This is a genomic window from Jiangella rhizosphaerae, from assembly GCF_003579925.1.
GTDB classification, from domain to species: Bacteria; Actinomycetota; Actinomycetes; order Jiangellales; family Jiangellaceae; genus Jiangella; species Jiangella rhizosphaerae.
In genome coordinates this window covers 1-57103 of the sequence record NZ_QUAL01000191.1, presented here as the reverse complement: position 1 = coordinate 57103, position 57103 = coordinate 1, and the positions used below count along the sequence as shown (strand labels likewise).

Genomic DNA, 57103 nt, shown 5'->3' with positions numbered 1-57103 from the left:
AAGCGGGCGATGATGCGCTCGGCGAACCGGAAGGTCCTGCTCATCGACCACACCAAGCTGGGCGGCACCGCGCTGCACCAGCTCGCCGCGCTGACCGACTTCGACGACGTCGTGGTGGACGGCGGCGCACCGGCCGACGTGGTCCGGGCACTGCGCGAGAGCCGCGTCAACGTGCACGTCGCGCCGCTGCACACCGACTGACGTACGGCCGCGAGGAGGCGATCATGTACATCGGCGTCGACATCGGCACGTCGCTCACCAAGGCCGTCGGCTACTCCGTCGACGGCGCTCAGCTCGCTGTCCACAGCGTGCCGACCGAGCTGACACACGGCGACGACGGCCGCGTCGAGCAGGACGTCGACGCCGTCGTGGACTCCGTGGCGACGGTGGTCCGGGCGGTGGCCGACCGCCTGCCGGGGCCGCCGGACCTCGTTGCGCTGACGGGGCAGGGCGACGGCTGCTGGCTCACCGGCGCCGACGGCGTCCCGGTGCGGCCCGCGGCGTCATGGCTGGACGGTCGCGCTGCCGGCCTCGTGCGCCGGTGGGACCGCGACGGCACGGCCGACGAGATCCTGGCCCGCAACGGCGGGATGATCTTCCCCGGCGCCTCGGCGGCGATCCTGGCCGCCCTCGACCGCGACGAGCCGGACGTCCTGGACCGCGCCGGCACGGCGACGCACTGCGTCGGGACGGTGTTCGGCCGGTTGACCGGCGAGCGCGCCATCGACATCTCGGACGCCTCCTATCCCCTCCTCGACCCCCACCGGCGTGCGTGGTCCGACGAGATCCTCGAGCTCACGGGGCTGACGCATCGGCGCGACCTGCTGCCGCCCGTGGTGACTCCCGGCGGGCCCGCGGCTGCGCTGCGGGCGTCCGCCGGCTCGGCGCTCGGCGTGCCCGCCGGCACCACGGTGAGCGCCGGGCCGTACGACCTGATCGCCTCCGCCCGCGGCAGCGGTGTCGTCGCGCCCGGTGACGGCCTGCTGATCATCGGCACCACGCTCGCCTGCCAGGTCGTCACCGACGACCCGGGGCCCATCGGGCACCGCGCCGGTCTCCTGCTGGGGACCTGGCAGGCGGACCGGTGGATCCGGGCGATGCCCGCCATGGTCGGGACCGCCTCGCTCGGCTGGCTGCTGCCGCTGGTCGGCGCCGACGTGAGCGAGCTGCCGTCATTGCTGGCGGCGTCGCCGCCGGGCGCGCGCGGGGTGCGGGTCCTGCCGTACTGGTCGGCGTCCGGCGAGCGGGCGCCGTTCGTGGACGGGTCGGCCCGGGGCCGGTTCGACGGGCTGCACCTTGGCACCACCCGCGCCGATCTGGTCCGGGCGCTCTGCGAAGGGCTGGCCTTCGCCGCCCGGCACTGCTTCGACGCCGCGGGTCTGGCCGGACGGCTCGCCGTCTGCGGCGGGGGCGCGCAGAGCGCGGAGTGGACCCAGCTGTTCGCCGATGTGCTGGGCCGGCCGCTGGACGTCGTCGACGTGCCGCAGGCCGGGGCGTACGGCGCGGTGCTGTCCGCGTTGGAGGCGCGCGGCGAGGAGCCCGGATGGCCGGTGCCGTCGCACGCGGTGGAGCCCGATACCTCGCGCGCGGCGCTGTACGACGAGGCGTTCGCCGGCTACCTGGAACGGGTGGAGCGAGCTCGCGCGGAGTGGGCCGCGACGACGACGGAAGGACGGGCATGAGCCGGATCCTCTTGGCCGGGGACCACTTCGTCCGCAACGACCTGCTCGCCGACCGGCTCCGGGACGCCGTGGGTCATCCGGTGGAGCTGCGGACGCTCACGCTGCCCTGGCCCCACGTGCCGTTCGGCCCGGTCGCCGAGGTCGACGAGGCCTCCGACGCCGAGGACGAGATGCTCCCCCTGCTCGATGGCGTCGAGGTGCTCGTCACGCAGATGGCGCCGGTCACGCGCCGGGTGCTGGCGGCCGCCCGCTCGTTGCGGCTCGTCGTCTGCACCCGCGGCGGGCCGGTGAACGTCAATGTGCCGGAGTGCACGGCCCGCGGCGTGCTCGTGTGCAACACCCCGGGCCGCAACGCCGTCGCCGCGGCCGAACACGCCGTCACGCTCATCCTCAGCACCGTCCGGGCGATTCCGCGCATCCACAGCACGGTCGCCGCCGGCCAATGGCGCAGCGATCTCTACGCGTACGACGAATGCGGGCTGGAGCTCGGCGGGTCGACCATCGGGCTCGTCGGCTACGGCGCGATCGGCCGGCGCGTGGCCGCGATCCTCCGGGCCTTCGGGGCACACGTGCTGGTCACCGACCCGTACGTCACGGCGGCGGACCTGCCGGACGGTCTCGCGCTGGTCGAGCTGGGCGAACTGCTGGCGCGCAGCGACGTCGTCAGCCTGCATACCCGGCTCACCCCCGCCACCGCCGGCCTCATCGACGCGGCCGCGCTGGCAGCGATGCGGCCGGGCAGCTACCTGGTCAACTCCGCCCGTGGCGGCCTGGTCGACTACGACGCGCTCGCCGCGGCACTGGACCGCGACCATCTGGCGGGCGCGGGGCTGGACGTCTTCCCGGCAGAGCCGCCACCACCCGACTGGCCGCTGCTGCGCTCGGACCGGGTCGTCATGACGCCGCACCTCGCCGGTGCCACGAGACAGACGGCACACCGAGCGGCCGAGCTCGCCGCCGCGGCCGTCGCCGCCTGGGTCGCCGGTGACACACCCAGCGACCTCGTCAACCCTGAGGTCGCCGGAGGGCCCCCGGGATGACCGGTGGGGCGGCTCAGCGCTCCACTCGCCGCAGGTCGCGTACGGCCGGGATCGCCAGCAGCAGCGCGCAGGTGACGATCGCCGCGGCCGCGGAGACGAACAGCAGCGGCACCGTGCCCGCGATGACCGCGAGCGGCCCCGCGACCGCCTGGCCGATCGGCTTCATCACCAGCGAGCCGGCCGCGTCGTACGCGTGCACCCGGCCGAGGACGTCCTGCGGGATGTGCGTCTGCACGCTGGTGTGGAACATGACGATCCAGAACGCCGCGCCGACGCCGCTCATCGCGAAGCACCCGGCGACGACGGGCGCCGGAAGGCCGAGCGCGACGCTCAACGGCATGACGGTCCACAAGCTCATCGCGAAGGCGCCGGGCCCGGAGCGGATACCGCGGGCGCAGTCTGAACGCGACGAGCCCGCCCAGCACGCTGCCCGCTCCGAGCGCCGACATGACGAGGCCGAACGTCGCCGATCCGTGGTCGGTGACGATCGTGCTGTAGCCGAGGGTCATGGCGGGACCGGAACCGGCCAGCTGCCAGAGCATGTAGACGACGATGACGCTCCACAGCCAGGTCCTGGCCCGGAACTCCCGCCACCCTTCGACGAGGTCGGCGCGGAACGACGACACGCCACCCCGCTCGGCCGGGCCCATCGGGACCGAGCGGATGCGGAGCAGGCAGGCGCCGCTGATCGCGTACGTCAACGCGTCGAGTGCGACCACCGCCGCGGGTGACGAGACCACCAGCAGCAGACCGGCCAGCGACGGACCGATCACGGCGGTGACGGACTCGGAGATGCGCAGCGTGGCGTTCGCCTTCTGCACGTCGCGAGCCACGCGCGGGGTGATGCTGGCGACGCCCGGCTGGAACATCGCGCTGCCGGCCCCGACCAGGGCCAGCAGTACCAGGATCTGCCACAGATCCGGCGTACCCAGCAGGAACAGCAGCGCGAGCACCGTCTGGACGCACAGCCGGGCCGCGTCGGAGATGATCATCAGCCGCCGGGCGCCCAGGCGGTCGGACAGCACGCCGCCGAAGATGATCAGCGCCGCGAACGGCGCGATCAACGCGGCGAGCGCGTAGCCGACGCCGCTCGCCCCGTACCCCGCTTCGATCACGGCGGCCGTGATCGCGACGGGGAGCATCGTGTCGCCCAGCAGCGAGGACGTACGAGCGGCGAAGAACAGGCGGAAGTCCGCCGTCCACAGCGGCGGCTCGGACGCGTCGTCGACGTGCGGGTCACGCGTCGGGTCCGAACCAGCCACTGCTCACCGTCCCAGCTGCCGTCGATCGCGAACAGGGCGATACTCCCGCGTGGCAGTCTCCACCATTCCCTGGAGCGCGGTGATCACCCGCCCGTGTGACGGCGTCCCGGCGGACGTGAAGCAGAGATGAAGCGGCCTCGTGATTCGCTGGACCCGTCCACGGTTCGTCGCGACAGGAGGACCCGATCGTGTCCCGCTCAGTGCTGTACATGTCCATGTCCCTCGACGGCTTCATCACAGGTCCCGACGACGGCCCGGAGAACGGCCTCGGCACTGGCGGCGAGGTGCTGCACGCCTGGCTGTTCGACGGCGACAACGAGGCCCGCGGTGGGGCCGGCCTCCCGGTCATCCGTACCAGCGCGGCCAGCCTGCCCGTGGTCCACGAGATGCTGGCCACCGGCGCCGTGCTGACGGGCCGGCGCACGTTCGAGGCGGCCGGCGGGTGGGGTGGCGACCACCACGACGGCGTCCACATCGAGGTGTTCACCCGCACCGAACCGGGCGCCGACGCGATTCAGGGACCCCACGTCCACTACGCCACCGACGGCATCGAGGCGGCCATGGCACGCGCCAAGGCGGCCGCCGGCGACCGCGACGTGATGGTGCACGGGGCGACGACGGCGCAGCTGGCGCTGCGGGCCGGGGTGCTGGACGAGCTCGAGATCCACCAGGTCCCCGTGCTGCTCGGTGGCGGCCGGTCGCTGTTCGGCGCGTTGGGCTCGGCCCGACCCCTCGACCTCGTCCGTGTCATCGACGCGCCGGGGGTCACTCACCTGCGATACCGCGTGGTCCGCTGAGCGCGCGCGGCGCCGTCGCCGAACCGCGCTCTGCCGGCATGTCGAGAACGCCGCTGCGGCTCCGTCCCCGAAGCACGAGACCGAACGAGCACCGGAGGATCGCAGTCATGACACACGTCAAGCAGTTCGACCATGTCGGCATCACCGTCGACGACCTCGACGCGGCGACGACGTTCTTCGTCGCCCTGGGACTGGAGGTCGAGGGCCGCGGGTTCCTCGAGGGCGAGTTCATCGACACGGTCACCGGCATCCCGGACTCGCGGTCGGAGATCGTCATGCTCCGGCCGCCCGGCGGAGGGACCGGGCTCGAGCTCGCGCGCTTCGTCCGGCCCGACCACGTGCCCGGATCGCCCACCGCGATGGCGAACGAGCTGGGTATACGTAACGTCGGCTTCGAGGTCGACGACCTCCAGGCGGCCGTCGACCGGGTGGCGGCGGACGGATACGGGCTGGTCGGCGCCATCGGTCAGTACGAGAACAGCTGGCGCATGGCCCACGTGCGCGGGCCGGAGGGCATCGTCGTCGCGCTGGCCGAGCGGATCGGCTGACACGAAGACCTCACACAGCCTGCGAGCCGATGACGGAGAGCAGTCGCAGCTTGTCGTGGCTCTCGCTGCCCGGGATGGCCGTGTAGACGAGCAGATAGTGCGACTGGTCAGGGTCGATGAGCGTCTGGCAGGTCAGCTCCAGGGCGCCCACCTCGGGGTGGACGAAGTGCTTGACCTCGTGCGGGCGGACGCCGACCTCGTGGTCGTCCCAGAGCGTGCGGAACTCCTCGCTCTCGGCGAGGAGGCGCTCGGCCAGCTGTGCTGCCCGGGATCCGGGGCCGCGGCGCGTGACGACCTCGCGGGCGCCGGAGACGAACATCCGGGCGAGGAACGCGTGGTCCTCCGGCGCGTACAGCTGCCGGGTGGCCGGCATCGTGAACCAGCGGTAGGCGAGGCAGCGGGCGGCGCCCGTGTAGCGCGTCGTGTCGCCGGTGAGGGCGACGCCGAGCGGTGTCTGACGCAGCGTCTCGCCCACCTCGGTGACGATCTCCGCCGGCGTGTCGCCGAGCCGATCGAGAATGCGCTGCAGGCCGGGGCTGATGTGCTCGCTCGTCTCGCCCCGGGCGGGCGGGTGATGACCGGCGAGCCGGAACAGGTGGTCCCGCTCGTCGAGCGAGAGGTGCAGCCCCTGCGCGATCGAGGCGGTCATCTGCTCCGACGGCTGCGGCCCGCGCTCCTGCTCGAGCCGGGCGTAATAGTCGGTCGACATATGGCAGAGGACCGCGACCTCCTCGCGCCGCAGCCCGTTGGTCCTGCGACGCGGCCCGCGCGGCAGGCCGACGTCCTCGGGTTGGAGCGACTCGCGGCGGTGCCGGAGGAACTGCGCCAGCCCGGTCCGATCGATCATGTGTCGTTTCTACCGCCCGGGCTCACCCGTTGCCACGGATCGTCGCTCCCCCCATCTCGGCGGCGCCGGGGCCGGCCCAGCTGAGAGGGCCTGCCGCGTCAGTCGTCGAGGATCCGTTCGGCGAGCTGGCGGGCCGCCGCGGCGGGGTGCGTCTCGGGCCGGACGGCGCCGACGGCCAGCGTGCCGTCGATGAGCAGGAGCAGCTGATCGGCGGCGTGGGACGGCCGCGGGTGGTCGAGGGCGCGCAGCTCGCCCTCGAGGAGGTCGTGCACGTGCTCGCGATAGCGGCGGATGACGTCGTGCCCCGGGTGGCCGGGGTCGGCCAGGGCGAGCTCGGCGCCGAGGTACCGGCAGCCGCGGAAGTCGGGCTCGGCGATGACGTCGCCGAGCCGGTCGAAGACGGCCAGCAGGCGGCGGCGCGGGTCGTCGCCCGCTGCCTGCATGGCCCGCTGGTACGCGGCCTCGTCCTCGGCGGCGCTCAGGCGCAGGACCTCGGTGATCAACCCGTCCTTGCCGCCGAAATGCTCGTAGAGCGACCGCCGGGCCACGTTCGCGGCCTTCAGCAGGGCGTCGACGCCCACGCCGACGCCCTGCTGGTAGGTCAGCTCCTTGGCGGCGTCGAGCAGGCGTTCCCGCGGTCCCGGCCCGGTGCGTGTGGTCACGCCGCTCAGTCTACTTGACGAGTAGATCGATCAGTCTATACCGTGAATGATAGACCGACTGGTCTATCTATTGACGAGGAGTCCCGCCATGCCGACTCGCACGACAGCCGACACCATCGACCGCTTCAACCGCGTCTTCACCGACCACGACGCCGAGGGACTCACCGACCTGGTCGGGGACGACTGCGTCATGGAAGCCATCCAGCCGGCCCCCGACGGCGCCCGCTACGAGGGACGTGACGCCTGCCTGACGTTCTGGCGGGCGCTCGCGGCAGACCGCACCAGCCGGTTCGAGCCCGAGGAGGTCGCCGTCTCCGGCGACCGCGCGACCATCCGCTGGCGGTACCACTTCGGCGACGGTCCGGCCGACTCGGTGCGCGGCGTGACTCTCCTGCGGGTGAGCGACGGCCTGATCGTCGAGGCCCTCGCGTACGGCAAGACCGGCGGCGTCCCGCTGGCCGCCGAGACCGTCGGCGCCGAGCGGACCACCCGCGAGGTCCTCGACCGGTACAACGAGGCCTTCCGCCGGCACGATCCGGCGCTGCTGAACGACCTGATCGCCGACGACTGCGTCATCGAGGACTCGGGCCCGGCTCCGGACGGAGCACGCCGTGAGGGCGGCCCGGCATGCCTGGCGCGATGGTCCGAGCTCGCGGGGAACCGTGCGCTGCGGTTCACACCGGAGACGGCGGAGGTCCACGAGGATCTCGCGGTCCAGCCGTGGCTCCTGCAGTGGGGCGACGGCGAGCAGGACCGCGTCCGCGGCGTGAACCTCATCCGGGTCCGCGGTGGCCGCATCGTCGAGGCGCGCGGCTACGTGAAGGCCTGAGGGCAGCGCTCCCGGCCGGCGTCACGACCCCAGCTGGTCGCGGCGGCGGGTGAGGTAGGCGATCTCGGCGCTGTTGCCCGCCAGCCCGATGGCCGCGTCGTACGCCGCGCGCGCCTCGTCACTGCGGCCCAGGCGGCGCAGCAGGTCGGCGCGGGTCGCGTGGTAGGCGTGGTAGCCGGACAGCGTGTCCTCCAGACCGTCGACGGCGGCCAGCGCCACCGCGGGGCCGTCGAGCTCGGCGGCCGCGACGGCCCGGTTCAGGACGATGATCGGCGACGGGTCGAGGCGGACGAGCTGGTCGTAGAGGGCGACCACCTGCGACCAGTCGGTGTCGCGGATGTCGCGGGCGGAGGTGTGCACGGCGTTGATCGCCGCGAGGATCTGGTAGCGGCCCGGAACCGCCCCGGCGGCGGCAGCGGCCAGCCGTTCCCGCACCAGCCGGTGACCCTCGGCGATCAGCGCCGGGTCCCAGGCGCCGCGGTCCTGCTCGTCGAGGGCCACCAGCTCACCGCCGGCCGAGACTCGCGCGGTGCGGCGGGCCTCGGTGAGCAGCATCAGCGCCAGCAGGCCGGCCACCTCGCCGTCGTCGGGCAGGAGGGCACGAAGCAGGCGAGCGAGCCGGATCGCCTCGGCGGTGAGGTCGGGACGGACGGGATCGGTGCCGGGGCCGGTCGCGAGGTAGCCCTCGTTGAAGACGAGGAAGAGGACGGCGAGCACGCCGGAGACGCGTGCCGGCAGATCCTCCGCGGACGGCACCCGGTACGGGATGCGCGCGGCCTTGATCTTGGACTTCGCGCGGCTGATCCGCTGCCCCATGGTGGTCTCCTGCACCAGGAAGGCGCGGGCGATCTCCGGCACGCTCAGACCGCCGACCATGCGCAGCGTCAGCGCCACCCGGGTCTCCATCGCCAGCGCCGGGTGACAGCAGGTGAAGATCAGGCGGAGCCGATCGTCGTCGATGGCGCCGAGAGGCTCGGAGGGGCCGTCGCCGTACACCATCTGAGCCTCCCTGTGCTTGTCGTCGCGCTTGTGCTCGCGCCGGAGCCGGTCGATGGCCTTGCGATTGGCGCTGGTGGTCAGCCACGCGCCGGGATTCGGCGGCACGCCGTCGGCCGGCCACCGCTCGACGGCGGCCGCGAACGCCTCGGCCGCCGCCTCCTCGGCGACGTCGAGGTCACCGAAGCGCTTGGTCAGCGAGGCGACGATCCGCGCCCACTCCTCGCGGTGGACCAGGCCGATCGCCTCGTGGACGTCGATCGCGCTCACAGGAACGGCCGCACCTCGACCCTCCGGTTGCAGGCCTTCGACCCCGCGGCGGCGAGCCGGAGCGCGACGTCGAGGTCGGGGGCCTCCATGACCCAGAAGCCGGCCATGTACTCCTTCGTCTCCACGAACGGCCCGTCCGTGATCAGCGCCTCGCCTCCCCGGTTGTCGACGACGGTGGCCGTGCCGGGAGCGGCGAGGCCGCCGGCGAAGACCCAGTGGCCGTCCGCCTTGAGCCCGTCGTTGAACGCGTGGATGGCGGTCATCTCGTCCGGGGTGGCCGAGTTGCTCGTGTCGTCGATCACGGAAACCAGGTACCTCATGCCGGCATCATCTCCTGTGGCCCGCGGATGGACTCAGACATGCAGGGTAGGCCGGTAGACGAGCTCCTGCGTGCGGCCGTCGAGCGTCCGGCTCTCGATCAGCTCGAGGTCGAAGTCGGCCGCACCCCGGAGGACCGGGTCGGCCCCGGTCCGCCCGGTGATCACCGGGAAGAGCGTCACCTGGACGCGGTCGACCAGGCCGGCGGCCAGCAGCGCCCGGTTCAGCGACAGGCTGCCGTGCGAGCGCAGCGGCACCTCGGACTCCTCCTTGAGCCGGGCGACGACGTCGACGGCGTCGCCGTTCACGAGGGTGGCGTCCGGCCAGTCGAGCGGTTCTCGCAGCGTCGTCGACACCACGGTGGCCGGCAGGTTCCGCATCCGGGTGACCCAGGGGTCCCGGACCTCGGACTCCTCGGTGCTCGCGGCCAGCATCCGCGCGAACGCCCGATACGTGGTGGCGCCGAAGACCATGCGCTGCTCCTCGCCGTACACGGCGAAGCGGTGCGCGAGCAGCTCGGGGCCCTGCTTGCCCCAGTAGCCGCCCCAGTCGCCCCCGGGGCCGACGGAGCCGTAGCCGTCGAGGCTGGTGAAGACGTCGAAGGTGTAGGTAGCGGTCATGATGCCCTCCCTGGCTCAGTTCGTGGCGTACTGCGGGCGCCCCGCCGGCCGGTAGACCTGGAGCGTGATGCCCTTCGGGAAGGCTCGCGACTCGACGAGGTCCAGCGCCAGGTCCGGGCCGGCGTCGGGGAACAGCCGGGTGCCCTCGCCGACGACCACGGGGCAGACGAGCAGGTTCAGCTCGTCGACGAGGTCGCGCTCGAGCAGCCACCGGGTCAGGGCGCCGCTGCCGTGCACCTGGAGCTCTCCTCCCGGCCTGTCCTTCAGCTCCCGGACGGCGGCCGCGAGGTCACCGCACAGGACGGTCGTGTCGGCCCACGCCGGTTCGGTGAGCGTGGTCGATGCCACGTACTTCGGCGTGGCGTCGAGGGCCCGTCCGATGGTGCTGTTCGCCATGTCCTCGATCGCGCCCCAGGTGCCGGCGAAGAACTCGTAGGTCCGCCGGCCGAACAGGAACGCGTCGGCGCGCTGGTACACCTCGTCGACGTACGCCATGGCCTCGTCGTCGAACAGCGGCAGGGCCCAGCCGCCGCGCCGGAATCCGGGGTCGAGGTCCGGATGCCGCCCGCCGTTGCCCTGCATCACACCATCGACGGTGACCTGGACGGTGGTCGTCAGCTTCATGATCGCGGGGTTCCTTTCGGTCGGGGCGCCCCTCGCGGGCGGCCTCTCACCCCCGCTACGAACGCCCCTGCCCCGATTCGACACCACCGCCGGGATTTCTTTCGAGCCATTCGGCGAAGGCCGGCCCGGCGATGACGGCGTCCGGGCCGGGCAGGACCTGGCCGGACTCGTAGAGGACGCTGTCGGCGTCGTCCGGGTCACTGACGCCCACGACCTTCACCGGGTCGCCGTCCCGGGCCGCCAGCATGGCCCCGAGGTCGACGAGGTTCTCCACGCGCGGCCCGGCGACCTCCACCATGGGCCGCGATTCGCCGGCGGTGGCCAGGCCGGCGAGTACCTCGGCGACGCTCCGCGCGGCGACCGGCTGCCTGACCATCGACGGCAGGTGGACGACGTCGCCCTGCCGGCCCCACGTCATCATCGGCCCGACGAACTCGTGGAACAGATCCGCGCGCAGGATGCCGACGGGGATCGGGCCCGCCAGCCAGGCCTGCTCCTGCTCCTGCTTGGCCGCGCCGTAGCTGGTGGTCAGCTTGTCCACCCCGATGATCGACACCAGCACGGCCCGTCGCACGCCGGCCTGCTCCCCCGCCCGCTGCAGGTTCGTCACCGCGGCCCGGAAGAAGGCGGCCGCCTCGTCCCTGTCCGGCGACGGCCCGGTGGCCGCGTCGACGATGCACTCCACCCCCGTCAGTGCCGCCGCGAGGCCCTCCCCCGTCACGACGTCCACGCCGGTGCTGCGCGACATCGGGACCGCCTCGTGCCCCGACTTCTCCAGAAGGTCGACGACGTGCCGTCCGACCCGGCCGGTCCCGCCGGCCACCGCGATCCTCATGTCATTCTCCCGTCACATCGACTCGTGCTGACTCGTCAGAGCTATGACGGAACGTGCGGGAGAAAGGTAACGGTGGACGAACGAGATCGGCTCGCCGAACGGTTCGAGGCGCATCGGGGGCACCTGCGGGCGGTGGCGTACCGGATGCTCGGCTCGCTGAGCGAGGCCGACGACGCCGTACAGGAATCGTGGCTGCGCCTCAGTCGCGCCGACACCGCCGAGGTCCGCAACCTCGGCGGCTGGCTGACCACCGTGGTCGGCCGGATCTGCCTGGACATGCTGCGCTCGCGGGCCGCGCTCCGGGAGGAACCGCTTGGCGTCCGGGTGCCCGACCCCATCGTCGGCCCCGCCGACGGGACCGACCCGGAACAGCAGGTGCTGCTCGGCGACTCCGTCGGCCTCGCCCTGATGGTCGTCCTGGACACGCTGCCGCCCGCCGAGCGCCTCGCGTTCGTGCTGCACGACATGTTCGCCGTGCCGTTCGACGCCATCGGCCCGATCGTGGGCCGGTCGGTGGCCGCGGCGAAGATGCTGGCCAGCCGCGCCCGACGCCGCGTCCGGGCCACCGCCGCCGTTCCCACCGCCGTTCCCGGCGCCGACCGGGCCCGCCAGCGCGAGGTCGCCGACGCCTTCCTCGCCGCCGCCCGCGGCGGCGACTTCGACGCGCTGCTGGCCGTGCTCGACCCCGACGTGGTGCTCGTGGCCGACCACGGCACCCACCCGGCCTCGGCCGTCGTCCGCGGCGCGCGGAACGTGGCCGAGGGCGCGATGAGGTTCGCCGAGCTCGCGGTGTACGCGCTGCCGGTGCTCGTCAACGGCGCACCGGGCTTCGTCACCGTCCCGGACGGGCGGCCGGTGTCGGTCCTGGCGTTCACCGTCCGGGGCCGCCGGATCGTCGAGATCGACGTCCTCGCCGATCCGTCCCGCCTCAGCCGGCTCGCTCCGGCGATCCTGCCGCCCGTCCACTGACACCCGCCGGTCGATGGGGACGCCGCCCCCACCGCACGTGGGGTGGGGTGTGCGAAGGGCCCGGCCGCCGCGTGGTGGGCGATGAGGGCTGTGGCGCCGGCGAGGAGGAGCAGGGCGCCGGCGAGCAGCAGCGGGGTGGAGGTGCTGCCGGTGTCAGACCGGCGGGATACGCTCGGCGTCCGATGAGCACCTACGAGTTCCGCATCGACGGTCACCTGAACGCCCACCCGGGCGACATGCCGGGCGAGCTGCGCCTCGAGCACCATCACGACGGCACCACCACGCTGACCGGCCCGGTCGCCGACCAAGCCGCCCTGCACGGCATGCTGGAGCGGCTGCGCGACGCCGGAACCACACTGCTGTCGCTCCGCGCGCTCCCCGAGCCCGCCGTCACCCCGCTCCAGCGGATCGACTGGCCGGTCCGCACCGACCGCCTCACGCTGCGCCCCGGCCGCCCGGCCGACGCCGACGGCGTCTGGCAGTACCGCCGCCTCGAGCCGGTGGCCCGGTGGCTCACCGAGCTGCCGGCCGACGCCGACGCCTTCCGTGCGCGGTTCGCGGCTCCCGCACGGCTGGCCACGACCCTGGTCGTCGAGCGCGACGGGCAGCTGATCGGCGACCTCATGGTGCGGGTCGAGAACGCCTGGGCCCAGGCCGAGGTGGCCGACGCCGCCCGCGCGGTCCAGGCCGAGCTGGGCTGGGTCTTCGACCCCGCCCATCAAGGGCAGGGCTTCGCCACCGAGGCCGTCCGCGAACTGCTCCGGCTCTGTTTCGCGGAGCTGGGCCTGCGCCGCGTCACCGCGCTCTGCTTCGCCGACAACGAGCCCTCCTGGCGCCTCATGGAACGGGTCGGCATGCGCCGCGAGTCGCACAACGTCGCCGACTCGCTGCATCGTTCCGGCCGCTGGCTCGACGGCCTCGGCTACGCCCTCCTCGCCGAGGAGTGGAACCGCCCGATCTGACGGCGCGTCGCACCGCGTCATTCGGCTCGCAGGACGGCGGCCGGGGCGAGACGCGTCGACGCACGCGCCGGGAGGGAAGCGGCGGCGATGCCGACGACGACGGCGGCGGCGGCGATCAGTGCGGTCCAGGTCGCGGACAGCGTGAAGCCGGGTGCGATGCCGAGACCGTCGGCGAAGGCGGCCCACGTCGCCCGGCCCAGCGCGACACCCAGCGGCAGGCCGAACGCCAGGCCGACACCGACGATCGTCAGGGCCTGCCAGCGCAGCGTGGCGCGGACCTGGCGGCCGGTCGCACCGAGCACCCGCAGCACGGCCAGTTCGCGGCGCCGGCCGCGGGCGGCGGCTCTGACGACGACGCCGAGGCCGACGGCCGACGCGGCGGCGATGACGACCGCCAGCAGGACCGGCGCGGAGCGCATCGCCGCCACGTCGGCGATCTGCGGCGGTCGCACCGGGTCGGTGTAGACGAACGGCCGGTACCCCAGCGCGTCCCAGGACGTGAGGTCGTCGTCGACAGCGGCCAGGAACTCGTCCGGATCGACGCCCGCGGCCAGGTCGATCGCGATGAACGACCCGAGCTGGTCGGCCAGTGTGGTCGCGTCGACCTCTCCGCGGTCGGCGGCGGATTCCAGGGCGCGTTCGAGGAACGGCGCGGGAAGCACGAGCCCGGTGCCGAGGCCGGCCCGGTCGGTGAGGATCGGACCGATCGGCGGCAGGACGACGAGACCGCTGATCGTGCCCGTGTGGCTGCCGTAGCTCGTCGAGACGGTCACGGTGTCCCCCACCTCGAGGCGGAGGCGCCGTGCCGTGAGCGCACCGACGGCGAGCTGGCCATCCCCCACCGGCGGGTCTCCCTCGACGACGGGGAGCGGCAGTCCGGCGAAGCCCGCGCGGTGGGCGACGAACGGCACCGCCTCACCGTCGAGATTCGCCGACCCGAGCGCCGCGACGCCCCAGCCGTCGACCTCGGGACGGTCGAGCGACGCCGCGATCGCGTCGATCGCGGCATCACCGTACCCGCCGCCGGTGATCGCCGCCGCGTCGTAGGACCAGCCGTAACGGGCAGGCGTCTCGATCACGCGGGCGAGATTCGTGCTGAAGACCACCGAGCCGAGGACGGTGAGTACTGCGGTCACCATCGCCCCCAGCACCACCACGGCGGCACCACCGCGCAGCGCGGCGCGCACCCCGAGTGTGAACGGAACGTTGCCGCTGCGCGCGGCCGCCGTCGCCAGTCTCGCCGGGCGCGCGTCGACCTGCTCGGTGACCTTCGCCGCGCTGAACGCGGCCACGGCGACACCGGCGAGCAGCACCGCGACCGACACCCCGGCCACGGGCAGCACGACCGGCCCCGGCAGCACCAGCGCCGGACTCGGGTCGACCGCGCGGGCGCTGGCCACCGGCCCGATTCCGGAGGCGAGCCATCCCAGCAGCACCGCGCCGGCCATCCCGGCGGCGACGCTTCCGGCGAGCGGCACGGCGATCGCGGCCGCCCGCTGCCACTGCGGCGCGCCCACCTGCCACCACACCCGGGCCAGCGGCCGCACCGGCCGGGCGATCCTGACGACCGCCAGGACGGCGAGCACGAGGCTCGCACCCGTCGCCGCGACGCCGAACAGCCGCAACGCGGTGACGCTCGGGTCCAGCGACCGGTCGATGCGTTCCTCCTCGTCGGCGGTCACCTTGGGGACCATGTAGTAGCGGACGTCCTCGGCCACCATCTCCTCGGGCAGCCGCGCCGACTCCTCCTCGAACCGCGCGGCGATCGACGTCAGGACCTGCCCAACGGCGGCGTCGCCGCCGGCCACACGGAGGGAGAAGTACTCGTAGGTCACCGAGCAGCCCGGCGGATACAACCGCACGACGAGCTCGTCGACCGGCGTCGGCTCGTCCGGCAGCGTCGCCGCGGGGCACAGGTACGGGGCAGCGAGGTCCTGGCTGACCAACGCCGTCCGGCGCGGATAGAGCTCGTCGGCGAGCACACCGTCGGCGAACACCCCGATGCCGACGACCTCGGCGGTCTCCCGCCCGGCCGGCTCGACCAGGACGTCCGGTGAGGCGTGCCCCGTGGCCTCGGTGTCGCGGGCGTCCCAGAACGACAGCGGTACCTCGTCACCCACCTCGACGCCGAAGTCCCTGGCGGCGTCGACGCTCAGGAACAGCTCGTTCCCGCCGGCGATCATCCGCCCCTCGTGCACGACCGGCCGGTCCTGCTCGACGTACCGGCCGTCCGGCGACACCTTGAGATGCAGCTCGAGTCCGGCGTCGACGTTCGTCACCGGGCGCGGCGCGCCGTCGTCCATCGTCGCGAACAGGAGGACGTCGCTGTGGATCTCGAGCACCCCCGGTGTGGCCTCGACGATCGCGCGGGCGCGGTCGGTCCGCAGGCTCGGGTTGACGACGACCTCGGCCACCTCGGCGTCGCGCAGGTAGTCGGCGTAGGCGTGATCGGTCCGCCACGCCGCGACCAGCGCGGCGATGCCGGCCCCGCCACCCACGGCCAGCACGAGGACCACGCCGGCCAGGGCCGGCACGCGGCCCTTCACCGCCTGCCTGGCCAGCCGGAACAGTACCGACATGGCAGCACCGTAGGCCCGCCGGCCGGCCGCGACCACCCTGCCACCATGCCGGGCGGCCGGGGTGCTGGCACACCCCGCCCGTCGGTCACCGCATCCGTGGATCGTGCGTCGGGTCGGCGTACATGGACGGGCAGCCGTCGTCGACGGCCTCGGTGCGCAGTTCGTAATGCCACGGTTCGTTGCGGTAGATCTGGCACAGCCCGTACTCGGCGCCGTGGTCGGACAGCCACGCCGTCGCGTCGGACCCCCCGAGGTCGACCGCGTCGCCCGAGACGTGCAGCGACGTCTCCGGGGTGGACACCCAGCGGGCGGCCTCCTCCTCCGAGCCGTACTCGGCGATCGCCTCGCGCAGCAGCCGATCCTGGTACTGCGGGGAACGCCAGCCGCTGTTGACGACGAACTCGACCCCGTCCTCCGCGGCATCGCTCGCGGCCCGGCGCAGGGCGTCGAGCAGATCGGGGTCGAGGTTGCCCACGGCCGGGATCTCGTCGTCGAAGACGGTCGCGCCATCGGGCACGGCGCCGTCCGCCTCGCCCAGCGGCCGCGCGTCGCCCGGCCGGTCCGGGCGGCGCTCGTCAGCGTCCGACTCGACGCCGGTGACGGCGGGCGCGGGGTCGCCGTGCAGGACGTCGATGGGCGACGCGGCCGAGGACGACGACGACACCCGCGCCTGATGGACGAGGACGCCGGCGATGGCCGCGCTGATGACGACGAGGCCGGCGACGATGGTCGAGCGGCTGCGGCGGGCTGTTCGTGCTGGTTCCCGGTAGGACATGCCGTCAGTCAAGACAGCCCGATGTTGCCGGCCCGTATGCGCTTTTCGATATGCCGGCGATACGCGCCGGCTCGTAGCATCGAGAGCGTGCGTGTGTTGATCGTCGAGGACGAGCCCTTGCTGGCAGACGCCATCCGCGACGGCCTGCGCCTGGAGGCGATCGCCGCCGACATCGCCGGCGACGGCGACACCGCGCTGGAACTGCTGAGCGTCAACCCCTACGACATCGCCGTCCTCGACCGCGACATCCCGGGCCCGTCCGGCGACGAGATCGCCACCCGCATCGTCGCCTCCGGCAGCGGCATGCCGATCCTCATGCTCACCGCCGCCGACCGGCTCGACGACAAGGCCTCCGGGTTCGAGCTGGGCGCCGACGACTACCTCACGAAGCCGTTCGAACTCAGGGAGCTCGTGCTCAGGCTCAGAGCACTCGACCGCAGGCGCGGCCACACCAGGCCGCCCGTGCTCGAGATCGCCGGGCTGCGGCTCGATCCGTTCCGCCGCGAGGTCTACCGCGACGGCCGCTACGTCGCGCTCACCCGCAAGCAGTTCGCCGTCCTCGAGGTCCTCGTCGCCGCCGAAGGGGGTGTGGTCAGCGCCGAGGAACTACTGGAACGAGCGTGGGACGAGAACGCCGACCCCTTCACCAACGCCGTGCGCATCACCGTCTCCGCACTGCGCAAACGCCTCGGCGAACCCTGGATCATCGCGACCGTGGCCGGCGTGGGCTACCGCATCGACACCGCGTCCGGCAGCGGACCCGGCGCACTCGCGGGAGCGGACCGTGGATAGGGCGCCCGGTGTGAGCGTCCGCCTCAAACTGACCCTCAGCTATGCCGGGTTCGTCATGCTCGCGGGTGCCCTGCTGCTGGCCGTCGTGTGGGTGTTCCTCCTGCGCTACGTGCCCGACGGCCCGCTCATGACGCGCGGCCCGTTCGTCCCCAACCGGTCCGACCTCGAGCGCGCGTTCCTGCCGAAGGCGGCCGCGATGCTGGTGGTCCTGCTGGCGTTCGGTCTCGCGGGAGGGTGGGTCCTCGCCGGCCGCATGCTCGCCCCGCTGAGCCGGATCACCGGCGCCACCCGCCTGGCCGCGACCGGCTCGCTCTCCCACCGCATCCGGTTGCCGGGCCGCAAGGACGAGTTCCGCGATCTCGCCGACGCCTTCGACGGCATGCTCGCACGGCTCGAGGCGCACGTCGCCGAACAGCGACGGTTCGCCGCCAACGCCTCCCACGAGCTGCGCACCCCGCTGGCGATCACGCAGACCCTTCTGGAGGTGGCGCGCAACGACCAGCACCACGACACCGGCCGGCTGGTCGACCGCCTCCAGGTCGTCAACACCCGGGCGATCGACCTCACCGAGGCGTTGCTTCTGCTCAGCCGCGCCGATCAGCGGTCGTTCGCCCCAGAGGACCTCGACCTGTCCCTCATCGCCGAGGAGGCCACCGAGACGCTGCTGCCGCTGGCGGAGGAACGCGGCCTCACCGTCGAGACGTCCGGCGACGTCACCCGCACCGTCGGCTCACCCGCGCTCCTGCTGCAGCTGGTGACGAACCTCGTGCACAACGCGATCGTCCACAACCTGCCCGGCCAGGGCGGCGTGTGGGTCACGACCCGCGCTCACCCCACCGCCGCGGAGCTCACCGTCGAGAACACCGGCCCCAGGCTCAGCTCGCACGTGGTGTCCACGCTCGTCGAGCCGTTTCAACGCGGCACCGAGCGCATCCGCACCGGCCACGCGGGGGTCGGCCTCGGCCTGGCCATCGTCAAGAGCATCGCGAAGGCCCATGACGGAACCCTCACCCTCGTCCCCCGCCCCGCCGGCGGGCTCCGCGTCACGGTGCGACTGCCCGCCGCTCCGGGAACCTGAAGGCCGCCCGCGCCCGAAAGCCGACCGCCTTGGCACGCCTCACCGTCGCCCGGGATCGGTCATATCGGACACGTCGGCGACGACCAGCCCTGCCAAGGGCGCGGACCGAGCCGGCGCGGGTCCGGCGGCCGCGGAGCCCGTGGCGCTGCCGAGCTGCCCGACGGCGACCTGCCAGCCGTAGGCCTCGCCGGCGCCGGACGGAGCGGCCGCGCACGCGGTGAGCTCGTCGGCGGCGGCCAGCCACGGCGAGAGCCCGAGGCCGAACACGAGGACGGCCAGGGCCAGCTGCGTCGTCGTGCCGGCCAGCGCGAGCGGCAGCGAGCTCGCCGCGAGCAGAGCGAGTCGCCGCGGGTAGACGGCGGCCAGGCCGGCCCTGCGGCCGCGAACGGTGACGACGGCGCCGCCGACGAGGCTGCCCAGCGACCACGCGGTCACCAGCCAGGGCGCAGCGGCGGGCGCGTCGGCGGCCGAGGCGAATGCGGGCAGCAGCACCCACATCGCCCCGATGCCGCCCATGTACGACAGGTGCACCAGGCTGACGGTGCGCACGGCCGGCCGGCGCAGCGGCGTCTCGCCGGCCCGCCGGCCGGGTGACGGCCGGGTGCGCACCCGCGGAACCGCCGCCATCATCGCGACGACGGCGACGACGCCCAGCACCGCGCACGCGACGAGCGCCGCCGGAGGACCGCCCATCGCCACCCACCACGCCACCCACACCGGGCCCGCCACGTAGATCAGCTCCTGGGCCAGGGCGTTCGCGGCGTAGGCGCGGCTCAGTCCCCCGGCGGGCACCATGGCCGGCAGCAACGCCCGCCCGCTGCTCACCGCGGGCGGCGACGTGAGCCCCGCGACGAACGCCAGGGCGAGGAACCACCTGGCGTCCGTGGTGAAGGCCAGCGCGAGCTGCGCCGCCGTGCAGGCCATCGTCGTGACACCGAGGACGGCCCGATGACCCCACGCACCGAGCAGCCGGCCCCACAGTGGCGCGGTCACCGCCATGCCGAGCGCGCCCGCGGCGGCCGCCGTGCCGGCCGCGGCGTAGTCGCCGGTGTTGTGCTCGCCCAGGCCGCCGGCCGCGTCATTCGCGCACGACAGCAGGCCCTCGACGAGCTGACCGACCGCCTCAGCCCGGCGCAACGGCGGCAGCTCGCCGAGATCGCCGCCGCCGTCCTCGCCCCCGCCGCGACGGGCGAGACCACGCTGGCGCGGGTGTGCCGTCTCTGCGACCGCTCCTGCTGCGCCGAGTGCCCGGCCCACGCCGGCTACGTCGCGGCCGCTCCGGAGCGGCGGCGGCCGGAGACCGCGTGAAGCGCCGCGTCGCCGGGTACGGCTCCTCGTTGAGTGACCGATCGGCAGCGGAGGCCGACATGCGACCAGAGGACAGCACGAGTGGCGCGCGGAACGGCGACGAGGTGGAGCGCCGGCTGGAGGACATGGAGCGCGAGAGCCGCGAGCGCCTGGAGGACTGGCCCCACGAGGACGCCGCCGCCGGCACGGCGTCCCCCGGCGAGCAGGCCGGTGGGGTCGAGCCACAGACCGTGGCCGACGTGATGACGCGGGAGGTCGTCGCGGTCCCCGTCGCGGCGTCGGTGGCCGACGCGGCGCGGGCGATGCGCGACCACGACATCGGCGACGTGCTGGCGCTGGATGAGGGCCTGGTGTGGGGCATCGTGACCGACCGCGACCTCGTCGTGCGGGTGCTCGCCGAGGGCATGGACCCGGACGCGACCACGGTCGCCGACGTGTGCAGCGGCGACCTGGTGACCGTCCGGCCCGGCGACGACGCCGGCCGCGCTGTCGAGCTCATGCGCTCGGCCGCCGTGCGCCGGCTCCCCGTGGTCGACGACCAGGGCCGGCCGCAGGGCGTGGTCTCGCTCGGCGACCTGGCGCTGGCCAGCGATCCGCGGTCGGCGCTGGCCGACATCAGCGCCGCCCCGCCGAACACCTGACGCTCGGTCGTGCGCCCGGCGCGGTGCGCCCCCTAGGATCCTCGCGGCGCGAGGTCGGCGACCAGCGCGTCGAACCGGGCGCGCAGCCGCGCGTAGTGCTCGGCGGCCGAGGGCTGGGGGACGTACTCGGCGACGGAGACGTGGGCGGCGTCGACCGGCTCGAACGAGGACCAGAGCCCGCTGCCCACGAAGGCGATCGCCGCCGCGCCCAGGGTGGCCGCCTGCTGGTCGACCGTCGTCCTCACCAGCGGTACGCCCAGGATGTCGGCGTAGATCTGGTTCCACCCGTCGTGGCGGCTGCCGCCGCCGGTGAGCAGGACGTCGGCGGAGGTACCGCTCAGCTCGCGCATCCGGTCCAGGCTGCGGCGCAGCGCGAAGGCGATGCCCTCGAGCGCGGCACGGGCGAGGTCGGCGCGGCCGGTCGCGAGGTCCAGCCCCACGACGGCGCCGCGCGCACCGGCGCCGCCCTCCAGCGGCGTCCCGCCGGCGAGCATGGGCAGGAAGACCGGGCCGTCGGTGCGCGAGGCCGCGGCAGCGCCCAGGCCGATGAACTCGGCGCTGGTCAGGTCGGGCGCGACCAGCTCGCGCAGCCACTCCAGGCTGGTGCCGCTGCTGAACGTCGACAGCGCGCTGAGGAACTGTCCCTCCACGGCGTGCCGGAAGACGTACGGGCGCGCGCTCCACTCGACCAGCGGCTGCGAGGCGCTCACCGTGATCCAGCTCGACGAGCCCAGCGCGGCGTAGATGGCGCCGTCGGTCCAGGTCAGCGAGCCCAGCGCCATGCAGGCGTTGTCGACCGCGCCGAGGACGACGGTTGTGCCGGCGCGCAGGCCGAGCTCGCCGGCCGCGGCCGGGGAGAGACCGCCGAGGACGTCGGTCGACGGACGGGGCTCGGGCAGCAGGCCGGGGTCGAGGCCGGCCGCGGCGAGGAGGTCGACGTCGTAGCGGCCGGCCCGGATGTCCAGCGCGCCGCTGCCGGAGGCGTAGGAGACGTCCGTGCCGATCTCGCCGGTCAGGCGCAGGTTGAGCCAGTCCTTGGAGCCGAGCAGGTACCGGGTCCGGGCCCAGGCGGCGGGGTCGTCCTGCCGCAGCCACGCCGCTTTGACCAGCGGATAGAGGGCGGGGGTGAAGCCGTTCCCGGTGTGCTCGTACCACGACCGCTCGTCGACGGTCCGGAACAGCTCCTCCGCCTGCGCGGTGGCCCGGATGTCGGACCAGATCGGCGTGGCGTCGCGCAGGGTCTCGTGCGCGGCGCCGACCTGCACCACGCCGAGGCTCTGACCGGACAGTCCGACGGCGGCCACCCGCCCAGCGGTGTCGGGAACGGCCTCGGCCAGCCGGCGCACCGCCGTCACGACGGCCTGCCACCAGTCGCTGGTCCGCTGCTCGTTGCGGCCGGGCGCCGGATGCGACGTCGGGTACGGGACGACGGCGTCGGCGAGGCAGACGGCGTCGGCGGACCACAGCGTCGCCTTGCAGCCTCCGGTGCCGAGGTCGAGCGCCAGGACGGCGTCGCCGGTCACCGGATCTCCGCGGCGAGCTCGCTCAGGCGGTCGTACTCGGGCCCGGACGTGGCGATCGGGCGCGCGAACACCTCGCCGATCACCTGGGTCCAGCCGTGGACGAAGTAGGTCCAGCCGTCCTCGACGTGCAGGCCGCGGTCGCCGCGCTGGCGCCCGGCCTGGTCGAGGAAGACGAGGTCGCCGCGGTAGTTGAGCTCCCACACCAGCCCGCCGCGCGGGAACACCGCCGCGTCGGTCAGCGGCGACCCCGGCGCGTCCTTGCCCAGGCCGGTGGCGTTGACGACCAGCGACCCGTCCGGCAGACCCGCCACCACGCGGTCGTTGTCACCGGGCTCGGACACGAGGACGTACTCGAACCGGCCCGTGAGCCCGGCCTGTTCGTGCACCTCGCGGATGTGGTCGAGCCGGGCCTGGGCGCGGTCGGTGACGACCACCCGCTCGGGGACGTCGCCGGCGCCGGGACGCGTGAGGTACCAGGTGATCGCGACGGCGGACCCGCCGGCGCCGAGGCAGGCCACCTGCGCGCCCGACGCCCAGTGGCCGGCCGGCACGAAGGCGTCCAGCGCGAGCCCGCTGGAGATGGGGTCCTTCGCGTGGCAGGCCAGCCGCTCACCCGGCTTGGAGAGGCAGCCGGCCTCCCCCATCATCCGAGCGAACGCGTCGACCTCGTCGAACAGGTCGGCGCAGGCGCGATAGACGTCGATCTTGTGCGTGGTGACGAGCGCGCCCCGGCTCAGCGGGTCGCCGCCGATGAACTCCACGACGCGCCGGTAGTCGTCGGCCGGCGCGCCGACCGGCAGGTCGACGCCCTGGAGACGGGCCTCGATGCCCAGTTCCGCTGCCCAGCGCGGGAACACCCGCTGGATGGACGACCGGCCCGTGGTGACTCCGATGAAGTACAGCGTCGGCTCCGCGGCGGGCACGAGGTCGTGCGCCGTCATCGTCGTCACCACACCGCTCATCGTGGACTCCCTCACAGCCGCCGGCGAAGTTGGTAGTCACACTACACGACGGCGGCACAGCACGCGCCCAGCGGGTGTAGTGAAACTACTCCGTGGCGGGGGCGGAGTCGGCCGCGGTGGCCGCAGCCCCCTTGCGCATGGCGGCGAGCTCGTTCTTCATGTGGTGGATCGCCTCGCGGTGCTCCGCCGGCCGGCGCAGCGCGACGCCGGTGGCCAGGACGTCGATGACCACCAGCCCGGCCAGCCGGCTGGTCGTGGGCGTGTAGATGTCGGTGTCCTCGAACGTCTGCACCACCAGCGCGACGTCGGCGAGGTCGGACAACGCGCCGGGCTGTCCGGTCAGCGCGATCACCGGACTGCCGGCGGCCTTCGCCGCCCGCGCGACGGTGAGCACCTGCGACGTGGAGCCGGTGTTGGAGATCGCCACCGTCACGCTGCGCGGGCCGCCCATCGTCGCGGCGATGAACTGCTGGTGGAAGTCGGCGGGTGCCTGGCACGGGACGCCGAACAGCGGGAACTTCTGCTGGGCGTCCTGGGCGATGATGCCGCTGGCGCCGAACCCGACGAAGAGCACGTCGGACGCGCCGTGCAGCAGGTCGATGGCCCGCTCGACGGCGTCGTGGTCGAGCGTGCGCCGGGCGCGGTCGAGACTGGAGATGGTGTGGTCGAAGATCTTCTCCGACAGCGCCGCCCCGCTGTCGCCGGCCTCGATGCCCGAGTGGGTCAGCGGCAGGCCGAGGGCGAGGGTCTGGGCCAGCTGGATCTTGAAGTCCTGGAACCCGGAGCACCCGACCGACGCGCTGAAGCGCATGACCGTCGGCTCGCTGACCCCGGCCGCCTCGGCCAGCCCCGCCATCGTGAGGTTGACGACGCGCACGGGGTCGCTCAGCACGAGTTCGGCGACGTTCCGCTCGGAGCGCCGCATGGTGGGCAGCGCCTGCGCCACCCGCTCCAGCGTCGTCCCGACGTACTGTGGCGCCTCTTCGCGCCGTTCGGCGGTGGTCACCGTGTCTCCTTGGTCGGGCGGCCCGGTCGATGCTCGTCCGGTGGACTGTGCGTTGTCATGCTATCCGCCTTGCGTAGGTTCGCTACCTCGATCATGGAGCGACGCGCCGGGACGCGCCTCGGCGGGCAGCACCACCTCGTGCCGCCCCGGCCCCAGCGGCCCGCCGCGGCCGGCGACGTCGAGCACGACGCCGACGGGGACCTCGACCTCGGCGGCGACGCCGGCCTCGGTCCGGTGCCAGCGCACCGCCAGCCGGCCGTACGGCGTGGTCACGGCGCCGCGAGCCCAGTCCAGCCCGGGGACGGCGGGCGCCAGCCGGGCCCGCCGCCAGCCGGGCCGGACCGGCCTCAGCCCCAGGACGTCGTGGTACAGCCAGTCGTCGATCGTGCCGAGGAAGTAGTGCCCGTGGGAGCGGGCGTCGGGGCTCCAGTGCTCCCACAGCGACGTGGCGCCGTGCGCCAGCCAGTGCCCCCAGCTGGGGAACTCCGTCTGCCGCGCCACCACGAGGGCGAGATCGGCGTGGCCGTAGCGGGTCAGCGTCGGCAGCAGGTACTTCGTCGAGAGCGCTCCGGTGCCCAGCCGGTTCCCGCGCTCGCGCACGTCGCGGGCCAGCCGGTCGGCGACCCGCTGCTCCTCCCCCGGTTCCAGCAGGCCGAACGCCAGCGCCAGGACGTTGTGCGACTGCCGGTACCCGTGGTCGCCGGCGCCGCGCACCATCGCGGCGCCGGCGTCGTGGAACTCGGCACGGAAGGCCGCCCGCACGGCGCCGGCCGCGTCGGCCCACCGCCGGCCGTCGTCGCCCACCACCTCCGCGGCCCGCGCGAGGGTGTCGAGCATGAGCGCCAGGAACGCGGTCGCCGGCACCCGGCTGTCCTCGGGCGCGTTGCCGCCGGCGGGGTCGGTCTCGGGGCTCACCCAGTCGCCCAGCGTCGTCGCGGCGATGCCGCCCGGTGAGCGGGCGAGCTCGTGGCCGACGTAGGCGGTCATGCCGTCCCAGTGCCGTTCCAGCGGCCGGCGGTCGCCCGTGTACCACCAGATCCACCACGGGATCAGCACGTACGCCGAGTGCCAGGGCGGCGCCGGCGTCCAGTCCATGCGCCACCCGCCGTGCGGCGCGATGACCGCGGGCGCGGGCGACCCGTGCCGGCTGTCGGCGATGTCGTCGACCCACTTGTCCAGCAGCGCGTGGGTGTCGAGGTTCATGAGCATCAGCTCGGCGCCGAGCATGCCGTCGCCGGTCCACCCGTTCTTCTCGTACTTCGGCGTGTCCGTCGGGAGGCCGTGCAGGTTGTTGAGCACCGTGCGGACGGTCAGCTCGTGCACCCGGTTCAGCAGGTCGCTGGAGCAGCGGAACGTCCCAGTCCGCGACGCGGCCGTGTGGACGACGACGGCGGTGAGCTCCGGGCGGCGCCGAGCGCACACCTCGACGTAGCGGAAGCCCTTGTAGCCGAACCGGGGCTGCCAGCGCACGGGCCGCTCGGCACCGGCCAGCACGAGCCGGTCGGTCTGGAACCGGCCCGCGTAGTACCCGTGGTGGTCCGCGACGTCGGCACGGCCGTCCGGGCCCAGCCGCTCCGCGTAGCGCAGCTCCACCACCTCGCCCGCGGCGTCCGCGGCCCGCACCTCGGCCCAGCCGGCGATGACGCGGCCGAAGTCGTACACCCAGGCGCCGTCGCCCACCTCGGCGACGTCGACGGGCTCGAGCCGGCCGGCCGCGGTGATCGGCTGCTGCCGCTGCCACTCCGGACGCCCGCGAGGACCCGGCACCACGGTGGCCGGCACCCAGGCCGCGGCGCCGGCCAGCTCGGCCGGCCGGCGGGCGTCGTAAGTCTCCCCCGCGTACAGGTCGTCCTCCCGCGTCGGCCCGTCCGCCGCCCGCCACCGCTCATCGCTGACCAGCCGCGTCACGCCACCGCGGGCGTCGGTGACCACGAGCAGCACGCGCGCGCACGGCTCGCCGCGCCACGGCGCCCGGTGCCAGTCCCAGGTGTTCGCCGCGGCCATCGCATAGAAGCCGCGGCCGAGCTCCAGCTCGAGGATGTGCCGGCCGGGCGTCAGCAGCGCGGTGACGTCGGTGACGACGTACTGCACGCGGGCGTCGTAGTCGGTGAAGCCCGGCGACAGGACGGCGTCGTCGACGGGCCGGCCGTCGAGCGTGGCGTGCGCGTAGCCGCCCGCGGCGACCACGAGGTACGCGGCCGCGGCGACGCTGCCGACGTCGACCGTGGTGCGCAGGACGGGCGCGGCACCGCTGGGATGCGGGTGGCCGATCCAGGCGGCGCCGTGCCAGTCGCCGTCGAGGACACCGGTGACGAACGACGAGCTCGCTTCGGCGCCCCCGTGGCTGGTGCGGACGTCCACCCGCCACCCGTACCGCGTCAGCGGGTGCAGCGGCGGCCCGTCGTACGGCACGTCCACGCACTCGGCCGACTCCACCCAGCCCGAGTCGCTCACCTCGCGGCCGGCGTCGTCGGTGACGCGGATCCGCCAGGCGTGCTGCACCACGCCGTTCTCGTCGGCCGCCACGCGCCAGCCGAAGCGCGGCGGCACGTCGACGCCGCACGGCTCCACGCGGTGCTCGGCCGTCAGGCCCTCGAGCACGATCACGGCGCCACCAGCTCCCGGTACTCCGGCTCGGCGGCGTAGCACTGGTCCAGCCGTTCGGCCAGTCCGGGCCGGGCGTGCAGGAACTCCTCGAGCGGCACCGGGCGGTCCTGCGGGCGGGTGCCCTTCTGGTTGATCTCGCCCAGCAGGCTCCACCGCCGGTCCCCGGTCTCCTCCGGTTCCCGGGCCGGCACGTCGTAGGGCGTGTAGTCGAAGACCTCGCGCCGGCCGTCCCGTTCGGCCACGCCGAGGCGGTAGTCGGCGGTCATGAACCAGGTGACCCGCTCGCCGGCGGCCGACGCCCCGATGCCGGTGCCGTCCTGCCGCAGCAGGTAGCGCAGGTTCTCGTTGTCCGGATGCCGGGCCATCCACTCCTCGCCGAGCTCGGCCATCGTCGGTGTCCGCAGCCGCGGCCACCGCTCGTGCTGCCAGGCGATCCACTCGCCCCAGAGCCGCAGGATGGCGGGGTCGACGTCCAGGCCGCGGCTCACCTCGCTGATCTCGTAGTTCACCGTCACCCAGCCCAGCCCGTTCCGTTCGACGGCGCGGTCGTCCAGGTGCGCCCGCGCCGTCGAGCGCAGCTGCCGCACGGCGTCGTCCAGCGGCAGCCGGTGCAGCGTCTCGATCGGCCCAGCCCCGAGCCGGGAGTTCAGCTGCCGGCCGGAGGCGTCGACGCCCATGCCGCTGTGACGGGCGGCGAGCAGGTCCACCGTCCAGCCGTCCATCGTCACCGCGTCGATGCGGTCGTCGCCGCGGCCGGGCACGAGGAAGTGCCGGCGCGACGGGTAGTAGGGGTAGGCGATCGAGCCGTCGCCGTCCTGCAGGTCGATGTCGAACTGGCTCCAGATGTTGCCCTGCACGACCCGGATGCCGCGGTCCTCGCGGACCCGCCGGATGTTCTCCGCGGCCAGGAAACCCGCCAGCAGCGACCGTGCCGGCCGGTCGAACGCGCCGGCCAGGACGTCCAGCGCGTCGTCGATCTCACGCGCGACGTCGTCGCGCGAGCCGTGGAGGTTGGCGAAGAAGCCGCCGGGCACGAAGGTCACGTCGTCGCCGTACTCGTCCGCCAGCTCGCCGACCAGCCGCCGGATCGCGCGGTACCGGTCCGACGGATCGGTCAGCGCGCCCCAGGAGAACCCCCACGTGACGCGTGCGCCCGGCGCCGCCTCGCGCACGGTGCCGGAGAACCGCTCGACCAGCTCGGGGGTGTGCCGGTCGAACTCGTCCTCCCACAGCCACCGGTCGCGGGTGGCCTCGATCTGGTGCCGGCGCACGACGGTGTTGATGGTGAGCCGGGGGCCGATGGGCGCGGGGCATGTCTGCGTCACGGCGGCAACGTACCCGCGATGGCCGCGATATCGGTAGTCTCACTAGCCAGATTGGGACATTTCGCCCAGCTTTACCCGCAGTGACTTGCTCGCCCTCGACCAACTGTGTAGTGTCACTACACCCGTGCGGGTCGGCCGACACGCCGACCCGGCCACGATCAACGTCGATCTTAGGAGAAGCCATGAAGACGTGGCTCAAAGGCACCGCGGTTGCGGCCGTCGCATCCCTCGGTGCACTGCTCGCCGGATGCGGCGGGTCGAACGCCGGCGAATCGTCCGGGGCGGTCGAGCTCAGCTTCCTCATGTGGGGCGACGGCGGCGACACCGACGCGGCGTACGAAGACGTCATCGCCGCCTTCGAGGCGGAGAACCCCGACATCACCATCAACGCGGAGTTCTTCAACACCAACGACTACGACAACCTGCTGAAGACCCGCCTCTCCGGCGGGGCCGGGCCCGACATCTACGGCTTCGACCTCGGCAACATCGAGAACTTCATCGCCGACGGCTTCGCCGCCGACCTCAGCGACGGCGGCGACTACCTCGACAAGCTGACGGAGCAGGCGGCCGAGGAGAGCGTCCGCTACAGCCCCGACGGCGGCGCGTACAACGTGCCGATCTCGCTGTCGGGCAACGGCATCGTGTACAACAAGGCGCTCTTCGAGCAGGCCGGCATCGCGCAGGTGCCCACCACGTACACCGAGTTCCTCGACGCGTGCCAGCAGCTGCTCGACGCCGGCATCACGCCGCTGGCGATGTCGGCCCAGGACAACTGGTGGCCGCAGTTCATCGTGTACTACGCGCTGGCCGAGCACGGCGCCGACGAGGACCTCGCCGAGCAGATGACCGCGGGCGAGGCGGACTTCTCCGGCAACGAGGCGTGGAAGCGGTCGCTCGACATCGTCAAGGAACTGGTGCCCTACTACATGCCGAACCCGGTCGGCACCAGCCAGACCGCCGCGCAGTCGGCGTTCCTGACCGGCGAGGCGGCGATGTTCCCGGCGCCGTGGATCCTGCCCGACGCGCGCGCCGCGAACCTCGACGTGGGCTACCTGAACTTCCCCACCACCGACGAGCCGGCGGACGCCATCTGGGGCTCCTACCAGGTGCGCTTCGGCGTCAACCCGGGCAACGACAACGTCGAGGCCGCGCAGGAGTTCCTGAACTTCTTCTTCCAGGACGACGTGTACCTGGAGTTCCTGTCGAAGGTGAAGCTCTTCCCGACGACCACGACGGTCCAGGTCGGCGCGGACGTCGACCCGCTCTACCCGGAGATGCAGGCCGCCTGGGAGGGCAAGACGTTCATGGCGCTGTTCTCGCCGCCTGACAAGGCGGTCCAGGACGCGCTGCTCGTCGGCCTGCAGAACATCATCAGCGGCCAGAAGACGACCGACGAGGTGCTGGCCGACCTCGACGTGGCGCTCGAGCAGTACCGCGCCCAGCTGTAGCAGCACAGGAGACCCGTGAACGCCACCCTGGTGATCGCCGACGACCGTGCCGTGGCCGAGTTCGACGCGTACAGCGGCGGTCTCGTCGGGCTGCGCGACCGCACCGCCGGCGCGCTCGTCCACAGTCCCGAGACGCCGTCGCTGTACGTGCTCGAGATCCCCCGCCACGGCGACCGGACGGTCGTCGTCGCCACCGCCGCCCAGCAGGTGACCAGCACACGGGTCGGAGCCGGCGGCCGCTCCCTCACCGCGGTATGGGAGCGGCCGGTGACCAGCACCGGCGAGAAGCTCGACGGCCGCATCGAGGTCACCGCCGCGCTGGACGACGGACGCCTGCGGCTGGCCCTGGAGCTGAGCCTGGACGCCGAGGTCGAGGCCGTGCGGTTCCCGTCGATCGAGGGCATCGCGCCCGCGGACGGCGACGAGCTGGAGCTGCTGACCGTCGACTACAGCCAGGGCGCCAGGGTCCGGCTGTTGCCGCGGTTCGACAGCAACGCGCCCTACTGGGGCACGCTGTACCCCGACTACGCGAGCGGGAACCTGCGGCCCGAGGTGGTCTGCAACCCCACCTCGCCGTTCGCGGTGCTGGCCGGCCGGTCGGGCGGGCTGACGGTGCTGCCGTCGTCGCCGACGCTGGAGTTCATCGGCTGGCGGGTCTCGCTGCGACCGGGCTTCCGCGACAGCCTCAGCCGCACCGCCGAGCCGGTGGACGGACGCAGGTCGGTGACCTTCGACGCGATCCAGATGCCACGGCAGAGCGGCGGGCGCCTCACCGCGCTGCCCATGACGGTCGCACCGTTCGCCGGCGACTGGCCGGCCGCGCTGGCCCCGTACCGCGACGGCCAGGGTGCGGCGCGGTCGTCCGGCGCCGCCTGGCTGCGCGAGCCGCGGTCGTGGCTGCAGGTCCAGCTGATGTCCACCGAGGGCGAGCCGCGGTACGACTTCGACGCGCTGACGCGGATCGTCGAGGAGTGCGCGGCACACGGCATCGGCGCGATCCAGGTCGTGGGCTGGAACGAGGGCGGCCAGGACGGCCTGGTGCCGGTGCACCGGCCCGCGGAGAAGCTGGGTGGCGAGGCCGGCCTGCGCCGGGCGCTCCAGCGCGCCCGCGAGCTCGACGTCAAGACCGTGCTGTACGTCAAGTACCAGTGGGTCGAGCGGCCCGGTCAGTCCTGGGACGAGCTGGCCGAGTACGTGTGCCTCGACGCCAACGGCCAGCCGTACGCCCAGCCCGGGCCCGTCTACCACACCTCGCGCAAGCGGTACGGCATGAGCACGCCGTGGTACGTGCCGCTGTGCTTCTCCTCCCCCGTGTTGCGGGCCAGGTTCGCCGCCGAGGTGGCCCAGCTGGCGAGCTGGGGCGCGGCCGGCGTCCTGGCCGACGAGTCGCTCTACCACGGCCGGGCGCTGCTGTGCTTCGCCGAGGGCCACGACCACCCGCCGGGCGCCTCCACCTACCTGTGGGACGGCGACTTCGTCGAGGACCTCCGGACGGCGGCCGCGGCGTCGGCCCGCGACTTCGTCATCGCCGGCGAGGGCGCCTACGACCAGCAGTTCGAGCACTACGACGCCTCCTACTTCCGCAGCTCGTCGGAACGGCACCTCCCGCTCGGCCGGTACCTGCGCCCTCGGGCGCGCATCGTCACCGCACTGACCGGCTTCGACGACCGCAACATGGCCAACCAGTGCCTGCTGTACGGCTACGCCATGAGCCTGGAGCCGTACAACTTCAAGGGTCGCCCCGCGGACATGCCGGCCACGGTGGCCTATGCCACCGCCGTCGACGACCTGCGCCGCCGGCTCGCGCCGTGGCTCTGGAACGGCACGTTCGCCGGCACGGAGGGGGTGGCGGTGACGGCGCCCGACCGCCGGTCCCGGCACGCCCAGGTGGCGGTGTGGGAGAGCCCGGACCGGCCGGGCCGCTGCGTCGTCATCGCCAACTACGACGACGAGCAGCGCTCGTACGAGGTGCACCTCCCGCCCGCCATGACGCGGCCGGGGGTGCTGCGGGTCGGCGAGGAGGCCGCGGAGCCGTTGCGCGACGGCCGGGTGGTCGTCGGGCCGCGGAGCGCCGTCGTCGTCGCCGACGAGGCGATCCTGTCCACCGGGAGGACTCGATGACCGTCACGAAACCCGAGAACCGCAGGCTGGTCCCGCCGGCCGCCGCGGCGCCGGCCGCCCGCCGGCGCTGGTGGGCCGACCGGAGCCCGGCCGGCAAATTCTGGCTGGCGGTCGCGCCGGCCCTGATCGTGTACGGCGTCTTCACGGTGTACCCGATGGGCCAGGTGATCGTGTCGAGCTTCACCGACGCCCGCGGCTTCAACCGGCCGGTGAACTTCGTCGGGCTGGAGAACTTCGCCCGCATCTTCTCCGGCGACACCGTGCTGCTGCAGGCGATCGGCAACACCGCGATCTACGGGTTCTTCAAGGTGATCGTCCAGACGGTGCTGGCGTTCCTCATCGCCGTCCTGCTGCACCGGCGGCTGCTGCTGGGCAACGTGTACCGGTCGATCTTCTTCGCTCCCATGGTGATCAGCCCGGTGGCGATCGTGTTCACGTGGAGCTTCATGTACGACCCCACCACCGGCACCATCAACACCACGCTGCGCAGCCTGGGACTGGACCACCTCGCGCAGGACTGGCTGGGCAGCTACGACCTGGCGCTGTACAGCGTGATCCTGGTCGACCTGTGGAGCGGGCTCGGCTTCAACATCATCATCTTCCTCGCCGGCCTCAGCACCATCCCGGGCGAGATCATGGAGGCCGCCAAGGTCGACGGCGCGCGCGCATGGACCACGCTGCGCTACGTCACCATCCCGCTCATGGTGCCCTCGATCGGCCTCGTGCTCGTGCTGGCCATCAACGGCGCGCTGCGGGCGTTCGACACCGTCTACCTGATGACCCGTGGCGGCCCGGGCAACGAGACCCAGCTCTACATGACGCAGGTCTTCCACGAGGGCCTGGTGCGCAACAACTTCGGCTACGCGTCCGCCATGGCCGTGCTGGTCATCGTGGTGCTGATCGCCATCGCGGCCGCCCAGAACCGGCTGACCAAGTCCACGACCGCCGAAGGAGGTGCGCGATGACCCGGGGCCGTGCCCTCCGCCTCGCCCGCCGGGCGCCGGTGAACCTGCTGCTCGTGCTGATCAGCGCCGTGATGGCCTACCCGCTGATCATCATGGTCATCACGGCGTTCAAGTCCAACCTCGAGGTCCTGCAGAACCCCACCGGGCTGCCCCACGAGCCCACCGTCGAGAACTTCTCCACGACGTGGGTCGAGGCCGGCTTCTCGAACCTGTTCGCCAACTCGATCCTGCTGACCGTCGTGAGCATGACGGCCGCCACCGTCATCTCGGCGCTGGCCGCGTACGCGGTGGTGCGCCGGCTCACCCGCATCGGCTCGGCCGTCTACCTGCTCATCGCGGCCGGCATCTTCCTGCCCATGCAGCTGGCGCTGGTGCCGCAGTTCCGCGTGGTGCGCGAGCTCGGGCTGGTCGACAACTACGCGGGCGTCATCCTCATCTACATCGCCGGGGCGATCCCGTTCGGCGTCTTCCTCATGGCCGCGTTCATGCGGCAGGTGCCGGCGGAGATCGTCGACGCCGCCGTCATCGACGGCGCCGGCTACTTCCAGCTGTTCCGCGCCATCTTCTTCCCGCTGGCGCGGCCCGCGATCGCGACGTTCTGGGTGCTGCAGGGCGTCGGCATCTGGAACGACTACCTCGTGCCCCAGCTGCTGCTCACCGACCCGGACAAGCGGACGCTGACCACCGGCGTCCTGTACTTCAAGGCCCAGTACCTCGCCGACTGGGGCAACATCATGGCGGCCGTGCTCATCATGAGCCTGCCGGTCCTCGTCCTGTTCGTGCTGGCCCAGCGCTACTTCGTCAGCGGGCTGTACGCCGGCGCCGTCAAGTGACGGCCACATCACCCTCGGAGAGCCGACTCATGACCAGCCAGCCTCTCGTCGCGATCACCGGCGCCAGCTCCGGCATCGGCGCCGCCGCCGCGCAGGCGTTCTCGGCAGCGGGCCACCCGCTGCTGCTCATGGCCCGCCGGGCCGGCCGCATGGCCGACCTCGACCTGCCGGACACCCGGGTCGCCGAGGTCGACGTCACCGACGCGGCAGCCGTCCGCGATGCCGTCGCCGCCGCGGAGGCCGCCTACGGGCCGGTGGACCTGCTGGTCAACAACGCCGGCGTGATGCCGCTGTCGCCCGTCGTGGACCAGCCCGAGGCGGACATCAAGATGCTGTTCGACGTCAACTGCGTCGCGCTGCTCACCACCGCCCAGGCCGTCCTGCCCGGGATGCGCGAGCGCGGCCGCGGCACCGTCATGAACATCGGCTCGATCGCCGGGAAGAACCTGTACCCGGACCACACCGTCTACTGCGGCACCAAGTACGCCGTCCACGCCATGACCGAGGGCATGCGCCGCGAGAACGCCGCGCACGGGGTCCGCGTCGTGCTGGTCGCGCCCGGGCAGGTCGAGACCGAACTGCTGTCGACCACCCGGTCCGCCGACATCGTCGCGGGCTACCTGGACTACCGCGACTCCATCGGCGGCGGGCTGCAGGCCTCCGACGTGGCCGAGGCGATGCTCTACGCCTACCAGCTGCCGCAGCACGTCTGCGTCCGGGAACTGGTGCTGGCGCCCACGTCGCAGGACGCGTGAGCACGTGGCCACCGTCCTGGTGACAGCCCGGTCGTTCTCCAGCGGGCGGCGCGACGTCGAGGCGGAGCTCGCCGCCCACGGCCACACCGTCGTCCGCGGGCCGGCCGGTCACGACCTCGCGAGCCTCGCGAACGATCTGGCGGGCGTCGCCGGCTGGATCGCGGGCACGTCTCCGGTCACCGCCGACCACCTCGCGCTGGCACCGCGGCTGCGGGTGGTCGCCCGGTACGGCGTGGGGGTCGACGCCGTCGACCTCGGCAGCGCGGCCGAGCGCGGCATCGTCGTGACGAACACCCCCGGCGCCAACTCCACCGCCGTGGCCGAGCACGCTCTGGCCCTGCTGCTGGCCTCGCTGCGCGGCGTCGCCGGCGGCGACCGCCGGGTCCGTGCCGGCGACTGGGCCGCCTGGCGCGGCCGCGAGCTGGGCGGGCTGACCGTCGGGATCCTCGGCTTCGGGCGCATCGGGCGCGAGCTGGCCCGCCGGCTCGACGGCTTCGGCTGCCGCATCGTGGCCGCCGACCCCTACGTCGACGCCGTGGCGATGCGCGAGCTCGGCGTCGAGCCGGTGGCCGCCGACGAGCTGCCCGAGCGGTGCGACGCGGTGAGCCTGCACGCCCCCGGCGGTCAGACCGTCGTCGACCGGTCGTGGCTACAGCGGCTGCGGCGGCCGCTGCACCTGGTCAACACCGCCCGCGCGGACCTCGTCGACGAGGACGCGCTCGCCGCCGCCATCCGCGACCGGCCGGACCTGTTCTACGCCGCCGACGCGCTGACCCACGAACACGGCGCGGGTTCCGGGTGTGCGCTGCTCGCGCCGGAGCTGGCCGAGCGGGTGCTCGTGACGCCGCACATCGCGGCGCAGACCGTGGAGGCGATCGACCGGATGGGCGGCATGGCGGTCGAGAACGTCGTCGCCGTGCTGGCCGGCCGCACACCGCCCAACCCGGTGCCCGCGACCCGGCCCTGACGTGGCGTTCGTCCGTACCGTCCTGGGCGACGTCCGCCCGGACCAGCTGGGCTGCGTGAACTACCACGAGCACCTGTTCCAGGTGACGCCGCTGCTCCCCGGCGACGAGCTCGACGACGAGGAGCTCAGCGGGCGGGAGGCCGGCCACCTGCGCCGGTCCGGCTTCGACGGGTTCGTCGACGCCACGCCTTGCGGCCTGGGCCGGCGCCCGGCCGCGGTGGCCCGGATCGCCGCCGTCACCGGCCTGCACGTCGTGGCCACGACCGGCGTGCACCGCGCCGCTCACTACCGCGACGACGACCTCGTGCTGGCCGCGTCGGCCGAGGCGATGGCGGCCCGCTTCCTCCGTGACCTGACCGGCGGCATGCCTGCCGACGACCGCTGGGACGGCGAGGGCGCCGCCTCGGCGGGCCCGGACGGCCGCCCCGTCCGCGCCGGGATCGTGAAGGTCGGCATCGGCTACTGGTCGATCGACGCCTTCGCGGCCCGGGCCATCGAGGCGGCCGGCCGGGCACACGCTGCGACCGGAGCGCCCGTCATGGTCCACCTCGAGCACGGCAGCGCCGGCCACGAGGTCCTGGACCGGCTGGCCGGCGCCGGCGTGCCCGCCGAACGCGTCGTGCTGGCGCACGCCGACCGCAACCCGGACCCCGTCCTGCACGCCGAGCTCGCGGCCCGCGGCGCCTACCTGGGCTACGACGGCGCCGCACGGCACCGCGAGTGGCCCGATGCCGTCCTCGTCCAGTGCCTGGCCGACGTCGTGGCGGCCGGCGGCGGCGATCGCGTCGTGCTGGGCGGCGACGTCGCGCGGCGTCGCCGGTACGCCGCCTACGGCGGCATGCCCGGGCTGGCCTACCTCGGGACCCGGTTCGTGCCGCGGGTGCGCGCGGCGATCGGCGACGCGGCCACGGACATGCTGCTGCGGGCCAACCCGGCCAGGCTGCTCGCCTGGCCGGGCTGACCCGCTCGCCTCGGTGTGGCCCGCCGTCTACTCGGCGGCGACCACGCGGACGGCGTCGAGGAACGCGGTGTTGTCGCCGTCGGTGGTGGTCGCCACGAACGACACCGTGTGCTCACCGGCCTCGACCGTGAAGGCGTCGGTCCGGTGCAGAACGTACTCCCCCGACGTCGGCGCGGCCGAGCCGACCTTGACGCCGTCGACCAGCACGTCGAAGGTCTGCAGCCCGCCGAAGTCGGTGCGGTTGGCCGCGTAGAACGTCAGCGCGAACCGTCCGGCCGGGAACCTGATGGTCTGGTCGATCCGGCTGCCCAGCCCCGAGTCGGTCTTCAGGTACGCCGTCCGGACGCCCTCCGGCGCCGGCGACGCGGGGTTGAACACGCTGTCGTTGTGCTGCACGCCGGCCCGGGCGCTGAACGTCCAGCCGTTGACCATCGGCCCGTTGGCGGTGCCGCCGGTCGCCGGGCTCTCGAAGCCGGCGTTGTAGATGGTCACCAGCGGCGGCTCCTCGGGGATGGTGGTGCTGTAGAAGCACCGGTTGTCCCCGCCCGGGTTCGGGTCGCCGCCGAAGCTGGCCGCCGTGCACTCGACGCCGTCGGTGAAGACGCCGTACGCGAACAGCCCGTCGGAGCCGAACGCCACGCTGGCCTCGCCCTCGAACTCGCACCGGCCCTGGCCGGCGTACATGCAGAACGTGTAGCCGTCGGGCGCGTTCTGCACGTCCATGACCTTGTAGAGCCGCGACGTGACGCCGGACGGCTCCAGGCCGTCGGCGAAGGCCACCGCGCGCAGGTAGGTCGTCCGCAGCGGCTGCAGGAACACCGGACCCGTGTACAGCGCCGAGTCCGCGGTCGGCACCGAGCCGTCGAGCGTGTAGCGGATCTGCGCGCCCGGCGTGCCGGACGTGATGAACACCGCCTCGCGGGAGTCGTACTTCCCGGGCTCCAGGCTGAACACCGGCGCGTCGGTGACGCCGGGCTTCGACGCGGGCGTGACGGTGACCTGCGCGACGCCGTAGTCGGCGGGGTCGCGGCGGCTGGTCGCCCGGATCGCGACGGTGCGCTCGGTGTCGACGTCGGGCGCGGTGTAGCGGCCTCGGGCGTCGATGCGTCCGTTGCCCTCGCCCACGACGCTCCAGCTGACCGGGCCGCGGCCGTCCACGAGGCGCGCCGACAGCTGCAGCGTCTCGCCGCCGGCCACGGTCGACTGCACCGGCGTGACGGCGACCTGCGTCGCCGGGTCGGCCGTGGTGTAGACGACGTAGCTGTGCTCGGCGCCGAGCGCGGTGTCGGTGAACGCGTTGCCGGCCGGTCGCAGCGTGCCGCTGGTCGCCGGGAGCAGCGCGTTCGGCTCCGGCTGCGCGACCGCGTCGGTGAACTCGATGCGGTGGAAGGCGTCGGTGACGGTCTGGCCGGTGAACTCGACGGTGACGTCCTTGGCCTCGCCCGGCGCGGTCTCGACGAGGACGGTGAGCTCGCCGTCCTCGTCCCGGAACGCCGCGGCGCGCACGTCGTCACCGTCGGTCGAGGTCGCGACCACCTCGCTGTGCTTCGGGATGTACCGCGACAGCAGGCCGGCCTCGTAGAACGCGGCGGTCGGCTCGATGCCGAGGATCACCGAGTCCCACAGGTTGAACGCACCGTTGGTGTCACCGGCCGGGTCGTCGGTCATCACGCCGTTGAGCTGCCAGACGAGATTGGACTTCACGCCCTCGTTGGCGCTCTTGATGACGTAGTTGGCGTAGCCGGTCTCCCACACGCTGGTGCCGGGGTTCGTCCAGCCCATCTCGGTGAGGTGCAGGTCGGCGTCGCCGATCAGCGACCGCCGGTCCGCGATCGACTGGCTCAGGTGGTCGTAGGACTCCCCGTAGAGGTGGAAGCTGTAGCCGTCGAAGACGTCCGCCGCGTGCTCGGCCATGTAGCCGGTCCAGTCGACGGCGTTCACCTCCTCCGGACCCCAGATCTCGATGTCGTCGCGCAGCCCGTCCTGGCTGAGCCGCTCGTGGACGGCCCGGGCCATCTGCGCGTAGTAGGCCCGCTCGTCGCCGGGGGCGTCGAAATCCCAGCTGCCGTTGGGCTCGTTGTAGAACGTCAGGTAGCGGACGTTGTCGTAGCCGCGGTGGGTGATCAGCTCGTTGAGCAACGCCGACGCCGACGCGCCGTACGCGGGCAGGTCCGCCGGCGCGCTGATGTACGGGTCGGGCAGCCCCGGGATGGTGAACCAGTCGTGGATGCGCTCGCCGACCTTCCAGCCGAAGTTCAGCAGCACCTCGGTGCCGGCGTTCTCCAGTGCGTCCAGGTAGCGGTAGAACGTCCGCATCTCCGGGCTGTCGAAGTCGTACTGTCCCTTCTCCAGCTCCATCCAGTCCAGCTGGAACCAGACCCGCGCGACCGCCGGCCGAATGGTCGCGATCCGCTCGACGTCGACCTCCCAGTCGGCGTCGTCGTAGCCCAGAGCCGTGGTGTCGTCCATCAGGCTCCACGGAATGATGTTGACACCCACGCCCAGGTAGTCGTCCTGGACGACCTGCCCGAGATCGACGCTCACCGTCCGCGCCGCGTCGGCGTTCTCCTCGTTCGGCTCGTTCGGCTCGCTCGCGCTGGACGGTACGACCGCGCCGGCGATGAGCAGCAGCGCTCCCGCGGCCGCGGCACTTCGTCGTCGTCGCATGCCTTCTCCCTCTCGTCGCTGACAGTGGAGGCTCAGCCCGCTTTGTGAGTAGTACTACTACACAGACTGGTGGCGGGAGACGCTATCGGCTCTTCGTCCAGCTTGCAAGGGGCGATCCACCCGATCCGGACAGCCGTCTCGGTAGTTCCGCTACTTCGGCGGGGTTGTCGTCGTCGCGCGTGGCACGCTGAAGGTGACCACCCGCGCTCGAGTCTGCGAGCGGAGGAGTTCGATATCGAGGTGTAGACGCTGACGCCAACTGTTGGCATCAGCGTCTACACGCCGAAACAGAACCTCCCCACCCCGCCGAGCGTCGGGCCTGCACGACTGTTAGCCGACGTCGAGATTGCCGACGCTGCGGCCGTGGAGATGCCGATGAATGCGTGGGGCGTGTCTCGTGGTGTGGTGGTCACGGTGGCGGCGTCGTCGTCACGGTGTCGCGGTCGGCAGGTGATGCCTTCGCGGCCGGTGAGGGGGCCACGGCCGCGCGCGTGGCCGTCGGCACGATGCCGGCTCCATCGCGAACGCCAGCGACCTTCCCACCGGCACGACCACCGTCGGCTCGGAGCAGGCCGCGAGCTACTCCCCCGCCTCCGCGACGACGGCGACCGCGGCCTCGATGTTCATCCCGAACCGGCGCACGCCCAGCGCACGCATCGCCTCGATCGTGGCGACGCCGCGGACGCCGCCGGCCGCCTTGATCAGCGCCCGGTCGCCGACCTCGTCGGCGATCAGCCGGATGTGCTCCACCGTCGTCGGCGCGCCGGACCAGCCGGTCCCCGTCTTCACCCACGGCACGCCGGCGTCGACGACGCAGCGGCTCGCTGCCCGGACGGCGTCGGCGTCGAGGTGCCCGACCTCGATGATCGCGCGCAGCGGCACCGCACCGTCCACCAGGCGTACGACCGCGGCCAGCTCGTCGCGCACGTAGTCGAGCTCGCCCGAGCGCAGCCGCCCGATCGCGACGACGACGTCCAGCTCCTGTACACCCGCGGCCAGCAGCTCCTCGGCCTCGGCGAGCTTGGTCCTGGTGGTGGCGCCGCCCGAGGGGAAGCCGACCGGCGCGCCGGCCAGGGTGTCCGAGCCGTCGAGCAGCTCGCACAGCACGCCGAGCCAGGCGGGCAGGACGTGCGCGCTGACGAATTCGTGCCGCCGGGCCGTCGCCGCCAGCCGCTCCACGTCGGCCCGGGTGTGGTGCGCCTGCACGCAGCTGATGTCGATGTGCCGGGCCAGCGCCCGGCCGCCGGTCGGCTCAGTCACGGTAGCCCCGGTGGTCGGGGTTGGGCCGGGTGGCCCAGCCGTCGCCGTCGCGCACGACCAGCTGGCGCATGCCGCCGGCCTTCTCGATGAGCGCGTAGTCCTGCCCGGCGTCGGTGGGATAGCAGAACAGCGTGGCCAGCCGCGACGTGCCGACGTTGACGCTGCGGTGCACCCAGTGCCCGGGGATGTGCACGGCGTCGCCGGGGGTGATCTCGATGGCGTGGCTCTCGCCGTCGAGGGAGTCGAGCAGGATGACGCCGCGGCCGCTGAGGCCGTAGTAGAGCTCCGCGCGGTCGGCCCGCCGGTGCAGATGACCCCGCGTCATGAAGTACTCGTCCCCGATCGAGCCGGCCTCCAGCACGCTCAGCCCGACGGTGAGCGACCCGTTGCCGTCGTCCGGCGTGCTCGACTCGACCCAGTAGACCGGACGCCCGTCGTCGGCGGCAAGCGCCGCCTCGAACGCCTCGGTGTCCCGGTAGAGGCCGGTCAGGTCGCCGAGGAACTTCTCGTAGCGGCCGTCGCCGCCATGCAGTGCTGCGCCGTCCGAGGCGGGACGCAGGCGCACCGGCGCGGCAGGTACGGGACTGGGACTCACGGACTCTCCTCTGGTCGGGTCCAGAGGTCCGGAGAAAGGTAGTACTACTATCTCTTTCGCCCGGACCTCGCGTAGCATTCGGCGAAACACGAGGGAAACGTGTACCTTGACAGGCCCAAGTTGTAGTCAAACTACCACACGCCGCGGAGGGGACCATGTACCGGGAACGTCTGGAGCTCACCGACAAGGTCGCCGTCGTCACCGGCGGCGCCCGGGGCATCGGCCTGGCCGCCGCCACCGCCCTGCACGAGATGGGCGCCACCGTCGTCCTGGCCGACGTCCTCGACGAGCTCGGCGCCAAGTCGGCGGCGTCGTTCGGCGTCGACGGCCCGGCGGTCGAGTACGTGCACCTGGACGTCCGCGACCACCAGGCCGTGGGCGCCGTGTTCGACACCGTCGTCGCGCGGTTCGGCGCGCTGGACGTGGTCGTCACGTCGGCCGGCGTCGCGTCGCACACCCCGGCTCTCGAGGTCACCCCCGACGAGTGGCAGCGCGTCCTCGACGTGAACCTCAACGGCTCGTTCTGGTGCGCCCGCGAGGCCGGGCGCCGGATGGGCGCGGGCGGCAGCATCGTCGCGATCGGCTCGATGTCGGGCGAGATCGCCAACGCGCCGCAGGCCCAAGCCGCCTACAACGCCTCGAAGGGCGGCGTGCACCTCATGGTGCGCTCGCTCGCCGTGGAGTTCGCGCAGGCGGGGGTGCGCATCAACGCCGTGGCGCCGGGCTACGTGGCCACCGACCTCACCGCCGACGGCGTGCCGGCCGACTGGATCGCGGACTGGCGCCGTCGCACGCCGATGGACCGGCTGGCACGCCCGGAGGAGGTGGCCTCGGTGGTGGCGTTCCTGGCGTCCGAGGCCGCGTCGTACATGACGGGGTCCGTCGTGCTCGTCGACGGCGGCTACACCACCTGGTGAGCGCCCCCGCCCGAGAGGACTCCGTGAACGATCCGGAGCGCCAGCTCGACGACGTCGAGCGCGACCTGTACGAACGTGCCGCCATCGTCGGCGACGACCACGCTGACCGCCACGCCTCGCTGCTCGTCGTGCCGCTGACCCTGCTGCCGCCCGCCGGGCGCCCGAGCGACGGCGGCGCACGCGACGCGATCAGCCTGGCCGGCACCTGGCGGATGTCCGGCCACCGCCCGGTGCGCGAGTTCTCCATCGGCCACTGGACGGCACCGGCCGGCGCCAAGCCGGACGGGCGGCCGCCGGAGTGGTGGCGCGAGGACACCGACCGCGGCGACTGGCTCCCGGCGACGGTCCCCGGGTCGGTCCAGGCCGCGCTGGTCGCGGCCGGCGAGCTGCCCGACCCGCACTGGGACGCCACCACCTACGACGAGCTCACGGCCCATGGCGAGCCGGCGGACTGGCCCTGGCACTTCCGGCGCACCCGCGTCGAGGACCAGGAGTGGTGGCTGGCCCGACGCTTCACCGTGCCGCCGCGGTGGCGCGGCCGGCGCCTCCGGCTCGCCTTCGACGGCATCGACTACGCCGCGACGGTGTACGTCAACGGCATGCCGCTCCGGCACCACACCGGCATGTTCGGCGGCCCGGAGGTCGAGGTCACCCGCCTCGTCCGCCACGACACGGAGAACGAGGTGGTGGTGCGGATCTTCCCGCCGCCGCGCGACTGGCACGGCGTGCCGAAGGGCAGCCCGGGCTGGGGCTGGCACTACGGCCACCTCATCAGCATGGGGATCTGGCGCGACGTGCGGCTGGAGGCGGTGCCCGACGTCGAGGTCGAGAACCTCTTCGTCCGCACCACCGGCCTCGAGCGGCACCGGGCCGAGCTGCGGATCCGCTTCGACCTCACCAACCACACCGGCGAGACCCTCGACGTCGAGCTGGCCGGACGGATCGACCCGCCGGACGGCGGGACGGAGTCGGTCCACGCCTTCCGGGCCGCGGCCGTCGCCCGGCCGGGCACCGTCCGCTACGAGGCCGCCGTGACGATCGACGACCCCGCGCTCTGGTGGCCGGCGGGCTACGGCGACCAGCCGCTCTACCGGCTGCGGATCGCCGGGCGCGACGACGGCGTCGGCGGCGCCGAGACAGAGTTCGGCATCCGCACGGTCGAGATGGCCGCGCTGCCGGACTGGAGCGGCCCGGAGCACTACCGGTGGCAGTTCGTCGTCAACGGCCGGCGGCTGTTCGTCAAGGGCGCCAACTGGTGCTGGACCGACCCGCTGCTCTCCGCTGAGTTCGACACGAACGCGCACCTCCTCGAGCTGGCCCGCCGCGCCAACCTGCAGGTCCTCCGCGCGTGGGGCGGCGGCATCGTCGAGAGCGACGACTTCTACCGCGCCTGTGACCGCCTGGGCCTCATGGTGTACCAGGAGTTCCCGCTCACCTTCGGCGTGCCGGACGCGCCGGTCACCGACCTGGCCGTTCTGGACCAGCAGGTGAGCCGGGTGGTCCAGCGGCTGCGCAACCACCCGTCGCTGATCATGTGGGGCGGTGGCAACGAGAACGCCCGGTCCGCCGGCGGCGACGAGGCGCATCTGCTGATGGGCCGCCGGTGCGCGCAGCTGGACCCGTCGCGGCCGTTCCACCGCACCAGCCCGTGGGGCGGCAGCGCCCACAACTACCGCGTCTACCACGAGGGCGAGCCCATCGACAGCGGCTACCGCGCCGTCGACGCCGCCTTCTACGGCGAGTACGGGCTGTCCAGCCAGTCCGGGCGCGAGAGCATGCTGCGCTTCCTGCCAGCCCGGAAGCTGGCCTCCTGGCCGCCGCCGCCCGACGGCGCCATCCTGCAGCACCAAGCCCAGTTCGGGCTGTTCGACCTGGTCAAGCAGCTGCGGTACGCGAACTACGGCCCGGTCGACGGCTGGGACACGATGATCGAGTACAGCCAGCTGGCCCAGGGCGACGCGCTGCGCTACGCCTCGGAGCTGGCGCGGGCCGGCAGCGGGACGCACTGCGGCGGGTTCCTGTTCTACAAGCTCACCGACCTCTTCCCCGGCGCCTCGTGGTCGGTCGTCGACTTCTACGGCGTCCCGAAGCTGTCCTACTACCGGGCGCGGCAGTTCTGCCGGCCGCGCTCGGCGTTCGCCGTCTACGAGAGGCTGGAATGGAGCGCCGGCGAGCGGTTCCGGGCCGGCGTCCACGTGGCCAACGACACGCCCGTGCCCCTGGAGTCGGCCACCGTCACCGCCGTCGTCCACGACGCCGCTCTGCGGCCGGTCCACCGGCAGCGGGCGACGGTGTCGGTGCCCGCCGACGGGCGGGTCGAGGCCATGGCCGTCGACGCCGACCTCGGTGCGGCGGCCGGGCGGGTGTTCCTGCTCGCGGTCGAGCTGCGCGACGACCGCGGCGAGCTGGTCTCCGACCAGTGGTACTGGCTCAACCCGTACGCGAGGACCGCCCGGCTCCGCGAACTCGAGGCGCTGCCGCTCGACGAGCTCGCCCGGCTCCCCGTCGACGAGGTGCTGCGGGCCTACGCCGAGCCCCGGCCGGCGCCGCTGCTCGAGCTGCCGCGGACCACCCTGGAGCTGGAGGTGGCGGGCGGCCGCTCCGGGCACCTGCTGGTACGCAACACCGGCGCCGTCTCTGCGGTGAACATTCTGGTCGACGGCTTCCCGTCCGGCCTCGGCGACTTCCTCGACGACAACAGCATCTGCCTGCGCCCCGGCGAGGCGAGGGCACTCCCCTTCGTCCTGTCCTCCGCGAGCGCCGACCTGTCCCGGCTCGGCGTCCGCGCGTGGAACGCTCCCCCGGCACGACCCACGACCCGAAGGTGACCCCGTTGACCACCACCGACCTCACCAGCAGCGACTGGACCGTCCGAGCCCTCCGCGGCCCGGTGCCCGACGAGTTCGCCGCGGTGTTCGACGGCGTCCCGGCCACCGTGCCCGGCGTGGTGCACACGGATCTGCTGGCGGCCGGGGTGATTCCCGACCCGTTCGACGGCGACAACGAGGCGCGGCTGTCCTGGATCGGCGAGACCGACTGGGAGTACCGCACCGAGTTCGAGTGGGCCGACGACGGCGAGGAGCGGGTCGATCTCGCCGCGGACGGCCTGGACACCGTCGCGACGGTCCTCCTCAACGACCACGAGCTGGGCCACACCGCGAACCAGCACCGCCGGCACCGCTTCGACGCGCGCGGCGCCCTGCGCGAGGGCCGCAACGAGCTGCGGGTGGTGTTCGCCGCGCCGGTGCCGTACGCGCGGCGCATGTCCGAAAGGCTCGGGCCGCGGCCGCACGCCAACGTGCATCCGTACAACGCCATCCGCAAGACGGCGGCGAACTTCGGCTGGGACTGGGGACCCGACGTCGCGACGGCGGGCATCTGGCAGGGGCTGCGGCTGGAGTCGTGGTCGGGCGCCCGGCTGGCGAGCGTGCGACCGGAGACCCGGGTGGCGGGCGGCTACGGGCTGCTGACCGTCGTCGCCGAGATCGAGTGGGGCACCCGGCGGGTGGCGCCCGTCCTGCGGGCCGAAGTGGCCGGCGTCGCGGCTGAGCTGTCGCTGACCCGGCCCGTCCGGGAGGCCCGGCTGGAGCTGGTGGTGCCCGAGGTGCGGCTCTGGCAGCCGCGCGGCCGCGGCGAGCAGCATCGTTACCCGGTGACGGTGCGGCTGGACGGCGGCAGCGGCGCCTGGCGGCGGGCGATCGGGTTCCGCACCGTCGAGGTCGACACGACGCCGGACGAGGCCGGCACGCCGTTCGTGCTGCGGGTGAACGGCGCCGACGTGTACGTGCGGGGCGCGAACTGGATCCCCGCCGACCCCTTCCTTCCCCGCGTGACCCGCGAGCGGCTGGCCGCGTCGCTGCGCGACGCCGTCGACGCCGGTCTCAACCTGATCCGCGTCTGGGGCGGCGGCGCCTACGAGAGCGAGGACTTCTACGACCTGTGCGACGAGCTCGGCCTGCTGGTCTGGCAGGACTTCCTGCTCGCCTGCGCCGCGTACAGCGAGGACGAGCCGCTGCGCGGCGAGTTCGAGGCCGAGGCCCGCGAGGCGATCACCCGGCTGGCGGCGCACCCGAGCCTGGTGGTGTGGAACGGCGGCAACGAGAACCTCTGGGGCTATGCCGACTGGGGCTGGCGCAGCCGGCTCGGCGGCCTGAGCTGGGGCGAGGGCTACTACACCGAGCTGTTCCCGCGGCTGGTGGCCGAGCTGGCGCCGGGAACCCCGTACGCCGACGGCAGCCCGTACTCCGTCACGCCGTACCGCCATCCGAACGACGACGCCCACGGCACCATGCACATCTGGGACGTGTGGAACACCCGCGACTACGTCCACTACCGCGACTACCGGCCGCGGTTCGTCTCCGAGTTCGGGTTCCAGGGGCCGCCCGCGTGGTCCACGCTGCGCGCCGTCGTTCACGACGACCCGCTCGACCCGTACGGCCCCCAGCTGCTGACCCATCAGAAGGCCAACGACGGCAACGGCAAGCTCGAGCGCGGCCTGGGCGAGCACCTGCCGCCGCCGGAGACGTTCGAGGACTGGCACTGGGCCACCCAGCTGAACCAGGCGCGTGCCATCCGCTGCGGCATCGCGCACTTCCGCTCGCTCGTCCCGCACAACAGCGGCTGGATCCTCTGGCAGCTCAACGACTGCTGGCCGGTCATCTCCTGGGCCGTCGTCGACAGCCACGGCGTCCGCAAGCCGGTGTGGTTCGCGCTGCGCGAGGCCGCCGCCGACCGCTTCGTCAGCGTCCAGCCCGGCGACGGTGGCGCGCCGCTGCTGGCCGTCCACAACGACCGGCCCGAACCCTGGTCGGCCGGCCTCACCGTCCGCCGGATCACCGTCCACGGCGACGAGCTCGGCCGCTGGGAGGGCACGCTCGGACTGCAGCCGCGGGCGGCGACGACCGTCCCGCTCGACGACGTGCGACTGGCGCTGACCGACCCGGCGACGCAGCTGCTGGTCGCCGACCTCTCCACCGGCGAGCGCGCCCTGTACTACGGTGCCGAGGACCCGCGGCTGGCCCTCGAGCCCCGCCCGTTCACCGCCACGGCCCGGCGCGCCGACGGCGGCTACGTCGTGGACGTCGCGGCGACGTCGCTGGTCAAGGATGTGACGCTGCTCGCCGACAAGGTCGACCCCGCCGCCGTCGTCGACACCGGCCTGGTGACGCTGCTCGCCGGTGAGCGCTGCTCGATCCGGGTGACGAGCGCGGCGGACCTCGATCCCGCCGCTCTCACCGGCCCGGGCGTCCTGCGCACGGCCAACGACCTCGTGCGGCCCGCCGGCGGCCCCGGACCGCGACGATGACGGCGGCACGGGGACGGGGCATCAGCTCATCGCGGGAGGTCGGCGGCGCAGCGGAAGCCGATGTTGCCGGTGGAGCTGTCCGGGGTGTTGCTGGTGCGAGCGGCGACACGGTAGCGGTTGCAATAGGAGTCGTGGCACAGGTGGCTCCCGCCGCGGGTCACCCGCGCCTCCCCTGACGGCGGTCCCTGCGGGTCGTTGCGGGTCTCGGGCCGCTCCTCGGCGTGCCAAGTGGTGGACCACCAGTCCTGGCACCACTCCCACACGTTGCCGGCGACCTCGTACAGCCCGTAGCCGTTGGGCGGGTACGACTTCACCGGCGCGGTCCCGGCGTGGCCGTCGTCGCCGGTGTTCAGCGTCGGGAACCGGCCCTGCCAGATGTTGCACCGCCACCGGTTCCTCGGCACCAGCTCGTCGCCCCAGGCGTACTTCGCCCGCTCCAGCCCGCCGCGCGCCGCCAGCTCCCACTCGGCCTCGGTGGGCAGCCGCTTCCCCGCCCATGCGGCGTAGGCGGCGGCGTCGTTCCACGACACGTGCACCACCGGGTGCTGCGGCCGCGTCGCGACGTCGGACCCAGGCCCTTCCGGCGCCCTCCAGTAAGCGCCCTGCACCGCCCGCCACCACGGCGCGGCCGGCACCGTCGCGTCCATCACGTGCCGGGCCTGCTCGGGCCCGATGAACAGGCCGAACACGAACGACCAGCCGAACCGCTCCGCCTCGGTGACGTACCCGGTCGCCTTCACGAACGCGGCGAACTGCCGGTTGGTGACCGTCGTGGCGTCGATGAGGAACGGCGACACCGTCACCGCCCGCACCGGCCCCTCACCGTCGTCGGGGAACGCGTCGGGGTCGTCGCCGCCCATCCAGAACTGCCCGCCGGGGATGCGCACCATCCCCCGCGCCACGTCCTTGGCGTCCCGGGCCGGTGGCACGAACGGCAACTCCACCGGGGCCGCCGAGCCCTCGTGACCGGCCGACGGCGCGCAGCACCCCGACATCAACCCTCCTCGCTCCGGCGCCCGCGGCGGACGCTCGCCGACACCATCATCCCTTGCGGTCAGGCGCGGCGGGCGTCGGCGGCGGCGATGAGCTCGTCGAGGCGGTCGAGGGCCGTCCGCAGCGCGGCGATGCGACCGGCGATGCGGGCCCGCTCGGCGTCGAGCATGGCGCGCTGGCCGGCAGTGGTGGTGCCGGTGTCGACGCAGGGCAGCAGCTCGGCGATGCGGCGGCTGGACAGCCCGGCCGCGTAGAGCTGCTGGAAGAACCGCACGCGGTCGACGGCGTCGTCGTCGTACTCGCGCTGCCCTCCGGGCGTCCGCCCGGAGGTGAGCAGGCCCTGCTGCTCGTAGTAGCGCAGCGCGCGCACGCTCACCCCGGAGCGCCGCGCCACCTCACCGATGCGCACCTCGTCCTCCTCGCACGAAGACTTGACTCTGACGTCAGCGTCAGGTTCTAGCCTGCCACACATGGATCACACCTTTCCCCTCGACGGCGCGGTGGCGCTGGTCACCGGCGCCAACCGCGGCCTCGGCCGGCACTTCGCCGAACAGCTCCTGCGGCGCGGCGCGGCCCGCGTCTACGCCGCCGCACGCCGCCCGGAGTCCGTCGACCTGCCAGGCGTCGTCCCGCTGCGCCTCGACATCACCGACGACGCCGCCGTCCGCGCCGCCGCGGCCCGGGCCGGCGACGTGACGCTGGTGGTCAACAACGCCGGCATCAGCGCCTGGACGAACCTCCTGACCAGCGACCTCGACGCGATCCGCCGTGAGATGGAGACCAACTTCTGGGGCACGCTCGGCATGGTCCGGGCGTTCGCCCCGGTGCTGGCCGCGAACGGCGGCGGCGCCATCCTCAACGTCCTGTCCGCGCAGTCCTGGTTCGCCTACCCGGGCACCAACGGCTACCACGCCGCCAAGGCCGCCCAGTGGGCGCTCACCAACGGCGCCCGGCTGGAGCTGGCCGGCCAGGGCACGCAGGTGACGGCGCTGCATCTCGGCGCCGTCGACACCGAGTTCAGCGCCGCCTACGACGGCCCCAAGGGCGACCCGGCCGACGCGGTCCGGGCCGGCCTCGACGGCCTCGAGGCCGGCGCCGTCGAGGTCCTGGCCGACGCCTGGAGCGCGCACGTCAAGCGGTCGCTGGCCGACGACCCGTCCCGCCTGTACGACGAGATCCGCGCCGGCGTGGTCTGATCCCGACGCGGCGGATGAGGACGATATAGTAATCGTTCTCATTCTTAGCCGCCGCTGAAGGGACGACCGGTGCTGCGCGACCGCGCGTTCGTCCGGCTGTGGATCGCCACGACCGCGTCCGGGCTGGCCACCTGGGCGCTGCCGTTCGTGCTCGGGCTGGCCGTGCTGGACCGGACGCTGACCGGCACCGAGCTCGGCCTGGCGCTCGGCGTGCGGACCGCGGGCTTTCTTGCCGCGGTGCCGGCCGGCGGCGTGCTGGCCGACCGGCACTCGCGCCGCGGCGTGGTGCTCTGGTCCGGGCTGGCCGCCGCGGCCGCCTGCCCGGTGATGGCGGCCGGACTCGGCGGGTCCAAGGCCCTGTTGCTGGCCGGCGCCGCCGTCGCCGGGGCCGGCCAGGGCGCCTGCCGGCCCGCGTTCCAGGCGCTGACCGCCGAGGTGGTGGAGCCTGAGCGCCGGCAGCGGGCCAACGCCGCCATGAGCCTCGCGGTGCGGGTCACGACGCTGGTCGCCCCAGGGCTGACGGCGATCGCCGCGGCTGTCACGGGGCCGGGCGCACTGCTGCTGGCCACGGGGGTGCTCTGGCTGACAGCGGCGCTGTTGCCGCCCCGCGGCACGATGGGTACCGACGGCGCCCGGGGACCCCGGGCGTCGATGCTGCGCGAGTTCGCCGACGGTGTCCGCGAGGCCCGCCGCCACCCGTGGTTCCTCGCCGGACTGGGCGCGCTGACCACGGTCATCGCCACCGGGTACTCCGCGAGCGGAGTGGCGTTGCCGCTGGTCAGCCGCGATCGCTATGAGACGGAGGTGGTGCTGGCCGCAGCGCTGACCGCGTACACCGCCGGGGCGCTGGCCGGCGCGGTGCTCGTCGCGCGCTGGCGGCCGCGGGCGCCCGGCTGGATCGCGCTGGCGGCGCTGGCCTGCTACGGCCTCGTCCCGCTGAGCCTGCTCGCGCCGGTCCCGCCGGCCGCGGTCGTGGCCGCGTACGTCGTGGCCGGACTGGGCATCGAGGTGTTCAACGTCCTCTGGTTCACCGCGACCCAGCGCGAGGTCGAGCCGTCCAAGCTGGCCCGGGTGTCGTCGCTGGACTTCCTCGCCTCGTACGGCCTGGCGCCGGTCGGGCTGGCGCTGTTCGCCCCGGCGATGGACGTCGCCGGGACCACGGCCGTGCTGGCGGTCTGCGTCGGCGCCTGCTTCGCCGCGCCGGCGGCCGCGGCGCTGGTCCCGACGACGCGGCGGTTCGGCCGCTGAGCTCAGCGCTCCAGCGTCCGCAGGTACTCGGCGAACCCCTCCAGGCCGTCGATGTTGCGCGGCCCGCTGATGCCCTCGTTGTAGTCGAGGACGTAGTAGTTGTCCTGGACGACGGCCGGCAGGCCGCTGGTGATCGGCGACGACTCGAGGAAGTCGATCTTCTCCTGGGCCGGCTGGTCGCCGTAGTCGAGGATGATGATCACCTCGGGCGCGGCCTGGACGACGGCCTCCCAGCTCACCTGCGTCCACCGGGCGTCGAGGCCGGCGAAGACGTTGCGGCCGCCGGCGAACTCGATGATCTCGTTCGGCGGCACCTGGTTGCCGGCCGTGAACGGCTGGTCGGTGCCGGAGTCGTAGAGGAACACCGGGACCGGCTCGCCCGCCGGCGCGTTCTTCCGCACCGTCTCGACACGGTCGCGGTACTCCGCGACGAGCTCGGCGGCCCGGTCCTCCACGCCGAAGATCCGGCCGAGCCGCTCGAGGTCGGTGAAGAGCGCCTCGAACGGGTCGACGTGCTCGGGAAACCCCGGGTAGTTGAAACAGGACTCGGTGTGCATGAAGCTCTGGATCCCCAGGCCGTCGAGGATCTCCGGGGTGATGCCGCGCTGGTCGCTGAAGCCGGAGTTCCAGCCGGCCACGACGAGGTCCGCGTCGGCGTCGACGACCAGCTCCCGGTTGAGCAGGTCGTCGCTGAGGAACTCCACCTCGGCGTACTCCGACGCCCAGGGCGACTCCTCGACCGGCGGATTGGCCGGCGGCATGACGTAGCCGTGCACGTGGTCGGTGAGACCGAGCGCGAACAGCTTGTCCGCGCTGCCGCCCTCGTAGGCGACGGCGCGTTGCGGCGTCGTGTACTCGACCGGCTCGCCGCAGCGGTCGACCGTCACCGTTCGCGTCCCGGAGGACGACTCGACCTCGGCGCCGCACGCGGACAGGGTGAGCGCGCCGGCGGTGAGCGCGAGCAGGGAACGTCGGTGCGGGGTCGTCATCTCGGTGTTCCTTCCGGTGTCGTGTCGGTGACGGTGTAGAGCAGCTGCGGCGCGCCGGACAGCGGATGCGGGACGACCGTCGCCGCCACGCCGAACACGTCGCGGACCAGCGCCTCGGTGAGCACGTCGGCCGGCGGGCCCGCGGCGACGAGCCGGCCGCCGGACAGCACGCCGAGCCGGTCGCAGACGGCGGCGGCGAGGTTGAGGTCGTGCAGGACGACGAGCACCGTCAGGTCGGCGCCGCGGAGCATGGCCAGCAGCTCGATCTGGTGCCGGACGTCCAGATGGTTCGTCGGCTCGTCCAGCACGAGCACCCGCGGCTCCTGGACCAGCGCCCGCGCCACCAGCACCCGCTGCCGCTCGCCGCCGGAGAGCGACAGCACGCCGCGGCCGGCGAGGTGCAGCAGGTCCAGCCGCTCCATCGCCCGGCGGCACAGCTCGTGCTCGCGGGCGGTGAGCGGCTCGTTGCCGTGCTTGTGCGGCGCCCGTCCGAGCGCGACGACCTCCTCGACGGTGAAGTCCAGGTCGCTGCCGCCCTGCTGGGTGAGGGCGGCGACGCGCCGGGCGCCGTCGCGGCGGCCCAGCCCGGCGAGGTCGTCGCCGCCGATCCACACCGTGCCGTGCGTCGGCCGGAGCGCGCGGTACACGCAGCGCAGCGCCGTCGACTTGCCGCTGCCATTGGGGCCGATCAGGCCGACGACGGCGCCGTCGGCCACATCGAGGCTGAGGTCGCGCACGAGGTCGGCGCCGTCGATGGTGACGGTGAGCCCGTCGAGCCGGAGGTCCATGTCACCGTCCCGCGAACAGGTAGCCGCGGCGGCGCATCAGCGCGACGAACACCGGCACGCCGACCAGCGCGGTGATGACGCCGAGCGGCAGCTCCCGCGGCGCCACCACCGTCCGCGCGGCGACGTCGACCCAGACCATGAAGATCGCCCCGGCCGGCGGCGCGACCGCGAACACCCGCGCGTGCCCCGCGCCGACCACCATGCGCACCAGGTGCGGCAGGATCAGGCCCACGAAGCCGATCGCCCCGCTCACCGCCACCATCGCGCCGGTCACGACCGACGACAGCAGGAACAGTCCGCGCCGCACCCGGCCGGCGTCGACGCCTAGGCTGGCGGCGGTCTCATCGCCGAGCGCGAGCACGTCGAGCAGCCGGCCGGAGCGGCGCAGCGCCACGACGGCGACGGCCACGGCCACCGCGACGACCGGCAGCGAGCCCCACGTCGCCGCGCCGAAGCTGCCCATCGTCCAGAACAGCACCGTGCTGGTGGCCTCGCCGTCGGGGGCGAAGTAGACGATGACGCTCATCACGGCCTGGAACCCGAACGACATCGCGACGCCGGTGAGGACGAGCCGCAGCGGGCTCATGCCGGCCCGCCCGGTGGCCGCGACGTAGACGAGCACCGACGCCAGCAGCGCGCCCAGGAACGCCCCGGCCGACACCGCGTAGCTGCCGAGGGCGGCCAGCCCGCCGGTGACGATCACGGCGACGGCCCCGACCGACGCACCCGACGACACCCCGAGGACGAACGGATCGGCCAGCGCGTTGCGGACCATCGCCTGCACGGCGACGCCCACCAGCGCCAGCCCCGCCCCGACGACGGCCGCCAGCAGCACGCGCGGGGTCCGGATCTGCCAGACGATCTGGTAGGCCGTCGCCTCGTCGGCGCCGATCGAGCCGCCGGTCAGCGCCGCCCACAGGTAGCGCGCCGTGTCAGCCGGAGCGATGCCCGCCGCACCCACGCCGATCGCGACCAGCACCGACGCCAGCAGCACGACGGTCAGCCCGATGGTGACGACCACCAGCCCGGCGGAGCGGCGTCCCGGAGCGGCCGATGCGATGACGGGTGCGGCGTCGGGCGCGGTGCGCATGGGCCTCTTTCTAACGAGAATCACACTCATTTCCGGAAGCACCCTAACATCCCGCGTTGCGAGCGCCGGCCGGTATCGTCCGGGCATGACCGTGCTCACGGGGGCCCGCGTGACGCTGCGGCCGGCGGCGTCCACGGACGTCCCGCGGCTGGTCGCCATCCGCTCGACGCCCGAGGTGCACCACCGCTGGGGCGGCGGCGAGGACCTCGCCCGCGAGGTGGCCGCCGACCTCGCCGACGGCGACCTGCACCTGTACGTCATCGAGGCCGGCGGTCACGTCGTCGGCGCGATCCAGTGGGCCGCCGAGCACGACCCCCAGTACCGGCACGCCAGCATCGACATCTACGTCGACCCCGCGCACCACGGCCGCGGCTACGGCACGGACGCGGTGCGCACCCTCGCCCGGCACCTGCTCGACGACCACGGGCACCACCGGCTGGTCATCGACCCCGCGGCCGACAACGCCGCGGCCATCGCCTGCTACGCCAAGGTCGGCTTCCGGCCTGTCGGCGTCATGCGCCAGTACGAGCGCGGCCCGGACGGCGCCTGGCACGACGGGCTGCTCATGGACCTTCTCGCCGCCGACCTCGTCGACCGGCCCTGACGGCGCCAGGAACCGCCGGCCACCGGCCGCAGCTGTCGGATGATCGGCGTGCGGGCATACTGACCCCGATGCGCCGTCCACCGGTGGCCGCGGCCACGCTCGTGCTGCTGGCCGCGTGCGGAGCCGGCGACGACGGCGGCGGCGACCGCGGCGGGATCGTCCTCCCGCCGGCCGGCGGGCGGGTCGACTACCAGCTCGGCGGCGCCTATCCCCCGGCCGGCGAGGCCGAGATCGTGATCCGCGACGTCTCCGCGCAGCCCGCGCCCGGCCGGTACGGCATCTGCTACGTGAACGCGTTCCAGACCCAGCCCGGCACGCTCGAGTGGTGGCTGGCCGAGCACGACGAGCTGCTGCTCCGCCACGACGGCGAGCTGGTCGCCGACCTGGACTGGCCGGACGAGGTGCTGCTGGACACGTCGACCGAGGCGAACCGGGCCGCGCTCGCCGAGCTCGCCGGCCGCGACCTCGCCCGCTGCGCGGAGGCCGGCTTCGACGCCGTCGAACCGGACAACCTCGACTCCTGGACCCGGTCGCACGGCCTGCTGGACGAGGCCGGCAACGTCGCGTTCGCGGCACTGCTGGCCGGCGCCGCGCACGACCTCGGCCTGGCGATCGCCCAGAAGAACACGCCGGAGCTGGGCGACGCCGGCCGCGACGCCGCGGACCTCGACTTCGCGATTGCCGAGGAGTGCGAGGCCCACGACGAGTGCGACGCCTACACCGACGTGTACGGGGACCGCGTCATCGAGATCGAGTACACCGACAACGGCCGGGCCGCGTTCGACGCGGCCTGCGCGGCGCGCGGCGACCGGATCTCCGTGCTGCTGCGCGACCGCGACGTCGTCCCCGCCGGCGCCGCCGGCCATGTCTCCGAGTGGTGTGCGGCGGTGGGCGCTTCACCTTGACGTGAAACGCTGTTTCACAAACCATGGCCGGATGCGGATCACCGACGTCGCGACCGTGTTGCTCACCGGTCCGTCCAGCAACGACCCGTACATCACGTTCGCCAAGAAGTGGCGCACCGCCGCGTTCGTGGAGGTGCGCACCGATGTCGGCCTGGTCGGCGTCGGCGAGACCTATCTGGGCTACTTCTTCCCCGAGGTGGTCCCGCACGTGGTCGACTACGTGCGGCCGATCCTCGTCGACGGCGGCACCACCGACCCCGCGGTCCTGAGCACGCGGATGCGCCGCTGCCTGGGCTTCTGGTGCCGCGTGGGCGCCGGGGCGGCGGTGCTGTCCGGCGTCGAGGCCGCGCTGTGGGACCTCGCCGGGCAGGCCGCCGGCGTGCCCGTGCACGAGCTGCTCGGCGGGCGCAAGCACGACCGGCTGCGCGCCTACGCCACCGGCGGCCCGTCGCCGTGGCCGCCAGACGAGCTGAAGCGCAAGCTGGACCGCTACGCCGAGCTGGGCTTCACCGCGCTCAAGGTGGCCACCGGCTACCTGGAGATGTCCGGGCGCCGGGAGATCCTGCCGGCACCCGGCCCGCAGGCCGCCGCCGAGTTCGAGGCGGAGAAGCTGGCGCTGATGCGCGGCCACCTCGGCCCGGATTTCGGGATCATGCTCGACGGCCACATGGGCCACCGCACCGGCGTGCACCGCTGGGACCTCGACACCGCGCGGGCGGTCATGGCGGCCGCGGCGCCGTACCGGCCGGCGTTCTTCGAGGAGCCGCTGGCCTACGAGGACCCCGACGAGTACGCGGAGCTGACCAGCCAGTCGCCGGTGCCGATCGCCGGCGGCGAGCAGCTGTTCTCCTACGACGAGTTCCGGCTCTGGATGAACCGGGGCGCGTTCGCCATCGCGCAGCCCGACGCGGCGCTGCTGAGCATGACGGAGTTCGTCCAGGTGGGCGAGCTGGCCGCGGCGCAGGGCCGGCACGTCGTCTCGCACGCCTGGAGCGCCGGCGGCGGCTTCCTGCAGAACGTGCACGCCGCGTTCGCGTCGCCGTCGACGCTCATGGTCGAGATGGCGCCCGACCCCGGCGAGCTGCACACCGCCGTGTGGGGCGACACCCTCGTCATCGAGGACGGCTATGTGCTGCCGCCCACGGCGCCAGGGCTGGGCGTCACCCTGACCGACGAGCTCAAGGAGCGGTTCCCGTTCCGGCCCGGCATGGAGGAGTTCGCCAGCGTCCCCGGCAAGGAACTGCGGAGCTGACCCGTGGAGAGCCGCGCACGCACCGAACGCATCCTGGTGGCCCAGCCCGTCCTCGACGCCGGCCTGGACCGCGTCCGCCGCATCGCACCGGACGCCGTCGTCGAGGTGGTCGAGCCGTTCGGGCCGGACGCCGTGCTGCCCGAGGCACAGCTCCGCGACGTGACCGTGCTGTTCGCCGACCTGTGCCCGGCCAACGTCGAGCAGCTGCGCGAGCTGCGCTGGCTGCAGCTCGGCTCGCACGGATACTCGCAGCTCAACGGCCTGAGGCTGCCGCGCGACGCCGTCGTCGCCAACGCCAGCGGCGTCAACGACATCCCGATCGCCGAGTGGTGCGTCATGATGATGCTGGCGTTCGCCCGCGACCTGCCCGGCATGCTCGCCGCGCAGCGCGAGCACCGGTGGGACCGCGACGCCCGGTTCCAGGCCGAGCTGCGCGGCCGCCGGGTCGGCATCCTCGGCTACGGCAACATCGGCCACGAGCTGGCCCGGCTGTGCCGGGCGCTCGGGCTCGAGGTCTGGGCGTGCTCGCGGTTCCGTCCCGGCGCCCGCGAGCTGCGCTACGACCCCCTGGACCGGCCGGCCGGCTCCGTCCCGGTGCCCGACCGCAGCTTCACGCCGGAGCAGCGCGACGAGTTCCTCGCCGGGCTCGACTACCTGGCCGTCACGACGCCGGTGACCAGCACCACCCGCGGCTGGGTCGACGCCGCGGCGCTGCGGCTGCTGCCGCCGCACGCGGTGCTGCTCAACCCGGCGCGCGCGGGCGTGGTCGACGAGGCAGCGCTGCTGGCCGCGCTGCGCGACGGGACCATCGCCGGCGCCGCGCTGGACGACCACTACCGGCAGCCGATGCCGCCCGACGACCCGTTCTTCGACCTGCCGAACGTCATCGTCACCTCGCACATCTCCGGCTCCAACTCCAGCACCTGGTTCGTCGAGCGCATCTGGGACCTGTTCACCCGCAACCTCGAGCGCTACCTGGCCGGCGAGCGGCTGCTGAACGTCATAGCCCGGGACGACCTGGAGCTCGCGGGCTCGTGACCGGGCGCGGGCAGTGCGGCGCCGGCGACACAGTTCCTCACCCGGCGCGGGTGCACCTCACCCGCGGCAGGACCACGTCAGAGCGTCGATCTGGTCTCGAACCGGTCCCGACGCGAGTGAGGTGCGTCTCTACACCCGAAGCGGCGCATAGAACACGACACCCGCCATCGCCGACGACCGTGCCCATCGACGACGACTCCCCTGTGTCCTGCCGTCGCCCTACTCACCCGTCCCACTGAGAAGTGGCCGTACAACTGGCACCAGGAGTGTGAGCCGACGTTGGTCGTGCCGGTGGGAAGGTCGCTGGCGTTCGCGATGGAGCCGGCATCGTGCCGACGGCCACGCGCGC

The 57103-nt window shown here is 73.4% G+C and carries 51 protein-coding genes and 1 pseudogene (1 of these 52 cut by a window edge); 27 read left to right on the top strand and 25 right to left on the bottom strand.

The features are described 5' to 3' along the window. The 3 genes in view from DY240_RS22275 to DY240_RS22265 are tightly spaced (at most 23 nt apart) and all read left to right on the top strand, a layout consistent with a single transcriptional unit that may run on beyond the window. A protein-coding gene (locus DY240_RS22275) for a DeoR/GlpR family DNA-binding transcription regulator (protein ID WP_119662032.1) crosses the window boundary here: on the top strand, positions 1–201 show its final stretch. It extends 588 nt beyond the left edge of the window; the window shows 201 of its 789 coding nt (coding positions 589–789); its start codon lies beyond the left edge, outside the window; it ends in the stop codon at positions 199–201. A gap of 23 nt (positions 202–224) precedes the next feature. After that, on the top strand, positions 225–1682 hold the full coding sequence (locus DY240_RS22270; protein WP_119662031.1) for an FGGY-family carbohydrate kinase: 1458 nt from the start codon (positions 225–227) through the stop codon (positions 1680–1682). Beyond that, a complete protein-coding gene (locus DY240_RS22265; RefSeq protein WP_119662053.1) occupies positions 1679–2722 on the top strand; it encodes a 2-hydroxyacid dehydrogenase in 1044 nt (347 codons plus the stop codon). The genes DY240_RS22270 and DY240_RS22265 overlap by 4 nt, the downstream gene beginning before the upstream one ends. Before the next feature lie 13 nt (positions 2723–2735). On the opposite strand, the gene DY240_RS32980 is transcribed toward DY240_RS22265, so the two are convergent. Both DY240_RS32980 and DY240_RS34180 read right to left on the bottom strand, forming a co-directional pair. Next, positions 2736–3056, bottom strand: a complete 321-nt coding sequence (locus tag DY240_RS32980; RefSeq protein WP_199702048.1) for an MFS transporter — start codon at positions 3054–3056, stop codon at positions 2736–2738. Between the two features lie 100 nt (positions 3057–3156). Then, positions 3157–3984 (bottom strand): annotated as a pseudogene (locus DY240_RS34180) (MFS transporter); the annotation flags it as partial. Between the two features lie 209 nt (positions 3985–4193). On the opposite strand from DY240_RS34180, the gene DY240_RS22255 reads away from it, so the two are divergent. Continuing rightward, entirely contained in the window at positions 4194–4781 is a 588-nt protein-coding gene (locus DY240_RS22255) for a dihydrofolate reductase family protein (RefSeq protein ID WP_233552823.1), read from the top strand. Between the two features lie 107 nt (positions 4782–4888). Then, complete coding sequence (locus DY240_RS22250; protein WP_119662029.1) at positions 4889–5329, top strand: VOC family protein; 441 nt, start codon at positions 4889–4891, stop codon at positions 5327–5329. Positions 5330–5339: 10 nt separating this feature from the next. Here the strand turns inward: DY240_RS22250 and DY240_RS22245 are convergent, their stop codons facing one another. Then, complete coding sequence (locus DY240_RS22245; RefSeq protein WP_119662028.1) at positions 5340–6176, bottom strand: helix-turn-helix transcriptional regulator; 837 nt, start codon at positions 6174–6176, stop codon at positions 5340–5342. 98 nt (positions 6177–6274) lie between these two features. Next, positions 6275–6838 (bottom strand): TetR/AcrR family transcriptional regulator, encoded by a 564-nt coding sequence (locus tag DY240_RS22240; protein ID WP_119662027.1) that lies wholly within the window; start codon positions 6836–6838, stop codon positions 6275–6277. 88 nt (positions 6839–6926) lie between these two features. On the opposite strand from DY240_RS22240, the gene DY240_RS22235 reads away from it, so the two are divergent. Continuing rightward, a complete protein-coding gene (locus DY240_RS22235; RefSeq protein ID WP_119662026.1) occupies positions 6927–7667 on the top strand; it encodes a nuclear transport factor 2 family protein in 741 nt (246 codons plus the stop codon). Positions 7668–7688: 21 nt separating this feature from the next. Here DY240_RS22235 and DY240_RS33770 read toward each other — a convergent pair whose 3' ends face one another. The 5 genes from DY240_RS33770 to DY240_RS22210 are packed head-to-tail and all read right to left on the bottom strand — an operon-like array spanning position 7689 to position 11330. Further along, positions 7689–8933, bottom strand: coding sequence for an RNA polymerase sigma factor (locus DY240_RS33770; protein ID WP_119662025.1), 1245 nt, complete (start codon positions 8931–8933; stop codon positions 7689–7691). Then, on the bottom strand, positions 8930–9253 hold the full coding sequence (locus DY240_RS22225; RefSeq protein ID WP_119662024.1) for a YciI family protein: 324 nt from the start codon (positions 9251–9253) through the stop codon (positions 8930–8932). Before DY240_RS22225 ends, DY240_RS33770 begins: the two co-directional genes overlap by 4 nt. Positions 9254–9286: 33 nt before the next feature. After that, entirely contained in the window at positions 9287–9871 is a 585-nt protein-coding gene (locus DY240_RS22220) for a dihydrofolate reductase family protein (RefSeq protein ID WP_119662023.1), read from the bottom strand. Between the two features lie 15 nt (positions 9872–9886). Then, on the bottom strand, positions 9887–10495 hold the full coding sequence (locus DY240_RS22215) for a dihydrofolate reductase family protein (protein WP_119662022.1): 609 nt from the start codon (positions 10493–10495) through the stop codon (positions 9887–9889). A gap of 55 nt (positions 10496–10550) precedes the next feature. Then, complete coding sequence (locus tag DY240_RS22210; RefSeq protein WP_119662021.1) at positions 10551–11330, bottom strand: SDR family oxidoreductase; 780 nt, start codon at positions 11328–11330, stop codon at positions 10551–10553. A gap of 72 nt (positions 11331–11402) precedes the next feature. Here DY240_RS22210 and DY240_RS22205 point away from each other — a divergent pair, with 72 nt between their 5' ends. Next, complete coding sequence (locus DY240_RS22205; protein WP_119662020.1) at positions 11403–12299, top strand: sigma factor; 897 nt, start codon at positions 11403–11405, stop codon at positions 12297–12299. A gap of 182 nt (positions 12300–12481) precedes the next feature. Further along, positions 12482–13261, top strand: a complete 780-nt coding sequence (locus DY240_RS22200) for a GNAT family N-acetyltransferase (RefSeq protein ID WP_199702037.1) — start codon at positions 12482–12484, stop codon at positions 13259–13261. A 17-nt stretch (positions 13262–13278) separates the two neighbouring features. Here the strand turns inward: DY240_RS22200 and DY240_RS22195 are convergent, their stop codons facing one another. Together DY240_RS22195 and DY240_RS22190 are read right to left on the bottom strand one after the other, a co-directional pair. After that, positions 13279–15840, bottom strand: coding sequence for an ABC transporter permease (locus tag DY240_RS22195; RefSeq protein ID WP_147375438.1), 2562 nt, complete (start codon positions 15838–15840; stop codon positions 13279–13281). Positions 15841–15925: 85 nt separating this feature from the next. Then, positions 15926–16615, bottom strand: coding sequence for a M15 family metallopeptidase (locus DY240_RS22190; protein WP_119662018.1), 690 nt, complete (start codon positions 16613–16615; stop codon positions 15926–15928). A gap of 87 nt (positions 16616–16702) precedes the next feature. On the opposite strand from DY240_RS22190, the gene DY240_RS22185 reads away from it, so the two are divergent. Further along, positions 16703–17407, top strand: a complete 705-nt coding sequence (locus DY240_RS22185) for a response regulator transcription factor (RefSeq protein WP_119662017.1) — start codon at positions 16703–16705, stop codon at positions 17405–17407. Beyond that, positions 17400–18485: a sensor histidine kinase gene (locus DY240_RS22180; RefSeq protein WP_119662016.1), complete on the top strand. Its 1086-nt coding sequence runs from the start codon at positions 17400–17402 to the stop codon at positions 18483–18485. Before DY240_RS22185 ends, DY240_RS22180 begins: the two co-directional genes overlap by 8 nt. Positions 18486–18524: 39 nt before the next feature. Here the strand turns inward: DY240_RS22180 and DY240_RS22175 are convergent, their stop codons facing one another. After that, the gene (locus DY240_RS22175) at positions 18525–19742 is read right to left on the bottom strand and encodes an MFS transporter (protein WP_158602951.1); all 1218 of its coding nucleotides are present in this window, start codon (positions 19740–19742) and stop codon (positions 18525–18527) included. Between the two features lie 293 nt (positions 19743–20035). Between DY240_RS22175 and DY240_RS22170 the strand changes: the two genes are divergently transcribed. Beyond that, the gene (locus tag DY240_RS22170; RefSeq protein WP_119662051.1) at positions 20036–20434 is read left to right on the top strand and encodes a CBS domain-containing protein; all 399 of its coding nucleotides are present in this window, start codon (positions 20036–20038) and stop codon (positions 20432–20434) included. Positions 20435–20466: 32 nt separating this feature from the next. Here DY240_RS22170 and DY240_RS22165 read toward each other — a convergent pair whose 3' ends face one another. The 5 genes from DY240_RS22165 to DY240_RS22145 all read right to left on the bottom strand — a co-directional run bounded on the left by DY240_RS22165 (position 20467) and on the right by DY240_RS22145 (position 27857). Then, positions 20467–21957 (bottom strand): xylulokinase, encoded by a 1491-nt coding sequence (locus DY240_RS22165; RefSeq protein WP_158602950.1) that lies wholly within the window; start codon positions 21955–21957, stop codon positions 20467–20469. Next, a complete protein-coding gene (locus DY240_RS22160) occupies positions 21954–22919 on the bottom strand; it encodes a shikimate dehydrogenase family protein (RefSeq protein WP_199702032.1) in 966 nt (321 codons plus the stop codon). The genes DY240_RS22165 and DY240_RS22160 overlap by 4 nt, the downstream gene beginning before the upstream one ends. An 85-nt stretch (positions 22920–23004) precedes the next feature. Further along, positions 23005–23925 carry an SIS domain-containing protein gene (locus DY240_RS22155; RefSeq protein ID WP_199702030.1) on the bottom strand — a complete coding sequence of 307 codons (921 nt, stop codon included), beginning with the start codon at positions 23923–23925 and terminating at the stop codon, positions 23005–23007. A gap of 60 nt (positions 23926–23985) precedes the next feature. Then, positions 23986–26532 carry an alpha-L-rhamnosidase gene (locus DY240_RS22150; protein WP_158602949.1) on the bottom strand — a complete coding sequence of 849 codons (2547 nt, stop codon included), beginning with the start codon at positions 26530–26532 and terminating at the stop codon, positions 23986–23988. After that, positions 26529–27857 carry a DUF3863 domain-containing protein gene (locus DY240_RS22145; protein WP_119662012.1) on the bottom strand — a complete coding sequence of 443 codons (1329 nt, stop codon included), beginning with the start codon at positions 27855–27857 and terminating at the stop codon, positions 26529–26531. Before DY240_RS22145 ends, DY240_RS22150 begins: the two co-directional genes overlap by 4 nt. Positions 27858–28039: 182 nt before the next feature. Here DY240_RS22145 and DY240_RS22140 point away from each other — a divergent pair, with 182 nt between their 5' ends. The 7 genes from DY240_RS22140 to DY240_RS22110 are packed head-to-tail and all read left to right on the top strand — an operon-like array spanning position 28040 to position 35907. Beyond that, entirely contained in the window at positions 28040–29305 is a 1266-nt protein-coding gene (locus DY240_RS22140) for an ABC transporter substrate-binding protein (RefSeq protein ID WP_119662011.1), read from the top strand. 15 nt (positions 29306–29320) lie between these two features. Then, positions 29321–31426: a DUF6259 domain-containing protein gene (locus tag DY240_RS22135; protein ID WP_119662010.1), complete on the top strand. Its 2106-nt coding sequence runs from the start codon at positions 29321–29323 to the stop codon at positions 31424–31426. After that, the gene (locus DY240_RS22130) at positions 31423–32391 is read left to right on the top strand and encodes a carbohydrate ABC transporter permease (RefSeq protein WP_119662009.1); all 969 of its coding nucleotides are present in this window, start codon (positions 31423–31425) and stop codon (positions 32389–32391) included. Before DY240_RS22135 ends, DY240_RS22130 begins: the two co-directional genes overlap by 4 nt. Beyond that, positions 32388–33224 carry a carbohydrate ABC transporter permease gene (locus DY240_RS22125; protein WP_119662008.1) on the top strand — a complete coding sequence of 279 codons (837 nt, stop codon included), beginning with the start codon at positions 32388–32390 and terminating at the stop codon, positions 33222–33224. The genes DY240_RS22130 and DY240_RS22125 overlap by 4 nt, the downstream gene beginning before the upstream one ends. 29 nt (positions 33225–33253) lie before the next feature. After that, positions 33254–33979, top strand: a complete 726-nt coding sequence (locus DY240_RS22120) for an SDR family oxidoreductase (RefSeq protein WP_119662007.1) — start codon at positions 33254–33256, stop codon at positions 33977–33979. A 4-nt stretch (positions 33980–33983) separates the two neighbouring features. Further along, the gene (locus DY240_RS22115) at positions 33984–34946 is read left to right on the top strand and encodes an NAD(P)-dependent oxidoreductase (protein WP_119662006.1); all 963 of its coding nucleotides are present in this window, start codon (positions 33984–33986) and stop codon (positions 34944–34946) included. Between the two features lies 1 nt (position 34947). Next, positions 34948–35907: a phosphotriesterase family protein gene (locus DY240_RS22110; protein ID WP_119662005.1), complete on the top strand. Its 960-nt coding sequence runs from the start codon at positions 34948–34950 to the stop codon at positions 35905–35907. Positions 35908–35934: 27 nt separating this feature from the next. Here the strand turns inward: DY240_RS22110 and DY240_RS22105 are convergent, their stop codons facing one another. The 3 genes from DY240_RS22105 to DY240_RS22095 all read right to left on the bottom strand — a co-directional run bounded on the left by DY240_RS22105 (position 35935) and on the right by DY240_RS22095 (position 40429). Further along, on the bottom strand, positions 35935–38574 hold the full coding sequence (locus tag DY240_RS22105) for a chitobiase/beta-hexosaminidase C-terminal domain-containing protein (protein ID WP_119662004.1): 2640 nt from the start codon (positions 38572–38574) through the stop codon (positions 35935–35937). Positions 38575–39153: 579 nt separating this feature from the next. Continuing rightward, entirely contained in the window at positions 39154–39834 is a 681-nt protein-coding gene (gene deoC, locus DY240_RS22100; RefSeq protein ID WP_119662003.1) for a deoxyribose-phosphate aldolase, read from the bottom strand. Next, positions 39827–40429, bottom strand: coding sequence for a glucose-6-phosphate isomerase family protein (locus tag DY240_RS22095; protein WP_158602948.1), 603 nt, complete (start codon positions 40427–40429; stop codon positions 39827–39829). The genes deoC and DY240_RS22095 overlap by 8 nt, the downstream gene beginning before the upstream one ends. Before the next feature lie 155 nt (positions 40430–40584). Between DY240_RS22095 and DY240_RS22090 the strand changes: the two genes are divergently transcribed. From DY240_RS22090 to DY240_RS22080, 3 genes are read left to right on the top strand one after another with little or no spacing between them, the layout of a single operon-like run. Beyond that, a complete protein-coding gene (locus DY240_RS22090; protein WP_119662001.1) occupies positions 40585–41346 on the top strand; it encodes an SDR family NAD(P)-dependent oxidoreductase in 762 nt (253 codons plus the stop codon). Between the two features lie 23 nt (positions 41347–41369). Beyond that, positions 41370–44174, top strand: coding sequence for a glycoside hydrolase family 2 protein (locus tag DY240_RS22085; protein ID WP_119662000.1), 2805 nt, complete (start codon positions 41370–41372; stop codon positions 44172–44174). Between the two features lie 5 nt (positions 44175–44179). Further along, positions 44180–46651, top strand: coding sequence for a glycoside hydrolase family 2 protein (locus DY240_RS22080; RefSeq protein ID WP_119662048.1), 2472 nt, complete (start codon positions 44180–44182; stop codon positions 46649–46651). Positions 46652–46677: 26 nt separating this feature from the next. On the opposite strand, the gene DY240_RS22075 is transcribed toward DY240_RS22080, so the two are convergent. Both DY240_RS22075 and DY240_RS22070 read right to left on the bottom strand, forming a co-directional pair. Next, positions 46678–47646 carry a formylglycine-generating enzyme family protein gene (locus tag DY240_RS22075; protein WP_119661999.1) on the bottom strand — a complete coding sequence of 323 codons (969 nt, stop codon included), beginning with the start codon at positions 47644–47646 and terminating at the stop codon, positions 46678–46680. Between the two features lie 59 nt (positions 47647–47705). Further along, entirely contained in the window at positions 47706–48053 is a 348-nt protein-coding gene (locus DY240_RS22070) for a MerR family transcriptional regulator (protein WP_119661998.1), read from the bottom strand. A gap of 61 nt (positions 48054–48114) precedes the next feature. Between DY240_RS22070 and DY240_RS22065 the strand changes: the two genes are divergently transcribed. Together DY240_RS22065 and DY240_RS22060 are read left to right on the top strand one after the other, a co-directional pair. Continuing rightward, positions 48115–48840 carry an SDR family oxidoreductase gene (locus DY240_RS22065; RefSeq protein WP_119661997.1) on the top strand — a complete coding sequence of 242 codons (726 nt, stop codon included), beginning with the start codon at positions 48115–48117 and terminating at the stop codon, positions 48838–48840. Between the two features lie 69 nt (positions 48841–48909). Then, on the top strand, positions 48910–50088 hold the full coding sequence (locus DY240_RS22060; RefSeq protein ID WP_119661996.1) for an MFS transporter: 1179 nt from the start codon (positions 48910–48912) through the stop codon (positions 50086–50088). A 2-nt stretch (positions 50089–50090) separates the two neighbouring features. On the opposite strand, the gene DY240_RS22055 is transcribed toward DY240_RS22060, so the two are convergent. The 3 genes from DY240_RS22055 to DY240_RS22045 are packed head-to-tail and all read right to left on the bottom strand — an operon-like array spanning position 50091 to position 52955. After that, entirely contained in the window at positions 50091–51077 is a 987-nt protein-coding gene (locus DY240_RS22055) for an ABC transporter substrate-binding protein (RefSeq protein WP_119661995.1), read from the bottom strand. Then, the gene (locus tag DY240_RS22050) at positions 51074–51865 is read right to left on the bottom strand and encodes an ABC transporter ATP-binding protein (RefSeq protein WP_119661994.1); all 792 of its coding nucleotides are present in this window, start codon (positions 51863–51865) and stop codon (positions 51074–51076) included. Before DY240_RS22050 ends, DY240_RS22055 begins: the two co-directional genes overlap by 4 nt. Before the next feature lies 1 nt (position 51866). Further along, positions 51867–52955 carry a FecCD family ABC transporter permease gene (locus DY240_RS22045; protein ID WP_199702028.1) on the bottom strand — a complete coding sequence of 363 codons (1089 nt, stop codon included), beginning with the start codon at positions 52953–52955 and terminating at the stop codon, positions 51867–51869. 85 nt (positions 52956–53040) lie between these two features. Here DY240_RS22045 and DY240_RS22040 point away from each other — a divergent pair, with 85 nt between their 5' ends. The 4 genes from DY240_RS22040 (at position 53041) to DY240_RS22025 (ending at position 56754) form a co-directional block, all read left to right on the top strand. Beyond that, positions 53041–53559 (top strand): GNAT family N-acetyltransferase, encoded by a 519-nt coding sequence (locus tag DY240_RS22040; protein ID WP_119661992.1) that lies wholly within the window; start codon positions 53041–53043, stop codon positions 53557–53559. Positions 53560–53627: 68 nt separating this feature from the next. Next, positions 53628–54464 (top strand): endo alpha-1,4 polygalactosaminidase, encoded by an 837-nt coding sequence (locus tag DY240_RS22035; RefSeq protein WP_119661991.1) that lies wholly within the window; start codon positions 53628–53630, stop codon positions 54462–54464. A 31-nt stretch (positions 54465–54495) separates the two neighbouring features. Further along, positions 54496–55716: a mandelate racemase/muconate lactonizing enzyme family protein gene (locus DY240_RS22030; protein WP_158602947.1), complete on the top strand. Its 1221-nt coding sequence runs from the start codon at positions 54496–54498 to the stop codon at positions 55714–55716. A 3-nt stretch (positions 55717–55719) separates the two neighbouring features. After that, entirely contained in the window at positions 55720–56754 is a 1035-nt protein-coding gene (locus DY240_RS22025; RefSeq protein ID WP_119661989.1) for a D-2-hydroxyacid dehydrogenase, read from the top strand. Positions 56755–57103 lie beyond the last annotated feature (349 nt).

Bases quoted from the DNA above. Each gene is read 5' to 3' on its own strand.
- DY240_RS22030 (WP_158602947.1), top strand. From the start codon at position 54,496: ATGCGGATCACCGACGTCGCGACCGTGTTGCTCACCGGTCCGTCCAGC.
- DY240_RS22120 (WP_119662007.1), top strand. From the start codon at position 33,254: ATGACCAGCCAGCCTCTCGTCGCGATCACCGGCGCCAGCTCCGGCATC.
- DY240_RS22190 (WP_119662018.1), bottom strand. From the start codon at position 16,615: ATGTCCTACCGGGAACCAGCACGAACAGCCCGCCGCAGCCGCTCGACC.
- DY240_RS22050 (WP_119661994.1), bottom strand. From the start codon at position 51,865: ATGGACCTCCGGCTCGACGGGCTCACCGTCACCATCGACGGCGCCGAC.
- DY240_RS22035 (WP_119661991.1), top strand. From the start codon at position 53,628: ATGCGCCGTCCACCGGTGGCCGCGGCCACGCTCGTGCTGCTGGCCGCG.
- DY240_RS22200 (WP_199702037.1), top strand. From the start codon at position 12,482: ATGAGCACCTACGAGTTCCGCATCGACGGTCACCTGAACGCCCACCCG.
- DY240_RS22220 (WP_119662023.1), bottom strand. From the start codon at position 9,871: ATGACCGCTACCTACACCTTCGACGTCTTCACCAGCCTCGACGGCTAC.
- DY240_RS22040 (WP_119661992.1), top strand. From the start codon at position 53,041: ATGACCGTGCTCACGGGGGCCCGCGTGACGCTGCGGCCGGCGGCGTCC.
- DY240_RS22045 (WP_199702028.1), bottom strand. From the start codon at position 52,955: ATGCGCACCGCGCCCGACGCCGCACCCGTCATCGCATCGGCCGCTCCG.
- DY240_RS22245 (WP_119662028.1), bottom strand. From the start codon at position 6,176: ATGATCGATCGGACCGGGCTGGCGCAGTTCCTCCGGCACCGCCGCGAG.
- DY240_RS22250 (WP_119662029.1), top strand. From the start codon at position 4,889: ATGACACACGTCAAGCAGTTCGACCATGTCGGCATCACCGTCGACGAC.
- DY240_RS22210 (WP_119662021.1), bottom strand. From the start codon at position 11,330: ATGAGGATCGCGGTGGCCGGCGGGACCGGCCGGGTCGGACGGCACGTC.
- DY240_RS22055 (WP_119661995.1), bottom strand. From the start codon at position 51,077: ATGACGACCCCGCACCGACGTTCCCTGCTCGCGCTCACCGCCGGCGCG.
- DY240_RS22090 (WP_119662001.1), top strand. From the start codon at position 40,585: ATGTACCGGGAACGTCTGGAGCTCACCGACAAGGTCGCCGTCGTCACC.
- DY240_RS22170 (WP_119662051.1), top strand. From the start codon at position 20,036: ATGACGCGGGAGGTCGTCGCGGTCCCCGTCGCGGCGTCGGTGGCCGAC.
- DY240_RS22140 (WP_119662011.1), top strand. From the start codon at position 28,040: ATGAAGACGTGGCTCAAAGGCACCGCGGTTGCGGCCGTCGCATCCCTC.
- DY240_RS22235 (WP_119662026.1), top strand. From the start codon at position 6,927: ATGCCGACTCGCACGACAGCCGACACCATCGACCGCTTCAACCGCGTC.
- DY240_RS22130 (WP_119662009.1), top strand. From the start codon at position 31,423: ATGACCGTCACGAAACCCGAGAACCGCAGGCTGGTCCCGCCGGCCGCC.
- DY240_RS22215 (WP_119662022.1), bottom strand. From the start codon at position 10,495: ATGAAGCTGACGACCACCGTCCAGGTCACCGTCGATGGTGTGATGCAG.
- DY240_RS22065 (WP_119661997.1), top strand. From the start codon at position 48,115: ATGGATCACACCTTTCCCCTCGACGGCGCGGTGGCGCTGGTCACCGGC.
- DY240_RS22195 (WP_147375438.1), bottom strand. From the start codon at position 15,840: ATGTCGGTACTGTTCCGGCTGGCCAGGCAGGCGGTGAAGGGCCGCGTG.
- DY240_RS22225 (WP_119662024.1), bottom strand. From the start codon at position 9,253: ATGAGGTACCTGGTTTCCGTGATCGACGACACGAGCAACTCGGCCACC.
- DY240_RS22255 (WP_233552823.1), top strand. From the start codon at position 4,194: ATGTCCATGTCCCTCGACGGCTTCATCACAGGTCCCGACGACGGCCCG.
- DY240_RS22105 (WP_119662004.1), bottom strand. From the start codon at position 38,574: ATGCGACGACGACGAAGTGCCGCGGCCGCGGGAGCGCTGCTGCTCATC.
- DY240_RS22160 (WP_199702032.1), bottom strand. From the start codon at position 22,919: ATGAGCGGTGTGGTGACGACGATGACGGCGCACGACCTCGTGCCCGCC.
- DY240_RS22075 (WP_119661999.1), bottom strand. From the start codon at position 47,646: ATGTCGGGGTGCTGCGCGCCGTCGGCCGGTCACGAGGGCTCGGCGGCC.
- DY240_RS22270 (WP_119662031.1), top strand. From the start codon at position 225: ATGTACATCGGCGTCGACATCGGCACGTCGCTCACCAAGGCCGTCGGC.
- DY240_RS22265 (WP_119662053.1), top strand. From the start codon at position 1,679: ATGAGCCGGATCCTCTTGGCCGGGGACCACTTCGTCCGCAACGACCTG.
- DY240_RS22125 (WP_119662008.1), top strand. From the start codon at position 32,388: ATGACCCGGGGCCGTGCCCTCCGCCTCGCCCGCCGGGCGCCGGTGAAC.